Source organism: Citrobacter sp. Colony219 (genome assembly GCF_019382635.1).
Classification (GTDB): Bacteria; Pseudomonadota; Gammaproteobacteria; order Enterobacterales; family Enterobacteriaceae; genus Citrobacter; species Citrobacter youngae.
Genome location: NZ_CP080033.1, coordinates 4,231,631 through 4,276,645, shown reverse-complemented (window position 1 = coordinate 4,276,645; position 45,015 = coordinate 4,231,631). Strand labels below are relative to the sequence as shown.

Here is a 45,015-nt window from a genome sequence, read left to right as displayed (position 1 = left end):
AACAAAAAAGCCACTCGCTAGAGTGGCTTAATTATATGATTATAAAGCTAAAATTTGGTGGCCCCTGCTGGACTTGAACCAGCGACCAAGCGATTATGAGTCGCCTGCTCTAACCACTGAGCTAAGGGGCCGTGGCGGTGGATTATAAAGTAACTCCGCGTTGCAATCCAGACATAAGCGTACGGATGCTGTTTTTATAAACAATGTATTTTCAGTCCGTTATACTTGTCCCTTGATGTATTGTTCGGAGTAATTATGGTTAAGGACATACTGGCGCCGGGGCTGCGGGTGGTGTTTTGCGGCATTAATCCGGGGCTCTCTTCCGCAGGTACAGGATTCCCCTTTGCACACCCCGCTAATCGCTTCTGGAAGGTCATCCATCAGGCGGGATTTACCGATCGCCAGCTTAAACCTGAAGAGGCACAGCATCTGCTGGACTTCCGCTGCGGCGTGACGAAATTTGTCGACAGACCAACGGTGCAAGCCAATGAGGTAAAGCTACAAGAGATGCGTAGCGGCGGTCGTCTGCTCATTGAGAAAATAGAAGAGTATCAGCCAGCCGCGCTCGCTATCCTCGGGAAGCAGGCCTTTGAGCAGGGTCTTAGCCAGCGTGGAGCGCAGTGGGGAAAACAGACGCTGACCATTGGCGCGACGCAAATATGGGTATTGCCGAATCCCAGCGGGTTAAGCCGGATCACGCTGGATAAACTGGTGGAAGCGTATCGGGAAGTGAACGACGCCCTGCTCAGGCGGGGACTATAAAGAAAAACGCCACCTTGCGGTGGCGTTTATGCTTATTTGGCGAGATTAATCGTCGAGGAAGCTACGCAGTACTTCAGAGCGGCTCGGGTGGCGCAGTTTACGCAGCGCTTTCGCTTCGATCTGACGGATACGTTCACGGGTAACATCGAACTGTTTACCGACTTCTTCCAGCGTGTGGTCAGTGTTCATATCGATACCGAAACGCATACGCAGAACTTTCGCTTCACGAGCGGTCAGGCCAGCCAGAACGTCATGCGTTGCGGCACGCAGGCTCTCGGTGGTCGCGGAGTCCAGCGGTAGCTCGAGGGTGGTATCCTCGATGAAATCACCCAGATGCGAATCTTCATCGTCGCCGATCGGCGTTTCCATGGAGATAGGCTCTTTGGCGATCTTCAGCACTTTACGGATCTTGTCTTCTGGCATCAGCATGCGTTCAGCCAGCTCTTCCGGTGTCGGCTCGCGGCCCATCTCTTGCAGCATCTGACGGGAGATACGGTTGAGCTTGTTGATAGTCTCAATCATATGTACCGGGATACGGATGGTACGCGCCTGATCCGCGATCGAACGGGTGATCGCCTGACGGATCCACCAGGTTGCATAGGTGGAGAACTTGTAACCACGACGGTATTCAAACTTATCAACCGCTTTCATCAGACCGATGTTACCTTCCTGAATCAGATCCAGGAACTGCAAGCCACGGTTGGTGTATTTTTTAGCGATAGAGATAACCAGACGTAAGTTCGCTTCAACCATCTCTTTTTTCGCACGGCGGGCTTTCGCTTCACCAATGGACATGCGACGGTTGATGTCTTTAACCTGCTCGATGGTCAGACCGGTTTCTTCTTCAATCTGCTGCAGTTTCTGCAGGCCGCGGTGAACGTCATCTGCCACATCGTGCAGTTTTTCAGACCACGGTTTGTTCATCGCGATTGCCGCGTTGAACCAGGTTTCGCTGGTTTCGTTGCCAGTGAACAGGGTGATGAAGTTTTTCTTCGGCATTTTGCACTGCTCAACGCAGAGCTTCATGATCAGACGTTCCTGAGTACGCACGCGGTCCATCATGACGCGCATGCTGTTTACCAGGTAGTCGAACTGCTTCGGCACCAGGCGGAACTGTTTGAACACTTCGGACAGCTTCTGAATTTCTTCCTGCGCGGCAGCATGGCTGCGGCCTTTCGCTTTGATGGTGTCGCGAGTGATTTCGTACTGAGTACGCAGTTCACCGAATTTTTCACGCGCTAACTCAGGGTCGATGCTGTTGTCGTCATCGCTGCTGTCGTCGTCGCCATCTTCTTCATCTTCGTCTTCATCGTCATCCATCTCTTCCTGAGAGAGTTCAGAACCGACGTGGGTCGCCGTTGGCGCCATGTCTTCTTCCGCGTTTGGATCGACAAAGCCGGTGATCAGATCGGAAAGACGTGCTTCTTCAGCTTCTACGCGATCGTACTGCTCAAGCAGGTAGGTGATAGCTTCCGGGTATTCGGCAACGGAGCATTGAACCTGGTTAATCCCGTCTTCGATGCGTTTAGCTATGTCGATTTCGCCTTCGCGGGTTAACAGTTCAACGGTGCCCATTTCACGCATGTACATGCGGACCGGGTCAGTTGTACGACCGATTTCGGACTCAACGCTGGACAGAACCTGGGCAGCCGCTTCTTCCGCGTCTTCATCGGTGCTGTTGGAGGTTTCAGCAAGCAGCAGATCATCGGCATCAGGTGCTTCTTCCATCACCTGAATACCCATGTCATTGATCATTTGGATGATGTCTTCGATTTGATCTGAATCGACGATATCTTCCGGCAGATGGTCATTGACCTCGGCATAGGTCAGATAGCCTTGCTCCTTACCACGTTGGACAAGAAGCTTCAGCTGTGACTGCGGGTTTTGCTCCATAAGACGGTATCCACACTTAATTCGTTTGATTGGTGTTGGGCGGTAAAACCGCCAACGGCAAAACGAGGGCATACTTATATTTTGCCGCTGCCTCTCCGTGCGGCTGTCGGGGGCTTCCCGATCGATATTCGGCAGTTAAGCCGTTAAATACTTCATCCTTCACGTTGTCTCTGCGTTAGCTGAGTTCGTTTACTTGCTGCCTTGATACAACGCGAATGATTTTGTCTTTCTCTTATTTCCTGGCCAGTTCCTGGTTCAGCGTCCAGAGTTCCCGGCGTTCTTCGCTGCTTAAACCGTGTGTGCGCTCACGAGCTATCAACTCTTCCTGGCGCAGTTCAAGCATCGAATCAAACATATGGTTGAGTGAGTCGGTGAAGGTTTTTTCTGCGATATCTTTATCTGCTATATCGTCCCACATCGACAGTTTTTCAAGGGTCGCAGCATCATTTGTGCCACGGTAGTGTTCTAAAAGTTGTCCGGTGGTCAGACCTGGCTGAGCCAGACAAGTGTTGACCAGTTCTCTGAATAAGCCAAGTCCAGGCAGCTTATTGCTATCCAGTGCGCCTAACGGTGGAACCAGCGGGGCGAGCTCCGGGTTTTGCACCAGTAACCCTATAAGTATACGCATGGTCGTACGTTTTAGCTGTGGAACCGGGCGGGAAGCCCCATTTTCTGCCAGTTTTGGCATTAAACGTTCAAGCTGGCTGTCATCCAGAATGCCGAGCTTGTTTCCCAACTCCTGTCGCAGGTAAATGCGCAACGTTTCGCCTGGTACCTGAGTAATCAGCGGTAATGCCAGCGTGCTGAGCTGTGCACGTCCGTCTGGGGTACTCAAATCCACCTGCGGCAACAGGCTGTTAAATAAAAACGCAGAGAGCGGCAGCGCCTGCTCCATCCGGGCTTCAAAGGCCTCTTTCCCTTCTTTACGCACCAGCGTATCGGGATCTTCGCCGTCAGGTAAAAACATAAAGCGTAGCTGGCGTCCGTCTGTCATATAGGGCAGTGCGGTTTCCAGCGCGCGCCATGCTGCGTCGCGCCCGGCGCGGTCGCCGTCGTAACAGCAAATTACGTTGTTCGTCGCGCGGAACAACAGCTGAATGTGATCGGCGGTGGTGGATGTCCCAAGGGATGCCACGGCGTAGTTAATGCCGTATTGCGCCAGCGCCACCACATCCATATAGCCTTCTACCACTAACAGGCGCTGCGGATCGGCGTTATCCTGCTGGGCTTCATAAAGGCCATACAGCTGGCGACCTTTATGGAAAATATCGGTTTCCGGGGAGTTCAGATACTTCGGCAGGGCATCGCCCAGCACGCGTCCACCAAAACCAATGACCCGACCACGTTTGTCGCGGATGGGGAACATCACCCGTTCGCGAAAGCGATCGTAACTGCGTCCCTGATCGTTGGTAACCAACATCCCCGCATCGACCAGCGATTTGCGATTCTCAGCATTACCGCCAAACCGTTTCAGGACGTTGTCCCAGCCGGGGGGCGCAAAACCAATAGCAAAACGGGTGATAACGTCGCTACTTAATCCTCGCTTTTCCAGGTACTGGCGCGCAGGGGTAGCGGCGGGCTGCATCAAAGACTGTTGATAAAAAGTGTTCAGGCCGTCCATCAATTGATAAAGGCTTTGCCGTTGATGGCGCTCTATCTGACTGGGGCCACTGCCTGCTTCATAGGGCACTTCAAGGTTGTGCATTGCGGCCAGTTCTTCGACGGTTTCCACAAACTCGAGCTTGTCGTAGTTCATGAGAAAGTCGACGGCGTTGCCGTGCGCGCCACACCCAAAGCAGTGATAAAACTGTTTTTCACCGTTTACGGTGAAAGAGGGGGTTTTTTCGTTATGGAACGGACAGCACGCGTGATAATTTTTGCCCTGCTTTTTCAGCTTTACCCGCGCGTCGATGAGATCGACGATGTCGGTTCTTGCCAGCAGGTCATTGATAAATACGCGTGGAATTCGTCCAGCCATATGCCCCTTTTATACACTTCATCCTTCAGCCTGCCTCTGTGTTGGCTGCGCTCGCTCACCCCTGTCACTTACTTATGTAAGCTCCGGGGCTTCACTCACTTGCCGCCTTGATGCATACTGAATGATTTTGTGTATATGCCAATGCATAAACGAAAATAAGCCGCGCATTCCTTCCGGAAGCACGGCCTTACAACTACAACTCAGTCTGAATTGAGAGCTTTGGCTCTCAATAGATTAGTACAGACGAGTACGGCGTGCGTTTTCGCGAGCCAGTTTCTTCGCGTGACGTTTCACAGCAGAAGCTTTAGCGCGCTTACGTTCGGTAGTCGGTTTTTCATAGAACTCACGACGACGAACTTCCGCCAGAACACCTGCTTTTTCGCATGAACGCTTGAAGCGACGCAGTGCTACGTCGAACGGCTCGTTTTCACGTACTTTAATTACCGGCATGTAACTCTCACCTTTAATAAATTCGGTTTGCCGCTGGCATCAACGCCAGCTTATTTCAAAATGGTGCGGAATTTTACTGCAATTGCTGCTGCTTTGTAAAGCACCGACGCGATTTTGAAAGGGACTTTTATAAGGACAAGGAGTATACACGAGCGGAACTCCTGGGGCGAACAAAGTTTTACATCAACCCGCATTGGTCCTACACTGCGCGGTAATAGAGCGAGGTAAAACAAGTCATGCGTGTACTGGGTATTGAAACATCCTGCGATGAAACCGGCATCGCCATTTACGACGATGAAAAAGGTCTTTTAGCCAACCAATTGTATAGTCAGGTGAAATTACACGCTGACTACGGCGGCGTAGTGCCAGAACTGGCCTCGCGCGATCACGTACGTAAAACCGTACCGCTGATCCAGGCCGCGCTGAAAGAGGCGGGACTGACGGCAAAAGAGATTGATGCGGTAGCGTATACCGCAGGTCCTGGTTTGGTTGGCGCGCTGCTGGTTGGCGCAACCGTAGGACGCTCCCTGGCGTTCGCCTGGGGCGTGCCGGCGATTCCTGTACACCATATGGAAGGTCATCTGCTGGCGCCGATGCTGGAAGATAATCCTCCTGCTTTTCCGTTCGTCGCGCTGCTGGTTTCTGGCGGTCACACGCAGCTGATTAGCGTCACCGGTATCGGTCAGTATGAATTACTCGGCGAATCGATTGATGATGCTGCTGGCGAAGCGTTCGACAAAACCGCCAAGCTGCTGGGGCTGGATTATCCTGGCGGCCCAATGCTGTCAAAGCTTGCCTCGCAAGGCGTTGAAAAACGCTTTGTCTTCCCGCGCCCGATGACCGACCGTCCGGGGCTGGATTTCAGCTTCTCCGGGCTGAAAACCTTTGCCGCGAATACCATTCGTAATAACGAAAATGACGATCAGACGCGCGCAGATATCGCCCGAGCCTTTGAAGATGCGGTAGTTGATACGCTGATGATCAAGTGTAAACGCGCGCTGGATCAAACCGGTTTTAAACGTCTGGTGATGGCGGGGGGCGTGAGCGCTAACCGTACACTACGCGCAAAACTGGCCGAGATGATGCAAAAACGTCGTGGCGAAGTATTTTACGCGCGTCCGGAATTTTGTACCGACAACGGGGCGATGATCGCCTACGCGGGCATGGTGCGTTTTAAAGCAGGCGCAACGGCGGATCTTGGCGTGACCGTGCGTCCACGCTGGCCACTGGCGGAATTACCGGCGGCGTGATTTTTTGCCCGGTGGCGCAATGTTACCGGGCAATACGCTATATCCGCAGCATTCCTTTCTCTTCCAGAAACGCGATAATTTTTTCCAGACCCTCTCCGGATTTTAAATTACTGAACGTCCACGGACGCTCGCCGCGCATACGCAGGGTATCGCGTTCCATCACCTCCAGCGAGGCGCCGACGTAAGGGGCCAGATCGGTTTTATTGATCACCAGAAAATCGGATTTAGTGATCCCCGGGCCTCCCTTACGCGGGATCTTCTCGCCTTCGGCAACGTCGATCACATAGATTGTCAGATCCGCTAATTCCGGACTGAAGGTGGCGCTCAGGTTATCGCCGCCGCTTTCCACAAAAATCAGATCCAGATTGCCGAATTTCTCGCTTAACGCCTCTACGGCAGCCAGATTCATCGATGCATCTTCGCGGATGGCGGTATGCGGGCAACCGCCGGTTTCCACACCGACGATCCTGTCTGGCTCCAGTGCGCCCGCCTCGGTGAGAATGCGTTGATCTTCTTTGGTGTAGATATCGTTGGTGACCACCGCCAGTTGATAGCTGCTGCGCATGGCTTTGCATAACGCTTCCAGCAGCGCCGTTTTGCCGGAACCGACCGGGCCGCCAACGCCTACGCGCAGGGGATGCTTGCTGTTACTCATTTTTTCTCCTCAGGAGCGGAATAATCGGGAATATTGCGTTTCATGCCGGGCAGAGGCGATGGCGGCCAACGGCGTTGCGGAGCCGAGACTGGCGTCAGGCGTCGCCAGCGCCTGTGCCAGACCCTGCGCATAGCGATCGCAGAGCGCAATAATCAAACGCTGGGCTGCCTGCTGACCAAAGGGAACCAGTTTGACGCCAGCCATCACTGCGCTCTCAATCCAGCTGTAGCCGAGGCTTAACGCCAGCTCGGTCAGGGGTATTCTCCACCGCACGGCCAGCCAGGCCATGCCGCAAAGCTGGCTGTCGGCGAAGAGAGTGCGCCACTCTCGCGAGCAATCCGCCTCCCAGTCGGTGACCAGCCGCGTAAACGCCGCGCCCCGGCTGCGTTCTTCATCCCGCAGTTCGCGGGTTTCCCGACAGGCCAACAGGTAAGCGTTCCAGCGGCGTGCGGCAGCGAGATCGTCCTGCTCGCAGGCGCGATACAGTCTCGCCAGCAGCGGTAGGTCGACGGTAAAAAAGTTCTGCTCCATCTGCTGAATTTGCCAGTCAGAGAATTCATCGATGCTTTTCACCCAGCCAATCTCTACCGCCCACTCCAGGCCCTGGGACCAGGTAAACGACCCCACCGGGAGTGCGCTGCTGGCGAGCTGCATCAGACGCAGCTGTTGGGTGTTATGCATCAGTGCGCATGGCCGTGATGATGCCCGTGTGATTCACTGGCATAAGCGCCTGCTTCCGGTTCAAACGGTAGTTGAGCAAAGGCCACCTCGAGGTTGAACTGTCGCAGCATGGCGTCCAGCACGTGATCGTGGTGGTAGCGCAGCTCATCGGGCAGGATTTGCAGCGGAACGTGGCGATTGCCGAGGTGATAACAGGCTTTGGCGAGCAGGAAAGGATCGGCGCAGCGCACCACGGAAACCGACTCCGGCGCGGCGATCACTTCGATCACTTCGCTGCCATCGTCGGTGGTCAGCAGGTCGCCACCGCGTAACAGCAAACCGCGCGGTAGCATCAGCCCGGCTTCGCGACCGTCGTTCAGCGCCACTCTGGCACGACTTTTTACTCGCATATCAATGGGTAGCGTGACGCTTGCGGTGACGCGGTGAGCGTGGTCCAGGCGTTGGGTCAGGTAGATCATCGTCACTCCTCAAAACAGAAAATAGCGTTGCGCCATCGGCAAAACGTTTGCCGGTTCGCTGGTAATCAGTTCGCCATCAATACGCACCTCGTAGGTCTGAGCATCGACGGTGATATTGGGTTGCAGGTCGTTGTGGATCATGTCAGCCTTTTTCACCGTTCTGCAGCCTTTGACGACGGCGATGGCGCTTTGCAGATTGAGCTGCTGCGCGATGTTTTGCGCGTCAGCGGCCTGCGAAATAAAGGTCAGCCGGGTGTGATGCCGCGCAGCGCCAAGTGCGCCGAACATCATGCGGTAATGCACCGGCTGCGGGGTGGGAATCGAGGCATTGATGTCGCCCATCGGCGCACAGACGATCATCCCGCCTTTAACGATCGTCGCCGGTTTTACGCCAAAGAATGCCGGTGACCACAGCACCAGATCGGCCAGTTTGCCAGGCTCAACGGAGCCGACTTCATGAGCGATACCGTGGGTTAGCGCCGGATTGATGGTGTATTTGGCGACGTAGCGTTTAATGCGCAGGTTGTCGTTGTCACCGGTTTCTTCTGCCAACGGGCCACGCTGAACCTTCATGCGGTGCGCCACCTGCCAGGTACGCAGGATCACTTCGCCCACGCGCCCCATTGCCTGCGAATCGGACGAGGTCAGGGAAAAGGCGCCAATGTCATGCAGCACATCTTCGGCAGCGATCGTTTCCCGGCGAATGCGTGATTCGGCAAAGGCCACGTCTTCGGCGATATCCGGATCGAGATGGTGGCAAACCATCAGCATGTCGAGGTGCTCGTCGATGGTGTTGATGGTATAGGGCAGCGTCGGGTTCGTAGAGGAGGGCAGGATATTCGGATGCGCGCAGGCGGTGATGATATCTGGCGCATGACCGCCGCCCGCGCCTTCGGTGTGAAAAGTATGAATGGTGCGCTCGCCAATCGCCGCCAGCGTATCCTCCACGAAACCGGACTCATTGAGCGTGTCGCTGTGCAGCGCGACCTGGATGTCCATCTCGTCGGCCACGGTCAGCGCGCAGTCGATAGCGGCAGGCGTGGCACCCCAGTCTTCATGGATTTTCAGGCCAATTGCGCCCGCGGTGATTTGCTCGCGCAGGGCGTCAGGATTTGAGCCGTTACCTTTGCCCAGTAAACCGATGTTAACCGGCAACGCGTCCGCCGCCTGCAGCATGCGTGCGATGTACCACGGACCCGGCGTACAGGTGGTGGCGTGCGTTCCCGCGGCCGGACCGGTGCCGCCGCCGATCATCGTTGTCACACCGGAAACCAGCGCCTCTTGCGCCTGCTGTGGGCAGATCCAGTGAATATGCGTATCCACGCCGCCTGCGGTGACGATCTTGCCTTCCCCGGCGATGACTTCAGTTCCCACGCCTATCGGGATCGTAACGTTGGGCTGAATATCGGGATTACCTGCCTTGCCGATGGCGAAGATCCTGCCGGCTTTGATACCGATATCCGCTTTCACGATCCCCCAGTGATCGACGATCAGCGCGTTGGTTATTACCAGATCCACACATGCATCGGTGCGCATTTGCCCCTGGCCCATGCCGTCGCGGATCACTTTGCCGCCGCCGAATTTGACCTCTTCGCCGTAGGTGGTGAAGTCTTTTTCTACTTCGATCCACAGGTCGGTATCCGCCAGGCGCACTTTATCGCCGGTGGTTGGGCCAAACATGTCGGCGTACGCCTGCCGGGAAATTTTACTCATTATTAGCCTCCAGCGCGCCCATCACCTCACTGCGAAACCCGACGATCCTTTGTGCGCCAGCAACGCGCACCAGTTCGACTTCGCGTTTTTGTCCTGGCTCAAAACGCACCGCTGTGCCCGCAGCAATGTTCAGACGAAAGCCGCGTGCGGCCAGCCTGTCAAAGCGCAGCGCCGGGTTCACTTCGAAAAAGTGATAGTGCGATCCCACCTGGATGGGCCTGTCGCCATGATTTTCCACCACGATCGTACAGATCTCCCGCCCCTGATTAAGCGCGATATTGCCTTTTGCGATCTGATATTCACCTGGGATCATTGCCGCTCCTTAGACGATCGGGTTGTGGACGGTGACCAGCTTCGATCCGTCCGGAAATGTGGCTTCAACCTGAATATCCGGGATCATTTCCGGTATGCCTTCCATCACCTGATCGCGACGCAGGACGTGACGCCCATCCTCCATCAGCGCGGCCACGGTTTGCCCGTCGCGCGCGCCTTCCATGATGAAAGCGCTAATCAGCGCCACCGATTCCGGGTAGTTCAGCTTCAGCCCGCGGGCCAGGCGACGTTCTGCCACCAGCGCGGCGGTAAACAGCAACAACTTGTCTTTTTCTCTGGGAGTCAGTTCCATAAGGGTTCTCTTAGGTTTGCCAGATTCGCGGTAGCACAGGCGCTTTGTGTGTCAGCAACGGGCGCAGGAATTGCCAGATGTCACGCATAACGCGCTGTACAATCAGGTTGTCGTCGGCAAGAAAACGGATTGTCAGTAGCGAGTCGTTAAGCGTTGCCCCGGCGTAATCGCCAAGCGGTGTAAGCCGCTCGCGCGTGCCCTCCAGCATGTGTTCGCTGGCCGGATAACACAGCAACGTGCCGACCCAGGGATGATGCGCAATGCCACTCAGCTCTCCCTCCTGCAACTGCAAGCGTTCTATCAACAGCGGCTGGTCATCTCGCCACACTTCCAGACGGTTTTGCAGCACGCCGTGGCTGAAGGTCTCTTGCATAACCGGTCGCCCAAGACACAACAGATCCCAGGCCAGCAAACGACTCTCTGATGCGATGTGAAATACAGACTGAATAACAGCGTTGGCACCGGGAAAGAGGATTGTATCCTGCGGCAGCCACTCCAGCGTGGCGTGCGAGGCGAGGGTAAAGTGCTGGCGCAGCAACGCTTGTGGCCCTCGGCTGCGATAAAACTTGCCCGCGCCGGGCTGGGTGATTAACGCATGGCTGTTTTCGTCGAGTGTGACGGCAATATGAAGCTCATCTCCGCCAACGATCCCCGCAGGTGGATGCAGCAAATAGAGGTGACAGACCTCCTCTTCCGGGTAAAACGGACGCTGAACCGTCAATGGACCATGATGACGCGCCGAGGCGAGCACCGTTTTGTGCCCGGTGCGGGTAAAATGCAGATCCAGTTCGGCCTGCCAGCCCCGTGTGAGTGTCTCGTGCGCAACCGTGTCCAGAGCGTTTCCCTTATCAGCATGAGGGTGTTTGCATACAAAAAAGTATGCCTCAGCGCATCGGGAAAAGGGTCATATGAGAAGCTTATGGAAAAAGGGGCGACAATACGCCGCCCAATGGGGTTTACAGTAACACGAGGGGCATCCAGAGCAGACCGGTGATCACCAGCAGCACGAGGAAAATCAGGCCAAAAATAGCGCCGAGCCGCCAGTAATCCACCGTCGGCAAATAGCCGCTGCCGTAGTAGATAGGGCTGGGACCGGTGGCGTATGGGGTCAGAATGCTGCCCAGACCAATGGCGGCGCCGACCATCAGGCAGAAGACCGGTAGCGGGATTTCCGGCATTGCCAGCGCGGCGGCAATCATCATTGGCGCGAGGGCAGAGGTATAGGCCGTGGCGCTGGCAAAGAAGTAACGCAGCAGATAGAACACCACGATCAGCGTTACCATCACCATCACCGGCGAATAGCCGCTCAGCCCTCCCGCCAGCAGTTTGCCAAACCAGGAGATAAAGCCGGTGTTGTTCAGTCCGGTGGCGAGCGTTATCAGCGAGGCCAGCCAGAAAAAGACGTTCCATGCGGCTTTATTGCTGACGATGTCATCCCAGTTGATGATGCGCAAAACCAGCATCAACGCCACTACGCTGTATCCGACCATCGCCGCGTCAATAAAATCGCCACCGAAGATCCACAGCACCAGCGCGCCGACCATCAGTAACAGCATCTTTTTCTCGCGAGCGCAGAGCGGTCCCATCGCTTTTAGCTCTGTATCCGCCCAACGTGGAACCTGATCGCCGGATTTCAGCACCGGTGGATACAGCACGTACGCCAGCCACGGCACGATCAGCACCAGTAAAATGCTCAGCGGCAGCATGCCTAAGAACCAGTCGCCCCAGCTCAGCGCCGTGTGGGACGCGCCTTTCATCAGGCCGATCAACAGCAGATTCGGCGCCATTGCCGTTAAGAAAATAGCGCTGGTAACGCAGTCAGCGACAATGCCCATCCACATGATGTACGAGCCAATGGAGCGTGAACTGGCGCTATTGGGTTGTGAATTATACAGCGGCGGCAGGTTGCGGATAATCGGGTAGATTATTCCGGCTCCGCGCGCGGAGTTGGAAGGCGTGACGGGAGCGAGGATCAGCTCTGAGAACATCACCGCATAGCCGAGAAAAAGCGTCCGGTGTCCCATCTTTTTCACCAGCATCAGCGCGATACGCCGACCGAGCCCGGTTTTTTCATAGCCGGTACCAAACATAAAGGCCGCGAAGATCAGCCAGATAACCGAGTTTGAGAATCCAGATACCGCCCACGACAGCGATTTGGCGGTAAATTTAAAACCGTCCTGCGCGAGTTGCTCCGGGCTGAACAGCAGCCACGGTGAAAGGACAGCGATGATCGAAATGCCAATCATCGCCACCACCGCGCCCGGTACAGGTTCCAGAATAAGCCCGACAATCACACCGGTAAAGACGGCAAAATAGAGCCAGGTATGACTCTCAAGACCGGTGGGGACGGGCAGAACAGCAATAATGGCGATGACCACCAGCGGAGCCAGGTATCGCCACCAACCAGCTAAAGGTGCCATTGTTGTATCCCTGCGAAGAGGGAGAGGCGTTACGCCCCTCCGGGAGGGTTATTTGATGTAGTGCACGTGCTCGCAGATTTCATCGACGATAGGATCGCGACGTTCAGCGAACAGCTTTTTGTTTTCGGCAATCAGGTTATTACCGTGGGTATCGATGGAAACGATCAGCGGGCCGAACTCTTTTACCCGGCATACCCACAGAGATTCCGGCATGCCGAGTTCAGTCCAGTGTACCTCTTCAATTTCTTCAACCTGAGTTGCCGCCACGACCGCACAGCCAGCCGGGAAGATGACGTGCAGCGCTTTGAACTGCTTGCAGCCTTCTTCCGTCAGCGGTCCCATGCCGCCTTTGCCGACCACCAGCTTGACGCCCGTCTGCTCGATAAAGTCTTTCTCAAACGCTTCCATACGCATGCTGGTAGTTGGGCCGACGGAGACCATCTCCCATTTTTCACCGTTCTTACGGACGATCGGGCCCGCATGGAAAATGGCTTTGCCGTTCAGGTCATAAGGAATCGGGCGCTTCAGTTCGATCAGGCGACGGTGGCAAACGTCACGGCAGGTCACCAGCGTACCGGTCAGGTAAATGACATCGCCAACGCGAATGTCTGCCAGATCTTCGGCTTTGATCGGGGTTGTGAGGATCTTTTTCATAACGCGCTCCGGGTGTGAGACAGGTTTTCGAAGGAGAGGTCGGCATGAACCAACAGCGTGCCGCGACGATGCGCCCAGCAGCCGGTAGAGACGGCAACGCCGATAGTCGACGGGTGGCGCGCGGCGGATTCGATATGCACGCCCATCACTGAGCTATTCCCGGTCAACCCTTGCGGCCCAATGCCCAGACGGTTAAGCCCTTCTTCCAGGCGCAGTTCCAGTTCTGCCGCTTTTGGGTTTGGATGGCGTGATCCGATTGGGCGCAGCACCGCTTTACGCGAAAGCACGGCAGCGGTTTCTACGGAGGTGGCAATACCTACGCCCACCAGCACCGGCGGACAGGCGTTGACTGCCAGCGTGGAGATATTTTCGAAGACAAATTTCACCACGCCTTCGTAGCCTTCAGAAGGCATTAACACTTTCGAGCGCCCCGGCAGCGTACAGCCGCCGCCTGCCATGTAGACTTCGATTTCCGCGTCATCATTATCAGGGATGATGTCCCAGGTGACCCACGGCACACCGGTACCGGTATTTTTTCCGGTATTCACTTCGTCAAAAATCTCGACCGCGTTATGGCGCAGCGGCGCTTTTACCGTGGCATCTTCAACGGCCTGTTTCAGAATACTTTGCAGTTCGCCGAGGTGTGGAAAACGGGAACCGACCTTCACAAAAAACATGATTTCACCGGTGTCCTGACAGGCCGGACGATTCAGGTCGATAGCTTTCTGCATGTTGTCAAACATGGTGTGGTAGATGATTTTACCCATCTTTGATGTTTCGCCTTCACGCAGTTGCTTTAATTTATCCACAACATCGTCAGGCATGCGGGTAGAAATCATGGCGGTAAAGTCGGCGACAATGTTCGTCAGCGTAGCTATCGCTTGTTGGTTATTTTGATTGCTCATCTTATTAACTCCAGTTCTTTTATTTGTCTGGAAATAAATTCTCCGCCACAAACTACCACTAAAAATGTGGTTTTATATTATTTGGCACTGTGAATATCTAATTAACAGTTCGTGAATGATGTCCAGATAAGGCAATAAAAATTGCGCCAGGGCAGGGTTTAATACGTATGGGAGAATTACACTGCGGTTAACCACATTACCGATTACCGATCATGCTGAACACGTATCCCCTGGCGAAAGACCTGCAGGTGCTGGTTGAAATTGTTCATAGCGGCAGCTTTAGCGCCGCCGCCGCAACGCTGGGCCAGACGCCAGCGTTTGTGACGAAGCGCATTCAGATCCTTGAGTCCACACTAGGGGCTACGTTGCTAAGCCGCTCGGCGCGCGGCGTGGCGCTAACGGAGAGTGGTCAACGTTGCTATGAACACGCGCAGGCGATCCTCGCAGGTTATCAACATCTGGTCGATGACGTTACGCAACTCAAAACGCGTCCGGCAGGGATGATTCGTATCGGCTGTAGCTTTGGTTTTGGGCGCAGTTATATTGCACCGGCAATTACCGAATTGATGCACAGCTATCCTGAATTACAGGTACATTTTGAACTTTACGATCGGCAAATTGATTTGGCGCAGGATAATATCGATTTGGATATTCGTATCAATGATGAAATTCCTGATTATTATATTGCTCATTTGTTAACGAAAAATAAAAGGATATTATGCGCAGCCCCGGCGTATTTACAAAAATACGGTGGGCCGATGACGTTACAGGAATTAATTCGGCATGATTGTCTGGTCACCAAAGAACGGGATATGACTCACGGGGTGTGGGAACTGGATAACGGCCAGGAGAAAAAGTCGGTTAAGGTGGCGGGACATCTTTCCTCTAACAGCGGTGAGATTGTGCTGCAGTGGGCGCTGCAGGGAAAAGGGATCATGCTGCGTTCTGAATGGGACGTACAACCGTTTCTGGCTAGCGGTGAACTGGTGCGGGTGCTACCGGACTATGCGCAAAGCGCCAATATCTGGGCGGTTTATCAGGAGCCGCTGTATCGCAGCGTGAAGCTTCGCGTGTGCGTGGAGTTTCTGGCGACGTGGTGTCAGCGTCGATTAGGCAAGCCGGTGGAGGGGTATCACATCCCCGAGGCCGGATAAGACGCCGATGCGTCGCTATCCGACAATAAAATCACTCGGGGTCTTTTTCGCGTTTTTTCTTTAGCTTGGTCCAGATCTTCGGCTCCTGACGACGCCACAGACGCTGAATGTTGTCATGGTGACGAAGCAGAATTAAGCACGACAACATGGACACCGGGAAAGTGAACTGGGGATTGAACCACCAGACGTAAAAAGGGGCGATCAGCGCACTGACGATAGCGCCTAACGACGAATAGCCGCTTAACAGGACGGTTAGTAGCCAGGTTCCGGCCATCACGCCGGTTAAGTCCCAGCCAATCGGCGCAATTGCGCCAAAGGCGGTGGCAACGCCTTTTCCACCTTTAAAGCCGAAAAATACCGGCCAAATGTGTCCCAGACAGGCGGCGATTGCGATCAATCCCAGCCAGAAGGGGCTGACGCCTAGCGCATAGGCACCCCAGACGGGTAACATACCTTTCAGGACGTCGAAAATCAGTACCGCGACGGCGGCTCCCTTGCCACCGATGCGCAGCACGTTTGTCGCGCCCGGATTCCCAGAGCCGCTGTCGCGCGGGTCCGGCAATCCAGCAAGGCGGCATACCAGAATAGCACTGGAAATTGAGCCACAGAGGTACGCGAAGATAATCATTCCAGGCGCGATTGCACTCATAAGCTGTTCCGTTTTGAAAATGTCGTGTAAAACGCTACTTCTGTGGATAATACGCATATTTCGCCGGAAGTGGTATCCGGGTTAGCCAAAAAGCAGGCAGGTCGTGATGGATATTGTATTTATAGAGCAACTTTCTGTAATCACCACTATTGGTGTTTACGACTGGGAACAAACGATCGAACAACAGTTGGTGTTCGATATCGAAATGGCGTGGGATAACCGCAAAGCGGCGAAAAGCGATGATGTGGCTGATTGCCTGAGCTATGCTGATATTGCTCAAACGGTTGTTAACCATGTGGAAGGCGGGCGTTTTGCGCTGGTAGAACGTGTGGCGGAAGAGGTGGCGGATCTGCTACTTAACCGCTTTAATTCTCCGTGGGTGCGCATCAAGCTGAGCAAACCTGGTGCGGTGGCCCGTGCGGCAAACGTCGGGGTCGTCATTGAGCGTGGCAATAATCTGAAAGAAAATAATTAATTTAATAATTTCTAAATCAAACGGGTATAAAAGAGTCCTGACGTCGGCTCTTTTTTGCCGTGTTTTTTCTCTTTCGTTAGGGGTTTATTGATGAGTGATATGCACTCGCTGCTGGTGGCGGCAATTTTGGGTGTGGTCGAAGGGCTGACGGAGTTCCTACCCGTTTCCAGTACCGGCCATATGATAATTGTTGGCCACTTGTTAGGTTTTGAGGGCGATACCGCAAAAACGTTTGAAGTCGTGATCCAACTGGGTTCCATTCTGGCGGTAGTGGTGATGTTCTGGCGACGTCTGTTTGGTTTAATTGGCATTCACTTTGGCAAGGCCCCGCATGAAGGTACTGGTAAAGGTCGGCTGACGCTGGGGCATATCCTGTTGGGGATGATTCCAGCCGTTGTCCTGGGGCTGGTCTTCCACGACACCATCAAGTCACTGTTTAATCCGATCAACGTGATGTATGCGCTGGTGGTGGGGGGTGTGCTGCTGATTGTCGCAGAGTGCCTGAAACCGAAAGAGCCGCGCGCGCCGGGTCTGGATGATATGACGTATCGACAGGCGTTTATGATTGGCTGTTTCCAGTGTCTGGCGCTATGGCCTGGTTTTTCTCGTTCCGGTGCGACGATTTCTGGCGGTATGCTGATGGGGGTGAGCCGTTACGCGGCCTCTGAATTCTCTTTCCTGCTGGCGGTGCCGATGATGATGGGCGCGACGGCGCTGGATCTCTACAAGAGCTGGTCGTTCCTTAGCGCATCAGATATCCCAATGTTTGCCGTCGGCTTTGTGACCGCGTTTATTGTGGCGCTGGTGGCGATCAAAACCTTTCTGCAGCTGATTAAGCGTATCTCGTTCATTCCGTTTGCGATTTACCGCTTTGTTGTGGCGGCTGCCGTTTACGTCGTGTTCTTCTGATGACTTACCGTGGTGCCGGATGGCGGCGTTTCGCCTTATCCGGCCTACGGGTGATATCCGTTCAGGCGGTGGGTTTAGGACACCGCTTCTCCTTCCAGTTGGCCACCGCCGCGATGCGACGTCGGGTCAGTTCTTCACGAATTGCCTGACCTTTGAATCCCGCTTCCACGACATCTTTCGTGGGTACCGCCTGCGCAACCTGCCAGGCTTCGCGCAACAGCCTGCCTTGCGGGTAATCCGCCGCTTCAAAACCGGTTCGCCCACGCACGTCGGCCTCACTGGTCAGGGCGATTTGCTCCACGCGCTGCGGTTTGCGCCACGCATCGATGGAATCAAACAGCTTAACGATGGTTTTCGGTTGCAGGATCGGGAAGGTATGAATCAGGTCGTGGAACTCGGCTACCAGTTTGGCTAAGTCGCGGATGTCATTCGGCACGCGCAGGCGCTGACACAGTTGCTCGACCAGCTTAACGCCCGCCGGACCGTGGCCGTGGTGGCGCGGCCATAGCGCTTTAGGCGTTAATGCTTTACCGAGATCGTGACACAGCGTGGCGAAACGTACGTCGACCTCCGGACTTAACATGGCTGCCATCGACAGCGTCATCAGCGTGTGAATACCGGTATCAATTTCCGGATGCCACTGCGCGGGCGCGGGAACGCCGAACAGAGCATCTACTTCCGGGAACAGCACGCSGCAGGCATCGCAATCGCGCAGGACCTGAAAAAATACCTGTGGGTTGCGGGTGGTTAAGGCGCTTTCTGTCTCTTTCCACACGCGTTCTGGCGTCAGGTGTTCCAGCTCTCCAGCGGCGGCCATGTTGCGCATCAGCGTCATGGTTTCATCAGCAACACGAAAGCCAAGGTGCGCATAGCGAGCAGCAAAGCGCGCCACGCGCAGAACGCGCAGTGGATCCTCGCTAAAAGCCGGGGAAACATGACGCAGCAGGCGGTTTTCCAGATCGTCGCGTCCGTTATACGGGTCGATAATCTCCCCGTTGTCATCGCGGGCCATTGCGTTGATGGTCAGGTCGCGCCGCTGAAGATCGGCTTCCAGCGTCACATCTGGCGCGGCATAACAGGTGAATCCGGTGTAACCTGAGCCCGATTTTCGTTCGGTGCGCGCCAGCGCATACTCTTCCCGGGAGTGTGGGTGGAGAAACACGGGGAAATCGCGGCCTACCTGCTGATAGCCCGCGTCAAGCATCTCCTGCGGCGTGGCACCGACAACGACCCAATCTTTATCTTTAATCGGTAGCCCTAATAACGCATCCCGAACAGCACCACCGACCAGATAAATCTTCACGCCACTTTCCTTTTGAAAAAAACATCCCTTAATCATATGTCAGTGTGGCGGAGAAGGCGATTCAGTTCATCCAGCGATCTTTGCGTTTACGGCTTGGGATCATGTGCGGCAGAACCAGACCGAGCAGCAGACCAAGACCCAGCACGCCGCCGCCATACATAAACCATTGCATGATGATAGTACGCTGTTTGTCATCAAGCTGAAGGTTGGCTGCGCTTACCTTCTTTTGCGCCACGATAAGCTCGTTCTTCAGCTTCTGGTTTTCTTCCTTCAACCCGTCGATCACGCTGTCGCTTTGCGATACTTTTTGCTGCATATCGGCGGTACGCTGATTCCATGTGGTATCGATATTATTGAGCTTATCGGTCAGTGTTTTAACCTGGTTTTCCAGATCGGGTACACGGGTACGCAGGCTTGGCGTACTGTTCAGCTCTTTCAGTGGGATCCAGGCGGTACGTCCGGTGCTGTCTTTCACCTGGGCGTAGTTGGTGTTGGCATCGGTCTGTAATAACGTGACTTCCTCGCCGGCGTTAACCGTACCCACGAGGCGATAATTATCTCCCGGACCGCTGCGGACCCAGGTGTTCAGTTCGTCAGAGACATAGCGCTTCTCTTCGGCATGAGAGACTGCAGTGGCGCTAAGTGCGAGTAAAGTTAATCCAATCAGGCGTAATTTTGGCATCAGGCTGTCGTTATTGTCATAGAAAGTGGAACGATAGTAGTGGCATCAGTGTCTCTACGCAAAGCATTCGACATCAATCGGAATCATCTGTGTCCTTTTTGCCACCACCCGAAACTTTTACGCCCGTCAAATTGCTCGTTGCATGGCAATTTGGCGCAAAATACTATCTACTGACCATAAAGAACGAACTTAGTTCGCAGTCAGTTTTCTCAACTGTGACATAACCCATAAGTACAAGACCATGGCCCAGGAAATCGAATTAAAATTTATCGTTAATAGTGACGCTGTCGATGCGCTACGTGAACGTCTGAATACGCTGGGGGGAGAGCATCATGCGCCCAGCCAGTTGCTGAATATTTACTACGAAACGCCGGATGCGTGGTTGCGTGGTCACAATATGGGGCTGCGTATTCGCGGTGAAAACGGTCATTACGAAATGACCATGAAAATTGCCGGACGCGTGACGGGCGGACTGCACCAGCGACCGGAATTTAACGTTGCGCTAAACGCGCCTGAGCTGGATCTCACCTTGTTCCCAACGGAAGTCTGGCCCGATGGCGAGCTGCCCGCTGAACTTGCTTCTCAAGTGCAGCCGTTGTTCAGCACCGATTTTTACCGTGAGAAATGGTTGGTTGATGTTGATGGCAGCCGGATTGAAATGGCCCTCGATCTGGGGGAAGTGAAAGCGGGCGAGTTTGCAGAACCTATCTGTGAGCTTGAACTTGAACTGCTAAGCGGCGATACCCGTGCGGTACTGGAGCTGGCAAACCAGCTGGTTTCGCAAACCGGTTTACGCCAGGGCAGTTTGAGCAAAGCAGCGCGCGGTTATCATCTGGCTCAGGGGAATGCGCCGCGCGAACTCAAACCGACGCGGATTTTGAAGGTTCCGGCGAAGGCGAGCATTGAGCAGGGGCTGGAAGCGGCGCTGGAGCTGGCATTATCACAGTGGCAGTACCATGAAGAGCTGTGGGTACGCGGCGTCAAAGGGGCGAAAGCCGAGGTGCTGGCGGCAATGGGTCTGGTGCGTCACATTCTGATGTTGTTTGGCGGTAATGTGCCACGAAAAGCGAGCGCTCACTTACGTGAGTTGCTGACCCAATCGGAAGCGATCATTGCGTCGGACGTTTCTGCTATTTCGGCGGTTTACAGCACCCAAACGGCAATGGCCAAACTGGCGTTAACCGAATGGCTGGTGACCAAAGGGTGGCAGCCGTTCCTGGATGCGAAGGCGCAGGGTAAAATTGCCGACTCCTTTAAGCGCTTCTCTGATACCCATCTTTCACGCCATGCCGCTGAACTGAAAACCGCTTTTGCTCAGCCGTTGGGCGATAAGTACGTCGATCAGCTACCGCGCCTGACGCGCAATATTGATAGCATGCTGATGCTGGCGGGATACTACGACGAAAATGTTGCATCGGAATGGATCGCCAACTGGCAGGGCTTACGTCGGGCTATTGTGGCCAACCAATATATTGAAATTGAACACTTCCGCAACGAAGCGATCGCGCTGGAGCCGTTCTGGCTGCACAGCGGAAAACGATAATCAGGGTTGAGGCCGGGATGCCTGATGGCGCTGCGCTTATCAGGCCTACGAGGCCATACCATGAGCCTCAATACGCAAAGGATGTCCCATACATGAAGCAGCTCTCTTCACCGTTACAGCAGTACTGGCCGACCGTTGTTGAGCGGCTGCCAGCAGCAATCTCTGAGTCCTCGCTTAGCGTGCAGGCGAAGTCAGTGCTTACATTCAGTGATTTTGTCCGCGACAGCATGATTGCCCATCCCGAATGGCTGGTTGAGCTGGAAAGTGCGCCACCTCAGGCGGATGAATGGCAACACTATGCCGAGTGGTTGCAGCAAGCATTGGCTGACGTTAGTGACGAAAACACACTGATGCGTGAGTTACGCCTGTTTCGCCGTCGCATTATGGTGCGTATCGCCTGGGCACAGACGCTGTCGCTGGTGACCGAAGAGAGTATTTTGCAGCAGTTAAGCCATCTGGCTGAAACGCTGATTGTCGCCGCACGCGACTGGTTGTATGACGCCTGCTGTCGAGAGTGGGGTACGCCCTGTAATCCTGAAGGTGTTGCGCAGCCGCTGCTGATTTTAGGTATGGGAAAACTCGGCGGCGGCGAGCTGAATTTTTCTTCTGATATCGATCTGATTTTTGCCTGGCCGGAACACGGCAGCACACAGGGTGGGCGTCGCGAGCTGGATAACGCGCAGTTCTTTACCCGTATGGGCCAGCGGCTTATCAAAGTGCTGGATCAGCCCACAATGGATGGGTTTGTCTATCGGGTGGATATGCGTTTACGCCCGTTTGGCGACAGCGGCCCGCTGGTGCTGAGCTTCTCCGCGCTGGAGGATTATTACCAGGAGCAAGGGCGCGACTGGGAACGCTATGCGATGGTCAAAGCCCGCATTATGGGCGATTCTGACGGTACTTACGTCAGCGAGCTTCGCGCGATGCTGCGGCCTTTTGTCTTCCGTCGCTATATTGATTTTAGCGTGATCCAGTCGCTGCGTAACATGAAAGGGATGATTGCGCGTGAAGTACGCCGTCGTGGCCTGAAAGACAACATTAAGCTGGGGGCGGGCGGCATTCGTGAAATCGAATTTATCGTGCAGGTATTCCAGCTTATTCGCGGTGGGCGGGAGCCGTCGCTGCAATCCCGCTCGCTGTTACCCACGCTCAGTGCCATCAATGAATTACACCTGCTGTCTGATACCGACGCGGAACAACTGCGTGCAGCCTATCTCTATTTACGCCGCCTGGAAAACCTGCTGCAAAGCATCAATGATGAACAGACCCAAACGCTGCCGGGCGATGAACTGAATCGCGCGCGACTGGCGTGGGGGATGAACGTTGATGACTGGCAGCAATTAACCGATGTACTGGCCAATCATATGGACAACGTACGCCGGGTATTTAACGAGCTGATTGGCGATGACGAGGCCGAAACCCAGGAAGAGTCGCTCTCAGAACTGTGGCGTGAATTGTGGCAGGACGCCTTACAGGAAGATGACACCACGCCAGTGCTGACGCATCTGGCGGATGAAGATCGGCGGCGCGTGCTGTCTCTGATTGCCGATTTCCGCAAAGAGCTGGATAAACGCACCATTGGCCCGCGAGGACGTCAGGTGCTGGATCATTTAATGCCGCATCTGTTGAGCGATGTCTGTACGCGTGACGACGCCTCAATACCGCTGTCGCGCATCACACCGCTGCTGGTGGGCATTGTGACCCGCACGACCTATCTGGAGCTGCTGAGTGAATTCCCTGGAGCGCTTAAGCACCTGATTTCGCTCTGTGCCGCTTCGCCAATGATCGCCAGCCAGCTGGCGCGCTATCCGCTGTTGCTCGATGAACTGCTGGATCCGAACACCCTGTATCAACCCACCGCGACGGATGCCTACCGCGATGAGCTGCGCCAGTATTTGCTGCGCGTACCGGAAGATGACGAAGAACAGCAACTGGAGGCACTGCGCCAGTTTAAACAAACGCAGCTTTTGCGAATTGCGGCGGCTGATATTGCCGGTACGCTGCCAGTGATGAAAGTGAGCGACCATTTAACCTGGCTAGCGGAAGCGATTATCGATGCGGTAGTCCAGCAGGCGTGGACGCAGATGGTTGCTCGCTACGGGCAACCTACCCATCTTGGCGAACGTGAGGGGCGCGGTTTTGCCGTCGTCGGCTATGGCAAACTGGGCGGCTGGGAACTGGGCTACAGTTCCGATCTTGATTTGATCTTCCTGCATGATTGCCCGATGGACGTGATGACGGACGGTGAGCGTGAGATTGATGGGCGACAGTTCTATCTGCGTCTGTCGCAGCGCATTATGCACCTTTTCAGCACCCGTACCTCGTCCGGTATTTTGTACGAAGTGGATGCGCGGCTGCGTCCGTCTGGCGCGGCGGGAATGCTGGTGACCTCAACAGATGCTTTCGCTGACTACCAGCGCAACGAAGCCTGGACGTGGGAACATCAGGCGCTGGTGCGTGCTCGCGTGGTATACGGCGACCCGCAGTTGACCTCTCAGTTTGATGCGATTCGTCGCGATATCATGACCCTCGTCCGTGATGGGAAAACCTTGCAGACCGACGTGCGTGAAATGCGTGAGAAAATGCGCGCCCATTTGGGCAATAAGCATCGGGATCGTTTTGATATTAAAGCGGATGAGGGTGGCATTACAGATATTGAATTTATTACGCAATATCTGGTGCTGCGCTATGCGCATGAAAAACCGAAGCTGACGCGCTGGTCGGATAACGTGCGCATTCTGGAATTGCTGGCGCAAAACGACATTATGGATGAGCAGGAAGCGCTGGCGCTTACCCGCGCTTATACAACGCTGCGCGACGAACTTCACCATCTTGCCCTGCAGGAACTTCCGGGCCATGTAGCGGCGGAACACTTCAGCGCTGAACGTACGCTGGTGCGTGACAGCTGGCAGAAGTGGCTGGTTGCCGAGTGAAGTGTGCTATTATCGCGCGCAAATTTTAAGACCCTCAGAGAATCTCTCAGGAGACAGGAATGAAAGTAACGCTGCCAGAGTTTGAACGTGCAGGAGTCATGGTTGTCGGTGATGTGATGCTGGATCGCTACTGGTACGGCCCTACCAGCCGTATTTCACCTGAAGCGCCGGTTCCGGTGGTGAAGGTCGATACCATCGAAGAACGTCCCGGCGGCGCAGCAAACGTGGCGATGAACATTGCCTCTCTGGGCGCAAATTCTCGTCTGGTGGGTTTGACTGGTATCGACGACGCGGCGCGTGCGCTGAGCAAAACGCTGGCGGATGTGAACGTAAAATGCGACTTCGTTTCCGTGCCGACGCATCCGACAATCACCAAACTGCGCGTGCTTTCCCGTAACCAGCAGTTGATTCGCCTGGATTTCGAAGAAGGTTTTGAAGGCGTGGATCCGCAACCGCTGCACGAGCGAATTAACCAGGCGCTGGGTTCTATCGGCGCTCTGGTGCTCTCTGACTACGCCAAAGGCGCGTTGGCAAGCGTGCAGCAAATGATTGCTCTGGCGCGTAAGGCTGGCGTGCCGGTGCTTATCGATCCGAAAGGGACCGATTTTGAGCGTTACCGCGGCGCAACGCTGCTAACGCCGAACCTGTCTGAGTTTGAAGCGGTAGCCGGTAAATGCAAAAGCGAAGATGAACTGGTTGAGCGCGGTATGAAAGTGATTGCTGATTTCGACCTTTCCGCACTGCTGATTACCCGTTCAGAACAGGGGATGACGTTGCTGCAACCGGGCAAATCGCCACTGCATATGCCGACGCAGGCGCAGGAAGTGTATGACGTGACCGGTGCGGGCGATACGGTAATCGGCGTGCTGGCGGCGACGCTGGCGGCGGGTAATTCGCTGGAAGAGGCGTGCTATTTTGCTAACGCTGCTGCCGGTGTTGTGGTCGGTAAACTGGGAACCTCCACCGTTTCTCCGATTGAACTGGAAAACGCCGTGCGTGGTCGGGCTGATACTGGTTTTGGCGTGATGAGCGAATCTGAGCTGAAACAGGCCGTCGCCAGCGCCCGCAAGCGCGGTGAGAAAGTGGTGATGACTAACGGCGTGTTCGACATCCTGCATGCGGGCCATGTCTCCTATCTGGCAAATGCGCGCAAGCTGGGCGATCGCCTGATCGTGGCGGTTAACAGCGATGCGTCCACGAAACGTCTGAAAGGCGAAACGCGTCCGGTCAACCCGCTGGAACAGCGCATGATCGTGTTGGGCGCGCTGGAATCCGTCGACTGGGTGGTCTCTTTTGAAGAGGATACGCCGCAGCGTCTGATCGCTGGCATCCTGCCGGATCTGCTGGTCAAAGGCGGCGACTATAAGCCAGAAGATATTGCGGGCAGCAAAGAGGTATGGGCCAACGGCGGAGAAGTGTTGGTGCTGAACTTCGAAGATGGCTGCTCAACGACCAATATCATCAAGAAGATCCAGAAAGACAGCGATAAATAACAAATGCTGGAAACGGGTCAAACTTTTCGTTTCTGTGCGTTTCCCGCTGTTGACGCTGCTGTTTTTTTGACCTAAAGTAAAGGAATAAGGGTGAGAGGGGATTTCTCCCCCCTCTGATTGACTGTTAGTAAGCGTGGAAACTTAACAGTAACAGCACAACCAGTATGATGACTCGCTTCATCATAACCCTTTCCTTATTAAAGCCCCTTCTTCGAGAGGGGCTTTCTCGTTGCAGCCCCTTGCTGACCAAGCGATTGTTAGTGAGCGACCTGACAGGCGCAAGGGCTTTCTCCCGCAGGTTTTTTATTGCTGGAGCATCCACGCAAAACGGCACGCCAGAATAAAAAATCCCCGGCTTTATGGGCCAGGGACGGGGGACATAAGGCAGAAGTCGTTATTCTTCTTTCATCGTTGTCTGATGGTTAACGTCGACTGTTGTCGTGGCGTTTAACGGAGTGGTAAGCGCATTTAGCGAACCGCCGGACAAACCAATTTCATTTAACAGTGAGTCAATCAGCGGCGCTTGTGTACGATAGGCAAGGGCGGCTGATAATGCCTGCTCAGCCAAATTTCCACCGCTTACGTTACCTGCGTCCACTTCACCGACGGCGCCACCACGATTCAGGCCATCAACCTGGATAATCTTGATCCCATCGATAGACTTCATTGGCTCAACGGATTTCTCAATAACCGCTGGCAGAGACTGCAGCAGAGCCAGCTTAAATTTCAGGCTGGTCTGTTCGTCGGAAAGCACGTTGATGGCATCGTTGAGTGCACGCTGGGCTTCGGCTTCTGCGAGACCTTTTTTGCGCGTCGCTTCGGCCAGTTCAACAATTGCCGCCGCCTGCAATTCTGCGGCTTCTTTTTCGGCTTTTGCCCGCACGGTCAGTTCAACTGCCTGGGTTTCTGCATCCTGCGCCGCGGCGATCAGCGCGACCTGTTTGGCACGATCCGCTTCCGCGGTCTGGCGGGTGGTTTCTACGTTCTGCTGGGCGCGAACCGCTTCGGCCAGGGCATCGTTAGCTCGCGCTTCAGCCTGAGACTGTTGCTCGGACTTGGCAGCAATGGCGATGGACTTGGTTTGGTTGGCTATCTCCGTTGCCTGCTGCTGTTCGATCTCTTTGATACGAACTTCACGCTCGGCCTCGACTTTTCTTGATCGCACCGCCTGCTCGCGCTCGATTTCTGTTTCCTGAATCTGGCGTTCGGCAAGGATACGCGTCTGTTCAGCTTCACGATGACGTTCGGCTTCGAAGGCGGCAATTTTGGCGTTTTGCTCGGCTGTGCGTGTTTTCACCTGCTGCTCCTGCTCGAGCGTCATGAAGGCTTCCTGCTGCTCGATCTCCAGCTTGCGCGACAGCGCATCACGGTTTTTCTCACGTACCGCAACTTCAACGTCCTGTTCGACTTCGTTACGTTCGCGGCGACGGCGTTCTGTTTCCTGGGTCAGCTTGGTCAGACCCTCGGCATCAAAGGCGTTATTCGGGTTGAAATGGACTTTTTCGGTCTGGTTAAAGTTGGTGAGTGAAACGCTCTCCAGTTCCAGGCCGTTTTTGGACAGGTCTTCCGCGACGGTATTTTGTACGCCCTGAACGAAGTTTTCACGCGTATCCTGCAGTTCATGCATGGTCATCTGCGACGCAGTGGCACGCAGGGCATCGACAAACTTATCTTCTATTAGCACACGTAAATCCTCTGGTGACAGCGTCCGCTGCCCCAGGGTCTGTGCGGCGGTAGCAATTCCTTCAACAGACGGTTTTACACGCACGAAAAAGGCGACGACGACATCCACACGCATACGGTCTTTAGTGATGAGGCTGTCGACAGTCGAACGGCTCACCTCAAGTTTGAGGGTGTTCATGTTGATAGGAATAATTTCGTGGAAGATGGGCATGACAATTGCGCCACCGCTCATCACCACCTTTTGCCCGCCAAGTCCGGTACGTACAAACGCCTGTTCAGCTGACGCGCGGCGATACAGGCGGGCAAAGATAATCCCGATAATTAATAAGACGACCACCGCCACAATAGCGGTAAACATCCATGAAGGTAACATGCCAAAAACATCATCCATTGTGTTATTCCCTTAAAGTAAAAATTACAAAACATTTGGCCAGGGGTTTAGCTCGGCCAGGTAACGCGTTGCGGAGAGTCGGCAGATAATCAGCACCTTGTCTCCTTTTTTGAATTCTTTGCCTGCTTCAGGCTCTAGTAGCACATAGTGGGTCTGCCCGAACTTATCGGTAAATTTCCCTTCGCATGGGGTTCCGGCACTTGCGGAATGTCCGGTAATAATCGCCATGCTGCCGATAAACTCATCTTCTGCGAGAGCGGTGGTTTCATCCCGTGGCAGCCAGGGAGCAATGATTTTTCCGCTGTAATGCACGGCGAAGACGGCAAGAATAAAACTCAGCGGAGCAAGCAGCAGGTTGCTGAGCGGAGCTTGCCACAGTGTGACCGAACCATGTTGAAGAAGGATGCCGAAGAGTCCAAAGAAGCCAGCGAGTAAGCACAGCACGATCAGTGCGGGAATACGTCCGATATTCAAATAGTGCAGCGCTTGTCCAATATTGCCTGAAGTCAGGGCATCGTAGTGATCGAGATGCGCATCCAGTGCGCCCGAAAGGAAGTGCCCGAAAACAAGAGAGATGACTTCCAGTAAGCCAATCAGCAGGACAAATGAAATAGCAAACAGGTAGGGTCCGTTATAATCCGTGAATAAAACCAACTTTCTTCCTCCTGCGACCGCGTTCCCTGATAGTGTCAAAAGTAATGGTTTCACCTCTTACTTTTACATGACGTTACAATAACATGCGTCCTCCTGGTCTTGAATCCGAAAAGAGGCTCATCCCCCTCTTAGATTTCGTAGGAAACTGTGAAGCTGAAGGTTTTTTTGCGCACAATATGTGCAGAATATCTTCGCATCCAGGGAAATACTGAAATCAGAAAAAGCATATGGCCTTAGCAGATATTCAATAACTGGAGGGTATGCTCATGAACAGCAGTATGTATTCAATGAACAATTTCGATTTCCTGGCCCGAAGTTTTGCCAGGATGCAGGCTGAGGGCCATCCCGTTGATATCCAGGCGATAACTGGGAATATGGATGAAGAACACCGTAGCTGGTTTTGCAAACGCTATGCACTTTACTGCCAGCAGGCGACGGAGGCCAGGAAGCTGGAACTGGAACACTAACAGAGAAACGGGCCTTGCGGCCCGTTGTCGTTTTTACTCTTGCGGATCGACTGATGGGATCGCCGGGGCAGGCTTAACTTCTGCCGTTGTTTCACGCGATTCCAGCTCAGTCAGGCGTTGCTCAAGCAGCGCCAGCTTCTCACGAGTACGCAGCAAAACCTGAGTCTGTACATCAAACTCTTCACGGCTTACCAGATCCAGACGGGTCAGCTGTGACTGAAGCGTTTGACGAATTTTCTTCTCGACGTCTTCGCCAAACTCGCGGATCCCTTTCGGCATCGACTCGTGAACCTGACGAGCAATCTGCTCAATTTTTTTCGGGTCAATCATTGTGGTTTCCCTGAACTGGTACGTGTTGCTGCATATTGTAGTGCGAACTGGCACAGGCATAAACCAGAATTGTGTGAAGCTAAGACGAGCAAAGGCGTTGATGAAGGTAATCAATAGCGTTATAGTTAACTCGCTTATTCTCAGGGCGGGGCGAAATTCCCCACCGGCGGTAAATCAACTGATGTTGAAAGCCCGCGAGCGCTTTTCGTGAATGCGAAAAGGTCAGCAGATCCGGTGTAATTCCGGGGCCGACGGTTAGAGTCCGGATGGGAGAGAGTAACGATCCAGTCGGGCATGGACCCGCTCACGTTATTTTTTTGCCGCTTTGACGGCACTCCTAAGACTGCCCTGATTCTGGTAACCATAAATTTAGTGAGGTTTTTTTACCATGAATCAGACGCTACTTTCCTCTTTTGGTACGCCTTTCGAACGTGTTGAACATGCGCTTGCTGCACTGCGTGAAGGACGCGGTGTGATGGTGCTTGACGATGAAGACCGTGAAAACGAAGGTGATATGATTTTCCCGGCAGAAACCATGACCGTTGAACAGATGGCGCTGACCATCCGTCACGGTAGCGGTATTGTTTGCCTGTGCATCACTGAAGACCGACGCAAACAGCTCGATCTGCCGATGATGGTGGAAAATAACACCAGCGCTTATGGTACGGGTTTTACCGTGACCATTGAAGCTGCAGAAGGTGTGACTACCGGTGTTTCCGCAGCAGACCGTGTCACTACAGTTCGCGCGGCGATTAAAGATGGCGCTAAACCTTCCGATCTGAATCGCCCGGGTCACGTTTTCCCGCTGCGTGCTCAGGCTGGCGGTGTGTTAACTCGCGGTGGCCACACCGAAGCTACCATCGATCTGGTGACGCTGGCTGGTTTTAAACCGGCTGGTGTGCTGTGCGAATTGACTAATGATGATGGCACCATGGCGCGTGCGCCACAGTGCATTGAGTTTGCCGGCAAGCACAATATGGCTGTAGTCACTATCGAAGATTTAGTGGCTTATCGTCAGGCGCACGAGCGCAAAGCCAGCTAATAGACTATTACCACGTTAGTTGTGGTAAGCATAAAAAACCGAAGCCGTCTTCCTGGCTTCGGTTTTTTTGTTTCTTGCTCCAATTATTTGGTTCTGGTCAGTTTTAAAGCCCAGGCTCCACTCATTATCACCAGCAGTAGTAAACATAAACCAAAGGCCAGCAAACAGGCCTGTGCCATGTTCATAAAATGCCACGGCGGGAGCAGATACCAGCCTTCAGACTGTTGGTATAGATCGATAAACCACTTTTGCGTACTGCTGAGCGCTACGCCATCGGGAACCACGGGGGCGTCATAGCCGCAATCTCCTGTGGGCTTAAACCACTCCGGAGCCCAGTTTGCCAGCGGCAAATTGAAAGGGAATATCGGATCGGTGGAACATCCCTGGACGCCAAACAGCGAGTCCGGATCCGGGTTATGTACAGCATAATGAATGCCGTTAAGTTTGATGGAGAACTTAATGCCCATGATGCTGCCATAAAATGCCGCGATGCAGCCAATAAGCTTCAGAGCAACATTTTTGGGATTTATTGCCGCGATCAATCCACCGAAAACCATCACAAACATGGCGAAGCGAATGTAGACACACTGCTCGCAGGGAGCCATATAGAGATAGATTTGAAAGAATGAGTGCGCCAGTATTATTAACCCGCCCATCGCGCACGCCATCAGTAGCCACAGAAAGCGCCGTTCCTGCCATCTCACCAGCGTATCAACCGGCGTGGTACGTAAGTCCCGCCAAAATCCTTTTATGAAAGCCATAGCCTGGTCCCTGTTTATTTTGTCGCCAGCTCTCTGACAAGCTCAACCATGGAGTCAATGGATTTGATACTTTTGGTGTAGATCAGGTATTTACCATTAACGACGTAAGCCGGAACCCCCTGAATTTTGGCGACGTCGTATGCCGCTTTCCATTTCTCCAGCGTTTGCTGAACGGTGGGATCTTGCAGCGCGGCGTCAAAATCTGTCTGGCTCATGCCTGCAGCATCCAGACCTGTTTTAATGAATGCGGCCGGATCTTTACCATCTGACCAGCGCTCTTTCTTGTCGTGGTAAGCAGCGTAATAAGCGAATTTCGCTTTTTTGAACTGCGATTTGGCATCAAATAATGAAATCCCTGCGGCCTGATCTTTAGCAATCATTACTGCAAAAACTTCACTGGCCTGTTTACCATATTCCCCTTTGGTTTCCAGATGAAATGGTGTGAAGGTGACGAGATCGGCCACTTTTTCAGAAACCGGGCCAGTCACGGCTTTATCATATTTGTAACAGAACGGGCAGGCGTAGCTAAATACTTTGATTAACGTTTTATCAGCATTTGGAATCGGTTGCTCTAAAACCATATAATCAGTGCCTTCTGTAAAAGCGGAGGCGGCAAACGACGAGGCAAGCGCTGCGGTTAATATCACGCTTTTAAATAATGAAGTAATCCATTTAGATGACATAATTAATCCTTAATCTAACGCGATTATTTAAATATGTGTTGTGGGCGGACCAGTAATGCACGGTAGTGAGTTTGGTTTGGCTTATCTGAAAGGACATCAATCTCAACTTTGACTTCTTTGGTCTTGTAGTCAATTTCATTGATTTTGCCAATGGTTGGTTGCCCAACGTCAAATAAATTAATTGAACCACCAAAGCCAAACATGGTGTCACGGTCTTTCTGATATTCGATAACCGAGGTGATGGGACTATAGAAGTCGTAACCGCGTTCTTTGCCGTATTCCCAGATTTGCTGAACGGTACCTTTTTTCTCGTCAATTTTATATTCGACGAAACGGGAATATTTCATCGTCGGCAATGCTGGTTGTTCGAGCCCACGACCATCGCCGTTGTCAAAGATGGTTAATGTCCCTTTGCTCGAGAGCCATGCGGTGTGCTGTGTATAAGTAAAATCGAAATCGGTGTTTTCGCACTTGCCGTTTTCGTCACATTTTAGCGCGTTGCCTTTACCATCAACCGGTTTTAACAGCTTGCTTGCCAGCGCCTTATTCCAGCCTTTCGACGGAGCGAGGATCCATTTCACCTGTTTATCGCGACCGATTTTAACGACGCCCTGATGGCGGGAAGAGATAATAATGGAGTCATCTTTGGCATCATAGGCAATGGAGTTAACGTGCGCCCAGTTACGACCTGCACCCACCCCGAGGGCGTCACCGTAAGGTGTATCTGGCTCCAGTTTCGCCTGTTGACCGGCATGAGCGAGGTCAACGTTGACGCATACCGCGCCTGCGTCCAGTGCACCCAGAAGCGCATCACGCATCGGATCGAGTATTTTTGTCAGATCCCACACGTCAACCACACGGCCGGACTTGTCTACTTCAATTATCTGATCACGGATGGTTTGCACATGGATGCCATCTTCTTTGCGATAATCGCGTTTGCCCACGCGAAGCAGCACGGTGTCGTTGATTGTTTCGATCGATTCATGCGATGCGTCGAGGAAGCCGCGCGGTAGCTTATGATCGGCCAGAATCTGCCCCATCATATCGAATTCGTACCAATGCTGACCCTGAACGGCTGTGAAGGTGCCGCGTGGCGTTTCCCGGATACCCATCAAGTAACCGCGCTTATTGATATCCATGTCATGGCCATCGTAGAAGGTATCTTGATCCAGCCACCAACGATATTCACCTTCCGTATCGACGATAAAGGTGAAGGGGGCAATGTCAAAGGGTAATGCCCCGCCCGCAGGACCCGCATCCAGGATGCCGGCATTTTTATCTTTTTCGCCATGCCAGTGGAATTCCGCCCCTTGTGCCGTGAAGGTATGGGTATTCACCAGATAGAGACGGTCTTCAAAACCAGGCGCTACCTTAATCACTTTCGTTTGCTGTAAATCGGAAATTGAACGGTTATCCATGTAGTGATTAACGATGGCGGACGTTTGCACCACATAATCATCCTTCATGGCTTTGCCATTTTCTTTATATTCAACGGTGACCTTATTAGCAAACTTTTGATAAAGACCAAAAATAGGCACGCCGTCATAGGTTGCTAACGATTCTTTGCCAACAGTATAAGTAACAGGAACTCCTTTCTCGCCTTTGCCATGAACGGTGACTTTAACATCTGAGATAACGTGACTGTCTAATTCCACTAACGCGGTAAGCGGGGCGTTTCCATAAGGATCAACGACTATTGCGCCCAGTTTCCCTGCGGGTTGGGCGGGTTGAAAACCCGCGGCAAAAGAGTTTCCGACTGTTAATCCAAACGTCAGTGCCAGAGTGCCTGCGAGAAGCGTTTTTCGATATTGTATAAACATGGATATATCTCCTTATATTACCTATAAATATAATTATGCTGAATATATTATGTTTTCATAGTGTCGATAAAATATAAAATGGTGTTACTGATTCAACTATTATGGTGAATATATTAATATTGATAAAATGTATTATTTGTGGAAATTATTTTTTATTATTTCCGATAGTATGAGTGAGATATTCTGAGAACAATATTTATTATTGCGTAGTGTGATCTTGTCGACATTGTTTTATTTTCTATAGCGAGTTTGACTATTGGCTTAGCCGCTGGTTTATATGATCGAAATCATATATTTGTTTCTGGAATATGCCACTATAGGAGTATGTCAGAATAAGCTTGTGTAAAATTTTAACGTTAAATGTTTAATGATGTTAAATGTTAAGGGTAAAAGAATGTTTATTGCCTGGTATTGGATCGTATTAATTGCATTCGTTGCATTGGGTTATTATTGCCATATGAAGCGTTATTGCCGGGCATTCCGGCAAGACAGAGACGCATTGCTCGAGGCGCGAAACAAACTCTTTCGTCGCTCTGGTGAAGATAACAGCGTGATTAAGGAACAGGAATAGTCCTTCACGTTCTGCTATGGATGAGCGGATGCTGTAAATGAGCAGGGTGGCATCCGCCCTCTGGATTATCCGATTCCCATGGACTGGAGGATGACGAGGCTTAACCCCATCACCGACATTCCGCACAGGACCCCATAGCTGGGATTATTATTTGGGTCGATCTCTTTTGCCAGTGGCATCAATTCATCGACTGACAGCGCCACCATAATTCCGGCGACCGCGGCCATAATTGCTGCCATCACCACGGGCGAAATCAAACTGCCCAGAATTAACCATGCCAGTACCCCACCTAATATTTCCGCCATTCCCGAGATCCCGGCCCAGAATATAGCGGTACGTTTGGAGCCCGTGGCTGCATAGACCGGACCTGCAACGGCTAATCCTTCAGGAATATTGTGTAATGCGACGGCAAGCGCGATACCAAAGCCCAGTTCGAGGTTGCTGCTGGCGGTAACAAAAGTTGCAATCCCTTCCGGGAAGTTGTGCAGGCTGATACCCAGAGTTAATAAAATCGCAGTACGCTTAATGGAACCGGGTAACGGTTGTGTGGTTTTTTGGACTAAATCCTGAGGGTGAGCGTGCGGCAGCAAACGATCCAGGCCAAAGTAGCCCAGCAAACCAACGATAAACATCCCGTAACCCAGCACCGGCGACATTCCCTCTGCTGCCAGTGCGGCTGGCAACATTTCCATCAGGGAGATCAGCAACATGATACCTGCGGCAAAACCCAGAGAAAACGCGAGAACGCGGTTAGAGGGTTTTTGTCCCAGCACGCCGAGAAATGCACCGATAAATGTGGCGGCGCCTGCCAGTAAGGTCAGAAGTAAAGGTACTGACATCGACAAATAAAACTCCTTATCAATCTGCTGTTCGGGGCGGATCGTCAAAATAACTGATGATCTTCATCATGGTTATCTGAGTTCTTCATCAACCGAAAAAGCGTATTGTGGTGATATCAAAATGACTCCCTCAGTAAGGATATCATCATGTCTTCAACTCGTATGCCAGCATTGTTTTTGGGACACGGCAGCCCAATGAATGTTCTGGAAGATAACGTTTATACCCGTGCCTGGCAGCAACTGGGGGAAACGTTGCCGCGCCCGAAAGCGATTGTTGTGGTATCGGCACACTGGTTTACACGCGGTACTGGCGTAACCGCGATGGAAGCACCTAAAACTATCCACGATTTTGGTGGTTTCCCGCAGGCACTGTATGACACGCATTATCCGGCCCCGGGCTCGCCAGAACTGGCACAGCATCTGGTTGACTTGCTTGCTCCTGTGCCCGTCGCCTTAGACAAAGAAGCGTGGGGTTTTGACCACGGTTCATGGGGTGTGCTAATCAAGATGTACCCGAACGCAGATATCCCGATGGTGCAGTTGAGTGTCGATAGCACCAAACCTGCGGCGTGGCATTTTGAAATGGGCCGTAAGCTGGCAGCGTTGCGCGATGAAGGCATTATGCTGGTGGCCAGTGGCAACGTAGTGCATAACCTGCGTACAGCACGCTGGCATGGTGAGAATACACCATACCCGTGGGCGACCTCATTTAACGATTATGTTAAAGCCAACCTGACATGGCAGGGACCGGTTGAACAGCACCCGCTGGTTAACTATATGGATCATGAAGGCGGATCGCTGTCGAACCCAACGGCGGATCACTATCTGCCGCTGCTGTATGTCCTCGGCGCGTGGGATGGCAAAGAGCCGGTGACGATTCCTGTTGATGGGATTGAGATGGGTAGCCTGAGTATGTTGTCAGTACAGGTGGGATAAAAACGTAGGCCCGGTAAGCATTAGCGATACCGGGCACAACGAATTACTCGACAAAAATATGCGGATAGAAGCGCGAGAGATCCTGGGTGATCAACGCTCTGTCTTCGCGAATGCCGATCCCGGCAGGTTGATCGTTAATCAGCCAGCTGCCGATCAGCATATAGCTGTCGCCAAACTTCGGTAGCTGATGGAACTGCTGCACGATCATGCCTTCTTCACCGTATGGCCCTTCCACGGCTTCGATCGTTTTACCGTTCTCAATGATGGAAACGTTAGCGCCTTCACGCGAGAAGATCGGTTTCACGACAAACTTATCCATCTGCGGATAGTCGTCTTCGGCGAAGTACGCCGGCAGAAGATTCGGATGGTTCGGGAACATTTCCCACAGCAGCGGTAACAACGCTTTGTTGGAGATAATGCTTTTCCAGGCCGGTTCCAGCCAGCGGACGCCAGCGTCTTCCAGCTTGGTGGAGAACATTTCACGCAGCATAAACTCCCACGGATAGAGCTTGAACAGATTGGCGATCACCTGGTCCTGCATGTCCGTGAACTGACCTTTTTCACCGAGCCCGATATCCTCGACATAGAGAAATTCAGTGGCAATTTCAGCCTCAGCCGCGCAATCCTGCAAATACTGGATCGTTCCACGATCTTCGACCGTATCGCGACAGCAGGTCAGATGCAGCAACTGAAAACCGTACTGCTCGCGCAGCGCAGTGAAACGTTCGATCAGCTTTTCCTGCAGGCTGTTGAACTGATCGCTGCCTTCCGGCAGGTTGCCCGCATTAAGCTGATCTTCCAGCCAGATCCACTGGAAAAAGGCGGCTTCGTACAATGAGGTTGGCGTATCGGCGTTGTTTTCTAAAAGCTTAGGTTCACCGGTACCGTCCCACGCCAGATCGAGACGGGAATAGAGCGACGGTTGCTGTGCCAGCCAGGACTGGCGGACAAAGCCCCAGGTATGCTTTGGAATGCGAAACTTGGTCATCAGCTCATCGCTGGCAATGACCTTTTCCACCACTTTGAGGCACATCTGATGCAGCTCTGCGGTGACCTCTTCCAGCTTTTCGACCTGAGCAAGCGTCAGCTTATAGTACGCGTCTTCACACCAGTACGGCTCGCCGTACATGGTGTGAAAGTTGAAACCGTATTCGGTGGCCTTATCGCGCCAGTCCGGGCGCTCAACAATACTGACTCTTTCCATGACGATCAGCCACCCATCGAACGTGTGGTGGTGCCGCTTGCGCTACGCTGCATGGTGCTCTGTTTGGCGACTGACTCACCAAATCCGCCGCGGGTTACGGTAGAGGTGGTGGCAGGTTTCGGTGCCATGGCGGTTTTTGGTACGGTCATGGTGCGGCCCGGCGTTGCTGCGCCGTAGTTTTTGCCGCTGGCGTCAGTATATTTGCCGTATGCAGGGCTGGCCGGGTTTTTCGAGCTGAACAGCGGTTGCTGAGCGCCCATTCCGCCGCCCATCAGTCGGCCCATCATGTAGCCTGCCATCAGCGGCATCCAGAAGCTGCCGCTGCTTTGATTCTGCGCCTGAGCCTGGCCTTCGCCGGTCGGTGCCATGCCCGCCTGCGCAGGTGCCTGCTGGCACTGGCCTTCGCCGAATTCAGCAATACAGTCTTCACGCGTGGCGTATTTTGGCGCGGTGCGTTCAGCTTCTTTCAGCGCGTTGTTAAACGCGGTGGTGCATTCGGCGCTTTTACCCGGATTCGCCGCAGAGCAGTCGTCCGCGTTCTGATAAAGCGAAACCGTTTCGTCACTCTTTTCACAGCCCGCGAGCATAAACACTGCGGTAACTGCCAGGGCGACAGGAGTCAGGTGGCGCGCGCTCCAGCTTTTGCGGAACGAGGCATGATGTATCGATTTTGTCCGTTTCATTTTTGTCTTCCAGGACCCAGTGGTAAACACAGTAAATAATGCTCAGGATAGAGGATGACTGGTCGAAATTGAAGCGGGAAGAGGCGAGAATGCGCAGGAAGGGGCAGATCTTTACGTTGCCTTACGTTCAGACGGGGCCGAAGCCCCGTCTACAGCATCAATTACGGAACGGGTTGTTGCCGTTACTGCTGCTGGTTGTACGTGCTGTTGCCGGTTTGACCGCTGGTGCCGCACTGTTGGCAGTATAACCATCTGCTGCGGCGTCTTGCTGGGTGTTTTCCGGCGCAACGGCGTCAGGCGCGGTGGAAATAGGTTTACCCAGCGTATTGTTCAACGCCACCAGATCCTGCTCGTTAAGCGTACCGAGCGCAGACTTGATGTTTAACTGGTTGATCAGATAGGTATAACGCGCATTTGCCAACTGCTGCTTAGCGTTGTACAGCGTGGTAGTAGCATCCAACACGTCCACAATGGTACGTGTACCTACAGAATAGCCGGCTTCCATCGCATCCAGGGAGCTTTGGGCAGAGACAACCGCTTGTTTGTACGCATTAATGCTACTGATAGACGCATTAATGTTGTTGAATGATGAACGAACGGTCTGTACTACGCTGCGGTGCGCGCTTTCCAGTTGCTCACTGGCGCCAACAAAGTTGTACTGCGCTTGTTTCACCTGCGAGTTAACCATCCCGCCCTGGTACAGCGGCAGCGAGAAGTTCAGACCAATTTTATTTTGACCTTCATTGCTATCGTCATACTGAGAGGCACTAGTTTTAGATCCGCTGTAAGAGGTATCAGAAACACCAGTAGAGGCGGTTAAACCCAGCGTCGGCAGATGACCGTCCTGTGCCAGACGAATTTGCTCACGCGCCAGATCCTGGCTTAAACGTGCCTGCAATAACGTCAGGTTGCGGTTTTCTGCTTCTTTCAGCAGTGAATTCACCGCCTGCGGTTTGTTGGTTTTAAAGCCATCAACATTCAGCGAAGCCAGTTCCGGGTAGTAGTTGCCGGTGACCTGACGCAGCTGTTCAACGGCGTTGTCCAGGTTGTTACGCGCGGTAACTTCATTCGCCAACACGGTATCGTACTGTGAACGGGCGTTCTGTACGTCAGTGATAGCAACCAGGCCAACGTTAAAACGCTGGGTCGTCTGATCTAACTGACGATAAACGGCGTCTTTTTGTGCCTGGGTATAAGAGAGCACGTCAATCGCGTTCAATACGTTAAAATAGGCCGTGGCGGTATTCAGGATCAGCGTTTGCTGATCGGTCTGATAGGTCACGTCCTGGATGCCCGCTGATTTTTCTTGCAGCGTCAGGGCACGCCATTTTGACATATCGAACAGCGTCTGAGTCAATTGTAATGACGCGCTGGTGGCGTTGGAGTTGATACCATTTGAATCACGGTAGCCATTGCTGTAGGTGTAATCGGCACCTAAGCCCAGTTGCGGCAGTAAAGGACTACGCGCTTCGTTAATTTTTTCGAATGCAGCATCGCGATCGGCGGCGGATTTACGCAATTCCGGGTTGCTCAGGCGTGCTTGCTGATAAACCTGCATCAGGTTTTCTGCCTGGCTCAGAGTACTGAACCCCGACAGGCTCAGGCCGATAAGGATGGGGAGCAATTTCTTCATTTGCATTCCTTGTTGTGAAGCAGTATTTAGCGCTGATCAAATTGTAAAAATAATTGCTGATTCTAGCAGAATCCGCCACTTCAAAAAGTTGGCGTTACGTGCCATACGGCGTTAATTTGCATCAATTTAACACAAGGGCGCTCAAACAGCAGTCAAACGACCTTGAAATTCACATTTTAATCACTATTGGTACCAGGACAGCACAATGCGTAAACCAGACAACTTGCCAATGACATTCACTAAAAATGATGTAGAAATTATTGCACGAGAAACACTATACCGCGGTTTTTTTTCACTGGATCTTTATCGCTTCCGTCATCGCCTGTTTAACGGTGGTATGAGCGGTGAAGTGAAGCGTGAAATTTTTGAGCGCGGACACGCGGCAGTCTTGCTACCCTTTGACCCTGAGCGGGATGAAGTTGTGTTGGTCGAACAAATCCGCATCGCGGCCTATGACACCAGCGAAACGCCGTATCTACTGGAAATGGTAGCCGGAATGATTGAAGAAGGCGAAACCGTTGAAGATGTGGCTCGCCGTGAAGCAATGGAAGAAGCCGGACTGGACGTTAAGCGTACGAAACCCGTGCTGAGTTATCTGGCAAGCCCTGGCGGCACCAGTGAGCGCCTGTCTATTTTGGTAGGTGAAGTGGACGCTTCGACCGCAAATGGTATCCACGGTCTGGCGGATGAAAACGAAGATATTCGTGTTCATGTGGTGAGTCGGGAACAGGCTTATCAATGGGTAGAAGAGGGGATAATCGACAACGCGGCTTCTGTCATCGCCTTGCAATGGTTACAGCTGCACTATCAAGAGTTAAAAACTGAGTGGAAAAAATGAAGCGTTACACACCTGACTTCCCTGAAATGATGCGCCTGTGCGAAACCAATTTTTCGCAGTTGCGCCGCCTGTTGCCACGCAATGATGCAGCCGGTGAAACAGTGAGCTATCAGGTTGCAAACGCACAATATCGATTAACGATTATGGAATCGACCCGATACACTACGCTTGTCGCGATCAAACAGACGGCACCAGCGGTTACCTACTGGAGCCTGCCGTCGCTGACCGTGCGCCTGTATCATGATGCGAGGGTGGCTGAAGTGTGTTCAAGTCAGCAGATCTTTCGCTTCAAAGCGCGGTATGATTATCCAAATAAAAAGTTGCATCAACGCGACGAAAAGCATCAAATTAATCAGTTTTTGGCCGACTGGTTACGGTACTGTTTAGCACATGGAGCGATGGCGATTCCGGTTTATTAGCGTCGTGAAACCTAAGGACACCATTTGGAAAGCCTGTTAACCCTTCCTTTGGCTGGTGAGGCCAGAGTCAGGATCTTACAAATTACAGACACTCACCTGTTTGCCGAAAAGCATGAAACCTTACTGGGTGTGAACACCTGGGATAGCTACCAGTGCGTACTGGATGCCATACATGCAGAGTCGCCAGAGTACGATCTGATCGTTGCGACTGGGGATTTGGCGCAGGATCAATCCGCTGCGGCCTATCAGCATTTTGCTGAGGGCATCGCAAGTTTTCGTGCGCCCTGCGTTTGGTTACCAGGTAATCACGACTTTCAGCCAGCGATGTACAGCGCGCTTCAGGATGCGGGTATTTCCCCCGCCAAACGCATCTTCATCGGTGAACAGTGGCAAATATTGTTGCTCGACAGCCAGGTGTTCGGCGTCCCTCACGGTGAGTTAAGCGAATTTCAGCTTGAATGGCTGGAGCGTAAACTTGCCGATGCGCCTGAACGTAATACTTTGCTGCTTCTACATCACCATCCTCTGCCTGCGGGCTGCAGTTGGCTCGATCAACACAGTCTGCGCAATGCGGCGGAGCTCGACAACGTGCTGGTGAACTATCCGCGCGTGAAGTATCTGCTGTGCGGGCATATTCATCAGGAGCTGGATCTCGACTGGAACGGCCGCCGCCTGCTGGCGACGCCATCGACCTGTGTGCAGTTTAAACCGCATTGTTCCAACTTCACGTTAGATACCATCAGCCCCGGCTGGCGGACGCTGGAGCTTTTTGCTGACGGGACGTTGCAGACTCAGGTACGCCGTCTGCAGGGTAATCGGTTCCACCCTGATACCGCTTCAGAAGGCTACTGATGTCTACGCTTCTCTATCTTCACGGATTTAACAGTTCTCCTCGCTCGGCGAAGGCGTGCTTGCTGAAAAACTGGCTGGCGGAGCATCATCCGCACGTTGAGATGATCGTACCGCAGTTACCTCCGTATCCAGCCCAGGCGGCAGAGATGCTGGAGTCAATTATCCTTGAGCATGGCGGCGAGTCGCTGGGGATTGTCGGCTCGTCATTAGGAGGCTATTACGCCACCTGGCTGTCGCAATGTTTTATGCTGCCAGCGGTGGTCGTGAACCCTGCCGTGCGGCCTTACGAACTTCTGGTCGACTATCTCGGTCAGAACGAGAACCCCTACACGGGGCAGCAATATGTGCTAGAGTCACGCCATATTTACGATCTTAAAGTCATGCAGATTGACCCGCTGGAAGCGCCGGATTTGATTTGGCTGCTTCAACAAACGGGCGATGAAGTGTTGGACTACCGCCAGGCGGTGGCGTATTACGCCTCCTGCCGTCAGACAGTTATTGAGGGCGGAAACCACGCATTCACGGGCTTCGAAGATTATTTCAACCCGATTGTCGATTTCCTTGGACTGCACAGTTTCTGACGATCAATTCGAATTGCTAATTTAAACCATGACGCAAACTTATAACGCTGATGCCATTGAGGTACTCACTGGGCTTGAGCCGGTACGCCGTCGCCCTGGGATGTACACTGACACGACCCGTCCTAACCATCTTGGACAGGAAGTGATTGATAACAGTGTGGATGAAGCACTGGCTGGCCACGCGAAACGCGTGGATGTGATTTTACATGCCGATCAATCGCTGGAAGTCATTGACGACGGACGCGGCATGCCGGTGGATATTCACCCAGAAGAAGGCGTTCCGGCGGTCGAGCTGATCCTTTGTCGTCTGCACGCGGGCGGCAAGTTCTCCAACAAGAACTACCAGTTCTCCGGTGGTCTGCACGGTGTGGGTATCTCCGTTGTTAACGCCCTGTCCAAACGTGTGGAAGTGAACGTACGCCGCGACGGGCAGGTATACAACATCGCGTTTGAAAACGGTGACAAAGTGCAGGATCTGCAGGTTGTCGGTACTTGTGGTAAACGCAATACCGGTACTAGCGTACACTTCTGGCCGGATGAAAGCTTCTTTGACAGCCCGCGTTTTTCTGTTTCGCGCTTAACGCACGTACTGAAAGCCAAAGCGGTACTGTGCCCGGGCGTTGAGATCACCTTCAAGGATGAGGTCAACAACAGCGAACAGCGCTGGTGCTACCAGGATGGCCTGAATGACTATCTGAGCGAAGCGGTAAATGGCCTACCGACGCTGCCGGAAAAACCGTTTATCGGTAATTTCAGCGGTGAAACAGAAACCGTGGACTGGGCGCTGCTCTGGCTGCCGGAAGGCGGTGAATTACTGACTGAAAGTTATGTCAACCTGATCCCAACCATGCAGGGTGGTACGCATGTTAACGGCCTGCGTCAGGGTCTGCTGGATGCGATGCGCGAGTTCTGTGAGTACCGTAATATTCTGCCGCGCGGCGTGAAGCTGTCAGCAGAAGATATCTGGGATCGTTGCGCCTATGTGCTGTCGGTAAAAATGCAGGATCCACAGTTTGCCGGACAGACCAAAGAGCGTCTTTCTTCACGTCAGTGTGCGGCATTCGTTTCTGGCGTAGTGAAAGATGCCTTTAGCCTGTGGCTGAACCAGAACGTGCAGTCAGCCGAGCTGCTGGCGGAAATGGCGATTTCCAGCGCACAGCGTCGTCTGCGCGCGGCGAAAAAAGTGGTGCGTAAAAAGCTGACCAGTGGTCCGGCTCTGCCGGGGAAACTGGCGGACTGTACCGCGCAGGATCTTAATCGCACCGAACTGTTCCTCGTCGAAGGTGACTCGGCGGGTGGATCGGCCAAACAGGCGCGCGATCGTGAATATCAGGCGATCATGCCGCTCAAAGGTAAGATCCTCAATACCTGGGAAGTCTCTTCCGATGAAGTGCTGGCTTCGCAGGAAGTGCACGATATTTCGGTGGCGATCGGTATCGATCCGGACAGCGACGATCTGAGCCAGTTGCGTTACGGTAAGATCTGTATCCTGGCGGATGCGGACTCCGATGGTCTGCACATCGCTACGCTGCTGTGCGCGCTGTTTGTGAAACACTTCCGCACGCTGGTGAAACACGGTCACGTGTACGTGGCGCTGCCGCCGTTATACCGTATCGACCTCGGTAAAGAGGTGTATTACGCGCTGACGGAAGAAGAAAAAGCGGGCGTGCTGGAGCAGTTAAAGCGCAAGAAAGGCAAGCCGAACGTCCAGCGCTTTAAAGGTCTGGGTGAAATGAACCCGATGCAGTTACGTGAAACGACGCTGGACCCCAATACGCGTCGCCTGGTGCAGCTCATCATTGATGATGAGGACGATCAGCGTACGAATGCGGTGATGGATATGCTGCTGGCCAAGAAACGTTCAGAGGATCGTCGTAACTGGTTGCAAGAGAAAGGTGACCTGGCGGATCTCGAAGGCTAATTGCATATAGAAAAGCCGGAGAGGGGCGTAAAATGCCTTATCCGGCTCTCATCTGACGAAGCGATTATATGCCGGATAGCAAAGCCTCATCCGGCAAATCGACAACCTTAAATACCCGATTCCAGAATACGGATATTCATGTCCAACACGTCGCCTTTCACGGCTTCGCTGTAGGCTTTCATATGCGGGGTCTGCAAATGCGCTTCAAGGTGCGCAATGCTTTCCCACTGTTCAACCATCACGATTGAGTCTGGCGCTGTGGTCTGAAAACTCACACCTGCTGCATGATCGACCATTGGCGCATAGCCGTGGCAGCCTTCTTCTTTCAGTACAGTCGGAACGATTTTAGCAAACTGATCCAGTACCGCCTGGCGGTGGTGTTGACCTGGACGTGTACGGATTTCTGCAATAACGGTAAGCATGGTTAACTCCTTCTAATTCCAGGTTACCAGTTAACCAAAAATTTCGGTCAGATGCTCGCGATATTCTGCGATATAACGTGGAACATCTGGCATTTTAATCACGTCATTGGTGATAAAGGTCGGCAGCGCTTCCATTCCCAGGAACTGGTTTGCTTTATGGAACGGGAGATAGACGCCATCAACACCAACGCCATGGAAGAACTGGTCTTTTTCAGTGAAGGCTTCCATTGGCGCGTTCCAGGTCAGGGACAGCATGTATTTTTTGCCCTGAATCAGCCCGCCTGAGCCGTATTTTTTAGAGGCATCTGAACGTGTACGACCATCGCTGGCATACAGCGTACCATGACCTTCGGTAAACACATCATCGATGTATTTTTTCACGGTCCACGGTGCGCCCATCCACCAGCCAGGCATCTGCCAGATGACCACATCGGCCCAGACAAAATTCTGCACTTCTGTTTTTACGTCATAATCGCTGTCCGCGCGTACGACTTTAACATCATGCCCGAGGTCGCGCAGGATACCGTCCGCGACCTCGGTCAGGGTGTCGTTTAACTGACCGTTAGAGTGGCCGAATTTTTTCGCACCATTGATAATCAGAATGTTGCTCATTTTGTGTCCTCAAGGAAATACGTTTGAGGACGATTTTACCTCCACGGGTGGTGCGGTGAAATTAGCAAAATGTGCAAAGTCTTTTGCA

45 protein-coding genes, 1 tRNA gene and 1 riboswitch are annotated in these 45,015 nt (G+C 53.1%); of the genes, 16 read left to right on the top strand and 30 right to left on the bottom strand.

The annotated features are described in order from the left end of the window. Window positions 1-55: 55 nt before the first annotated feature. Window positions 56-131: transfer RNA gene (locus tag JTI85_RS18935), tRNA-Ile, on the bottom strand. A 124-nt stretch (window positions 132-255) separates the two neighbouring features. Here JTI85_RS18935 and mug point away from each other — a divergent pair. Further along, window positions 256-762, top strand: a complete 507-nt coding sequence (gene mug / locus JTI85_RS18930) for a G/U mismatch-specific DNA glycosylase (protein WP_047408510.1) — start codon at window positions 256-258, stop codon at window positions 760-762. Between the two features lie 45 nt (window positions 763-807). Here the strand turns inward: mug and rpoD are convergent, their stop codons facing one another. The 3 genes from rpoD to rpsU form a co-directional block, all read right to left on the bottom strand. Beyond that, window positions 808-2,655: an RNA polymerase sigma factor RpoD gene (gene rpoD, locus JTI85_RS18925; RefSeq protein ID WP_003024699.1), complete on the bottom strand. Its 1,848-nt coding sequence runs from the start codon at window positions 2,653-2,655 to the stop codon at window positions 808-810. Window positions 2,656-2,887: 232 nt separating this feature from the next. Next, a complete protein-coding gene (gene dnaG, locus JTI85_RS18920) occupies window positions 2,888-4,633 on the bottom strand; it encodes a DNA primase (RefSeq protein WP_048213264.1) in 1,746 nt (581 codons plus the stop codon). Between the two features lie 234 nt (window positions 4,634-4,867). Beyond that, on the bottom strand, window positions 4,868-5,083 hold the full coding sequence (rpsU, locus tag JTI85_RS18915; RefSeq protein ID WP_001144069.1) for a 30S ribosomal protein S21: 216 nt from the start codon (window positions 5,081-5,083) through the stop codon (window positions 4,868-4,870). 236 nt (window positions 5,084-5,319) lie between these two features. On the opposite strand from rpsU, the gene tsaD reads away from it, so the two are divergent. Further along, window positions 5,320-6,333: a tRNA (adenosine(37)-N6)-threonylcarbamoyltransferase complex transferase subunit TsaD gene (tsaD, locus tag JTI85_RS18910; protein WP_003024694.1), complete on the top strand. Its 1,014-nt coding sequence runs from the start codon at window positions 5,320-5,322 to the stop codon at window positions 6,331-6,333. A gap of 37 nt (window positions 6,334-6,370) precedes the next feature. Here the strand turns inward: tsaD and ureG are convergent, their stop codons facing one another. From ureG to ttdA, 10 genes are all read right to left on the bottom strand, one after another. Next, the gene (gene ureG / locus JTI85_RS18905) at window positions 6,371-6,988 is read right to left on the bottom strand and encodes an urease accessory protein UreG (protein WP_199954570.1); all 618 of its coding nucleotides are present in this window, start codon (window positions 6,986-6,988) and stop codon (window positions 6,371-6,373) included. A 9-nt stretch (window positions 6,989-6,997) separates the two neighbouring features. Continuing rightward, the gene (locus tag JTI85_RS18900) at window positions 6,998-7,669 is read right to left on the bottom strand and encodes an urease accessory protein UreF (protein ID WP_219351885.1); all 672 of its coding nucleotides are present in this window, start codon (window positions 7,667-7,669) and stop codon (window positions 6,998-7,000) included. Next, complete coding sequence (gene ureE, locus JTI85_RS18895) at window positions 7,669-8,127, bottom strand: urease accessory protein UreE (RefSeq protein WP_061068611.1); 459 nt, start codon at window positions 8,125-8,127, stop codon at window positions 7,669-7,671. The genes JTI85_RS18900 and ureE overlap by 1 nt, the downstream gene beginning before the upstream one ends. A gap of 9 nt (window positions 8,128-8,136) precedes the next feature. Next, the gene (ureC, locus tag JTI85_RS18890) at window positions 8,137-9,840 is read right to left on the bottom strand and encodes an urease subunit alpha (protein ID WP_219351884.1); all 1,704 of its coding nucleotides are present in this window, start codon (window positions 9,838-9,840) and stop codon (window positions 8,137-8,139) included. Continuing rightward, window positions 9,833-10,153, bottom strand: coding sequence for an urease subunit beta (locus JTI85_RS18885; RefSeq protein ID WP_061068609.1), 321 nt, complete (start codon window positions 10,151-10,153; stop codon window positions 9,833-9,835). Before JTI85_RS18885 ends, ureC begins: the two co-directional genes overlap by 8 nt. 9 nt (window positions 10,154-10,162) lie before the next feature. Next, complete coding sequence (locus tag JTI85_RS18880; protein ID WP_115601442.1) at window positions 10,163-10,465, bottom strand: urease subunit gamma; 303 nt, start codon at window positions 10,463-10,465, stop codon at window positions 10,163-10,165. A 10-nt stretch (window positions 10,466-10,475) separates the two neighbouring features. Further along, window positions 10,476-11,300 (bottom strand): urease accessory protein UreD, encoded by an 825-nt coding sequence (locus tag JTI85_RS18875; RefSeq protein ID WP_199945826.1) that lies wholly within the window; start codon window positions 11,298-11,300, stop codon window positions 10,476-10,478. 121 nt (window positions 11,301-11,421) lie between these two features. Further along, window positions 11,422-12,885, bottom strand: coding sequence for an anion permease (locus tag JTI85_RS18870; RefSeq protein WP_199970308.1), 1,464 nt, complete (start codon window positions 12,883-12,885; stop codon window positions 11,422-11,424). Window positions 12,886-12,933: 48 nt separating this feature from the next. After that, entirely contained in the window at window positions 12,934-13,539 is a 606-nt protein-coding gene (ttdB, locus tag JTI85_RS18865) for a L(+)-tartrate dehydratase subunit beta (RefSeq protein WP_003828447.1), read from the bottom strand. Then, a complete protein-coding gene (gene ttdA, locus JTI85_RS18860; protein ID WP_219351882.1) occupies window positions 13,536-14,444 on the bottom strand; it encodes a L(+)-tartrate dehydratase subunit alpha in 909 nt (302 codons plus the stop codon). Before ttdA ends, ttdB begins: the two co-directional genes overlap by 4 nt. 212 nt (window positions 14,445-14,656) lie before the next feature. Between ttdA and JTI85_RS18855 the strand changes: the two genes are divergently transcribed. Beyond that, window positions 14,657-15,598, top strand: a complete 942-nt coding sequence (locus JTI85_RS18855; RefSeq protein WP_219351881.1) for a LysR family transcriptional regulator — start codon at window positions 14,657-14,659, stop codon at window positions 15,596-15,598. Between the two features lie 31 nt (window positions 15,599-15,629). On the opposite strand, the gene plsY is transcribed toward JTI85_RS18855, so the two are convergent. Beyond that, entirely contained in the window at window positions 15,630-16,247 is a 618-nt protein-coding gene (gene plsY, locus JTI85_RS18850; protein WP_003024662.1) for a glycerol-3-phosphate 1-O-acyltransferase PlsY, read from the bottom strand. A gap of 106 nt (window positions 16,248-16,353) precedes the next feature. Between plsY and folB the strand changes: the two genes are divergently transcribed. Next, window positions 16,354-16,722, top strand: coding sequence for a bifunctional dihydroneopterin aldolase/7,8-dihydroneopterin epimerase (folB, locus tag JTI85_RS18845; RefSeq protein WP_115601448.1), 369 nt, complete (start codon window positions 16,354-16,356; stop codon window positions 16,720-16,722). Window positions 16,723-16,812: 90 nt separating this feature from the next. Beyond that, window positions 16,813-17,631: an undecaprenyl-diphosphate phosphatase gene (gene bacA / locus JTI85_RS18840; RefSeq protein ID WP_048213256.1), complete on the top strand. Its 819-nt coding sequence runs from the start codon at window positions 16,813-16,815 to the stop codon at window positions 17,629-17,631. A gap of 61 nt (window positions 17,632-17,692) precedes the next feature. On the opposite strand, the gene JTI85_RS18835 is transcribed toward bacA, so the two are convergent. Together JTI85_RS18835 and JTI85_RS18830 are read right to left on the bottom strand one after the other, a co-directional pair. Next, complete coding sequence (locus JTI85_RS18835) at window positions 17,693-18,934, bottom strand: multifunctional CCA addition/repair protein (protein WP_219351880.1); 1,242 nt, start codon at window positions 18,932-18,934, stop codon at window positions 17,693-17,695. Between the two features lie 61 nt (window positions 18,935-18,995). Then, window positions 18,996-19,616 carry a TIGR04211 family SH3 domain-containing protein gene (locus tag JTI85_RS18830; protein ID WP_048213254.1) on the bottom strand — a complete coding sequence of 207 codons (621 nt, stop codon included), beginning with the start codon at window positions 19,614-19,616 and terminating at the stop codon, window positions 18,996-18,998. Window positions 19,617-19,857: 241 nt separating this feature from the next. Between JTI85_RS18830 and JTI85_RS18825 the strand changes: the two genes are divergently transcribed. From JTI85_RS18825 to hldE, 3 genes are all read left to right on the top strand, one after another. Next, window positions 19,858-21,159: an inorganic triphosphatase gene (locus JTI85_RS18825; RefSeq protein WP_219351879.1), complete on the top strand. Its 1,302-nt coding sequence runs from the start codon at window positions 19,858-19,860 to the stop codon at window positions 21,157-21,159. 92 nt (window positions 21,160-21,251) lie between these two features. Further along, the gene (gene glnE / locus JTI85_RS18820; RefSeq protein WP_219351878.1) at window positions 21,252-24,092 is read left to right on the top strand and encodes a bifunctional [glutamate--ammonia ligase]-adenylyl-L-tyrosine phosphorylase/[glutamate--ammonia-ligase] adenylyltransferase; all 2,841 of its coding nucleotides are present in this window, start codon (window positions 21,252-21,254) and stop codon (window positions 24,090-24,092) included. A gap of 59 nt (window positions 24,093-24,151) precedes the next feature. Next, window positions 24,152-25,585 carry a bifunctional D-glycero-beta-D-manno-heptose-7-phosphate kinase/D-glycero-beta-D-manno-heptose 1-phosphate adenylyltransferase HldE gene (hldE, locus tag JTI85_RS18815; RefSeq protein ID WP_048213251.1) on the top strand — a complete coding sequence of 478 codons (1,434 nt, stop codon included), beginning with the start codon at window positions 24,152-24,154 and terminating at the stop codon, window positions 25,583-25,585. Between the two features lie 124 nt (window positions 25,586-25,709). Here the strand turns inward: hldE and JTI85_RS18810 are convergent, their stop codons facing one another. The 3 genes from JTI85_RS18810 to JTI85_RS18800 all read right to left on the bottom strand — a co-directional run bounded on the left by JTI85_RS18810 (window position 25,710) and on the right by JTI85_RS18800 (window position 28,313). Next, window positions 25,710-25,769, bottom strand: a complete 60-nt coding sequence (locus JTI85_RS18810) for a type I toxin-antitoxin system Ibs family toxin (protein ID WP_137346154.1) — start codon at window positions 25,767-25,769, stop codon at window positions 25,710-25,712. Window positions 25,770-25,979: 210 nt separating this feature from the next. Further along, complete coding sequence (locus JTI85_RS18805) at window positions 25,980-27,659, bottom strand: flotillin family protein (protein ID WP_219351877.1); 1,680 nt, start codon at window positions 27,657-27,659, stop codon at window positions 25,980-25,982. 24 nt (window positions 27,660-27,683) lie between these two features. After that, entirely contained in the window at window positions 27,684-28,313 is a 630-nt protein-coding gene (locus JTI85_RS18800; protein WP_115601456.1) for an OB-fold-containig protein, read from the bottom strand. A 260-nt stretch (window positions 28,314-28,573) separates the two neighbouring features. Between JTI85_RS18800 and glgS the strand changes: the two genes are divergently transcribed. Beyond that, on the top strand, window positions 28,574-28,780 hold the full coding sequence (gene glgS, locus JTI85_RS18795) for a cell surface composition regulator GlgS (protein WP_086523459.1): 207 nt from the start codon (window positions 28,574-28,576) through the stop codon (window positions 28,778-28,780). Between the two features lie 33 nt (window positions 28,781-28,813). Here glgS and ubiK read toward each other — a convergent pair whose 3' ends face one another. Next, window positions 28,814-29,110, bottom strand: a complete 297-nt coding sequence (gene ubiK, locus JTI85_RS18790; protein ID WP_048213247.1) for a ubiquinone biosynthesis accessory factor UbiK — start codon at window positions 29,108-29,110, stop codon at window positions 28,814-28,816. A 132-nt stretch (window positions 29,111-29,242) separates the two neighbouring features. Continuing rightward, a riboswitch (FMN riboswitch) is annotated at window positions 29,243-29,392 on the top strand. A gap of 106 nt (window positions 29,393-29,498) precedes the next feature. Here ubiK and ribB point away from each other — a divergent pair. Further along, complete coding sequence (ribB, locus tag JTI85_RS18785; protein WP_048213246.1) at window positions 29,499-30,152, top strand: 3,4-dihydroxy-2-butanone-4-phosphate synthase; 654 nt, start codon at window positions 29,499-29,501, stop codon at window positions 30,150-30,152. 83 nt (window positions 30,153-30,235) lie between these two features. On the opposite strand, the gene dsbI is transcribed toward ribB, so the two are convergent. The 4 genes from dsbI to zupT all read right to left on the bottom strand — a co-directional run bounded on the left by dsbI (window position 30,236) and on the right by zupT (window position 34,826). Continuing rightward, the gene (gene dsbI, locus JTI85_RS18780) at window positions 30,236-30,913 is read right to left on the bottom strand and encodes a protein-disulfide oxidoreductase DsbI (protein WP_048213245.1); all 678 of its coding nucleotides are present in this window, start codon (window positions 30,911-30,913) and stop codon (window positions 30,236-30,238) included. 14 nt (window positions 30,914-30,927) lie between these two features. Beyond that, window positions 30,928-31,596: a thiol:disulfide interchange protein DsbA/DsbL gene (locus JTI85_RS18775; protein ID WP_219351876.1), complete on the bottom strand. Its 669-nt coding sequence runs from the start codon at window positions 31,594-31,596 to the stop codon at window positions 30,928-30,930. Between the two features lie 23 nt (window positions 31,597-31,619). Further along, window positions 31,620-33,416, bottom strand: coding sequence for an aryl-sulfate sulfotransferase (locus JTI85_RS18770; protein ID WP_116360744.1), 1,797 nt, complete (start codon window positions 33,414-33,416; stop codon window positions 31,620-31,622). A 636-nt stretch (window positions 33,417-34,052) separates the two neighbouring features. Further along, complete coding sequence (gene zupT, locus JTI85_RS18765; protein ID WP_003024600.1) at window positions 34,053-34,826, bottom strand: zinc transporter ZupT; 774 nt, start codon at window positions 34,824-34,826, stop codon at window positions 34,053-34,055. Window positions 34,827-34,973: 147 nt separating this feature from the next. Here zupT and ygiD point away from each other — a divergent pair, with 147 nt between their 5' ends. After that, entirely contained in the window at window positions 34,974-35,762 is a 789-nt protein-coding gene (gene ygiD, locus JTI85_RS18760) for a 4,5-DOPA dioxygenase extradiol (RefSeq protein WP_105242194.1), read from the top strand. Window positions 35,763-35,805: 43 nt separating this feature from the next. On the opposite strand, the gene JTI85_RS18755 is transcribed toward ygiD, so the two are convergent. The 3 genes from JTI85_RS18755 to tolC form a co-directional block, all read right to left on the bottom strand. Then, on the bottom strand, window positions 35,806-36,966 hold the full coding sequence (locus JTI85_RS18755; RefSeq protein WP_219351875.1) for a glutathionylspermidine synthase family protein: 1,161 nt from the start codon (window positions 36,964-36,966) through the stop codon (window positions 35,806-35,808). Between the two features lie 5 nt (window positions 36,967-36,971). After that, entirely contained in the window at window positions 36,972-37,649 is a 678-nt protein-coding gene (locus JTI85_RS18750; protein WP_003024591.1) for a DUF1190 family protein, read from the bottom strand. Window positions 37,650-37,806: 157 nt separating this feature from the next. After that, window positions 37,807-39,288 (bottom strand): outer membrane channel protein TolC, encoded by a 1,482-nt coding sequence (gene tolC, locus JTI85_RS18745; protein WP_219351874.1) that lies wholly within the window; start codon window positions 39,286-39,288, stop codon window positions 37,807-37,809. 199 nt (window positions 39,289-39,487) lie between these two features. Here tolC and nudF point away from each other — a divergent pair, with 199 nt between their 5' ends. The 5 genes from nudF to parE are packed head-to-tail and all read left to right on the top strand — an operon-like array spanning window position 39,488 to window position 43,893. Continuing rightward, window positions 39,488-40,120: an ADP-ribose diphosphatase gene (gene nudF, locus JTI85_RS18740; protein ID WP_040233966.1), complete on the top strand. Its 633-nt coding sequence runs from the start codon at window positions 39,488-39,490 to the stop codon at window positions 40,118-40,120. After that, window positions 40,117-40,539, top strand: coding sequence for a DUF1249 family protein (locus JTI85_RS18735; protein ID WP_201442696.1), 423 nt, complete (start codon window positions 40,117-40,119; stop codon window positions 40,537-40,539). The genes nudF and JTI85_RS18735 overlap by 4 nt, the downstream gene beginning before the upstream one ends. A 24-nt stretch (window positions 40,540-40,563) precedes the next feature. Further along, window positions 40,564-41,391: a 3',5'-cyclic-AMP phosphodiesterase gene (gene cpdA, locus JTI85_RS18730; RefSeq protein WP_115642831.1), complete on the top strand. Its 828-nt coding sequence runs from the start codon at window positions 40,564-40,566 to the stop codon at window positions 41,389-41,391. Further along, complete coding sequence (gene yqiA / locus JTI85_RS18725) at window positions 41,391-41,972, top strand: esterase YqiA (protein WP_003024575.1); 582 nt, start codon at window positions 41,391-41,393, stop codon at window positions 41,970-41,972. Before cpdA ends, yqiA begins: the two co-directional genes overlap by 1 nt. A 28-nt stretch (window positions 41,973-42,000) precedes the next feature. After that, window positions 42,001-43,893 (top strand): DNA topoisomerase IV subunit B, encoded by a 1,893-nt coding sequence (gene parE / locus JTI85_RS18720; protein ID WP_115642832.1) that lies wholly within the window; start codon window positions 42,001-42,003, stop codon window positions 43,891-43,893. Between the two features lie 107 nt (window positions 43,894-44,000). Here parE and JTI85_RS18715 read toward each other — a convergent pair whose 3' ends face one another. Both JTI85_RS18715 and JTI85_RS18710 read right to left on the bottom strand, forming a co-directional pair. Then, complete coding sequence (locus JTI85_RS18715) at window positions 44,001-44,315, bottom strand: putative quinol monooxygenase (RefSeq protein WP_003024557.1); 315 nt, start codon at window positions 44,313-44,315, stop codon at window positions 44,001-44,003. A 30-nt stretch (window positions 44,316-44,345) separates the two neighbouring features. Then, window positions 44,346-44,927: an NAD(P)H-dependent oxidoreductase gene (locus tag JTI85_RS18710; protein ID WP_048213236.1), complete on the bottom strand. Its 582-nt coding sequence runs from the start codon at window positions 44,925-44,927 to the stop codon at window positions 44,346-44,348. Between the last annotated feature and the right edge of the window lie 88 nt (window positions 44,928-45,015).

What these genes read in the sequence shown, in the direction of transcription:
- tolC (WP_219351874.1), bottom strand. Translation starts at nt 39,288, where the DNA reads ATGCAAATGAAGAAATTGCTCCCCATCCTTATCGGCCTGAGCCTGTCG.
- JTI85_RS18805 (WP_219351877.1), bottom strand. Translation starts at nt 27,659, where the DNA reads ATGGATGATGTTTTTGGCATGTTACCTTCATGGATGTTTACCGCTATT.
- ureG (WP_199954570.1), bottom strand. Translation starts at nt 6,988, where the DNA reads ATGAGTAACAGCAAGCATCCCCTGCGCGTAGGCGTTGGCGGCCCGGTC.
- bacA (WP_048213256.1), top strand. Translation starts at nt 16,813, where the DNA reads ATGAGTGATATGCACTCGCTGCTGGTGGCGGCAATTTTGGGTGTGGTC.
- dnaG (WP_048213264.1), bottom strand. Translation starts at nt 4,633, where the DNA reads ATGGCTGGACGAATTCCACGCGTATTTATCAATGACCTGCTGGCAAGA.
- JTI85_RS18825 (WP_219351879.1), top strand. Translation starts at nt 19,858, where the DNA reads ATGGCCCAGGAAATCGAATTAAAATTTATCGTTAATAGTGACGCTGTC.
- ttdA (WP_219351882.1), bottom strand. Translation starts at nt 14,444, where the DNA reads ATGAGCAATCAAAATAACCAACAAGCGATAGCTACGCTGACGAACATT.
- mug (WP_047408510.1), top strand. Translation starts at nt 256, where the DNA reads ATGGTTAAGGACATACTGGCGCCGGGGCTGCGGGTGGTGTTTTGCGGC.
- glgS (WP_086523459.1), top strand. Translation starts at nt 28,574, where the DNA reads ATGCTCATGAACAGCAGTATGTATTCAATGAACAATTTCGATTTCCTG.
- dsbI (WP_048213245.1), bottom strand. Translation starts at nt 30,913, where the DNA reads ATGGCTTTCATAAAAGGATTTTGGCGGGACTTACGTACCACGCCGGTT.
- JTI85_RS18735 (WP_201442696.1), top strand. Translation starts at nt 40,117, where the DNA reads ATGAAGCGTTACACACCTGACTTCCCTGAAATGATGCGCCTGTGCGAA.
- ureC (WP_219351884.1), bottom strand. Translation starts at nt 9,840, where the DNA reads ATGAGTAAAATTTCCCGGCAGGCGTACGCCGACATGTTTGGCCCAACC.
- tsaD (WP_003024694.1), top strand. Translation starts at nt 5,320, where the DNA reads ATGCGTGTACTGGGTATTGAAACATCCTGCGATGAAACCGGCATCGCC.
- JTI85_RS18880 (WP_115601442.1), bottom strand. Translation starts at nt 10,465, where the DNA reads ATGGAACTGACTCCCAGAGAAAAAGACAAGTTGTTGCTGTTTACCGCC.
- ubiK (WP_048213247.1), bottom strand. Translation starts at nt 29,110, where the DNA reads ATGATTGACCCGAAAAAAATTGAGCAGATTGCTCGTCAGGTTCACGAG.
- hldE (WP_048213251.1), top strand. Translation starts at nt 24,152, where the DNA reads ATGAAAGTAACGCTGCCAGAGTTTGAACGTGCAGGAGTCATGGTTGTC.
- JTI85_RS18755 (WP_219351875.1), bottom strand. Translation starts at nt 36,966, where the DNA reads ATGGAAAGAGTCAGTATTGTTGAGCGCCCGGACTGGCGCGATAAGGCC.
- yqiA (WP_003024575.1), top strand. Translation starts at nt 41,391, where the DNA reads ATGTCTACGCTTCTCTATCTTCACGGATTTAACAGTTCTCCTCGCTCG.
- nudF (WP_040233966.1), top strand. Translation starts at nt 39,488, where the DNA reads ATGCGTAAACCAGACAACTTGCCAATGACATTCACTAAAAATGATGTA.
- ribB (WP_048213246.1), top strand. Translation starts at nt 29,499, where the DNA reads ATGAATCAGACGCTACTTTCCTCTTTTGGTACGCCTTTCGAACGTGTT.
- JTI85_RS18775 (WP_219351876.1), bottom strand. Translation starts at nt 31,596, where the DNA reads ATGTCATCTAAATGGATTACTTCATTATTTAAAAGCGTGATATTAACC.
- JTI85_RS18855 (WP_219351881.1), top strand. Translation starts at nt 14,657, where the DNA reads ATGCTGAACACGTATCCCCTGGCGAAAGACCTGCAGGTGCTGGTTGAA.
- JTI85_RS18770 (WP_116360744.1), bottom strand. Translation starts at nt 33,416, where the DNA reads ATGTTTATACAATATCGAAAAACGCTTCTCGCAGGCACTCTGGCACTG.
- rpsU (WP_001144069.1), bottom strand. Translation starts at nt 5,083, where the DNA reads ATGCCGGTAATTAAAGTACGTGAAAACGAGCCGTTCGACGTAGCACTG.
- JTI85_RS18715 (WP_003024557.1), bottom strand. Translation starts at nt 44,315, where the DNA reads ATGCTTACCGTTATTGCAGAAATCCGTACACGTCCAGGTCAACACCAC.
- JTI85_RS18900 (WP_219351885.1), bottom strand. Translation starts at nt 7,669, where the DNA reads ATGCATAACACCCAACAGCTGCGTCTGATGCAGCTCGCCAGCAGCGCA.
- JTI85_RS18885 (WP_061068609.1), bottom strand. Translation starts at nt 10,153, where the DNA reads ATGATCCCAGGTGAATATCAGATCGCAAAAGGCAATATCGCGCTTAAT.
- ygiD (WP_105242194.1), top strand. Translation starts at nt 34,974, where the DNA reads ATGTCTTCAACTCGTATGCCAGCATTGTTTTTGGGACACGGCAGCCCA.
- parE (WP_115642832.1), top strand. Translation starts at nt 42,001, where the DNA reads ATGACGCAAACTTATAACGCTGATGCCATTGAGGTACTCACTGGGCTT.
- JTI85_RS18750 (WP_003024591.1), bottom strand. Translation starts at nt 37,649, where the DNA reads ATGAAACGGACAAAATCGATACATCATGCCTCGTTCCGCAAAAGCTGG.
- plsY (WP_003024662.1), bottom strand. Translation starts at nt 16,247, where the DNA reads ATGAGTGCAATCGCGCCTGGAATGATTATCTTCGCGTACCTCTGTGGC.
- JTI85_RS18710 (WP_048213236.1), bottom strand. Translation starts at nt 44,927, where the DNA reads ATGAGCAACATTCTGATTATCAATGGTGCGAAAAAATTCGGCCACTCT.
- JTI85_RS18830 (WP_048213254.1), bottom strand. Translation starts at nt 19,616, where the DNA reads ATGCCAAAATTACGCCTGATTGGATTAACTTTACTCGCACTTAGCGCC.
- zupT (WP_003024600.1), bottom strand. Translation starts at nt 34,826, where the DNA reads ATGTCAGTACCTTTACTTCTGACCTTACTGGCAGGCGCCGCCACATTT.
- folB (WP_115601448.1), top strand. Translation starts at nt 16,354, where the DNA reads ATGGATATTGTATTTATAGAGCAACTTTCTGTAATCACCACTATTGGT.
- JTI85_RS18870 (WP_199970308.1), bottom strand. Translation starts at nt 12,885, where the DNA reads ATGGCACCTTTAGCTGGTTGGTGGCGATACCTGGCTCCGCTGGTGGTC.
- glnE (WP_219351878.1), top strand. Translation starts at nt 21,252, where the DNA reads ATGAAGCAGCTCTCTTCACCGTTACAGCAGTACTGGCCGACCGTTGTT.
- ureE (WP_061068611.1), bottom strand. Translation starts at nt 8,127, where the DNA reads ATGATCTACCTGACCCAACGCCTGGACCACGCTCACCGCGTCACCGCA.
- rpoD (WP_003024699.1), bottom strand. Translation starts at nt 2,655, where the DNA reads ATGGAGCAAAACCCGCAGTCACAGCTGAAGCTTCTTGTCCAACGTGGT.
- ttdB (WP_003828447.1), bottom strand. Translation starts at nt 13,539, where the DNA reads ATGAAAAAGATCCTCACAACCCCGATCAAAGCCGAAGATCTGGCAGAC.